This is a genomic window from Ruegeria sp. AF5 (assembly GCF_056541905.1).
In genome coordinates, this window is record NZ_JBQFYZ010000008.1 from 114,403 (window position 1) to 171,214 (window position 56,812).

At 56.2% G+C, this 56,812-nt stretch carries 55 protein-coding genes (2 of these 55 running past the window's edge); 33 read left to right on the plus strand and 22 right to left on the minus strand.

Annotated features, from left to right (window positions below; all coding sequences use genetic code 11):
- The 5 genes from ACR0DS_RS13175 to ACR0DS_RS13195 form a co-directional block, all read right to left on the minus strand.
- Positions 1 to 1,042 carry the 5' end (the start) of a GcvT family protein gene (locus tag ACR0DS_RS13175; RefSeq protein ID WP_480488003.1) on the minus strand. The gene continues 1,403 nt to the left of window position 1, outside the view, so the window shows 1,042 of its 2,445 coding nt (coding positions 1-1,042); its start codon is at positions 1,040 to 1,042; the stop codon falls past the left edge of the window.
- Positions 1,043 to 1,050: 8 nt separating this feature from the next.
- Complete coding sequence (locus ACR0DS_RS13180; RefSeq protein ID WP_480477735.1) at positions 1,051 to 1,932, minus strand: phosphotransferase; 882 nt, start codon at positions 1,930 to 1,932, stop codon at positions 1,051 to 1,053.
- A 1-nt stretch (position 1,933) separates the two neighbouring features.
- Positions 1,934 to 3,925, minus strand: a complete 1,992-nt coding sequence (locus ACR0DS_RS13185) for an ABC transporter permease (protein ID WP_480555807.1) — start codon at positions 3,923 to 3,925, stop codon at positions 1,934 to 1,936.
- Positions 3,922 to 4,944, minus strand: coding sequence for a quaternary amine ABC transporter ATP-binding protein (locus ACR0DS_RS13190; RefSeq protein ID WP_480559042.1), 1,023 nt, complete (start codon positions 4,942 to 4,944; stop codon positions 3,922 to 3,924). Before ACR0DS_RS13190 ends, ACR0DS_RS13185 begins: the two co-directional genes overlap by 4 nt.
- A 76-nt stretch (positions 4,945 to 5,020) precedes the next feature.
- A complete protein-coding gene (locus ACR0DS_RS13195) occupies positions 5,021 to 5,968 on the minus strand; it encodes an ABC transporter substrate-binding protein (RefSeq protein ID WP_480559044.1) in 948 nt (315 codons plus the stop codon).
- Between the two features lie 146 nt (positions 5,969 to 6,114).
- On the opposite strand from ACR0DS_RS13195, the gene ACR0DS_RS13200 reads away from it, so the two are divergent.
- The gene (locus ACR0DS_RS13200) at positions 6,115 to 6,957 is read left to right on the plus strand and encodes a DeoR/GlpR family DNA-binding transcription regulator (protein WP_480559046.1); all 843 of its coding nucleotides are present in this window, start codon (positions 6,115 to 6,117) and stop codon (positions 6,955 to 6,957) included.
- 197 nt (positions 6,958 to 7,154) lie between these two features.
- Here the strand turns inward: ACR0DS_RS13200 and ACR0DS_RS13205 are convergent, their stop codons facing one another.
- On the minus strand, positions 7,155 to 8,183 hold the full coding sequence (locus ACR0DS_RS13205; RefSeq protein ID WP_480559048.1) for a LacI family DNA-binding transcriptional regulator: 1,029 nt from the start codon (positions 8,181 to 8,183) through the stop codon (positions 7,155 to 7,157).
- A 112-nt stretch (positions 8,184 to 8,295) separates the two neighbouring features.
- Between ACR0DS_RS13205 and ACR0DS_RS13210 the strand changes: the two genes are divergently transcribed.
- From ACR0DS_RS13210 to ACR0DS_RS13230, 5 genes are read left to right on the plus strand one after another with little or no spacing between them, the layout of a single operon-like run.
- Complete coding sequence (locus ACR0DS_RS13210; protein WP_480546023.1) at positions 8,296 to 9,807, plus strand: tripartite tricarboxylate transporter permease; 1,512 nt, start codon at positions 8,296 to 8,298, stop codon at positions 9,805 to 9,807.
- On the plus strand, positions 9,804 to 10,259 hold the full coding sequence (locus tag ACR0DS_RS13215) for a tripartite tricarboxylate transporter TctB family protein (protein ID WP_480483463.1): 456 nt from the start codon (positions 9,804 to 9,806) through the stop codon (positions 10,257 to 10,259). Before ACR0DS_RS13210 ends, ACR0DS_RS13215 begins: the two co-directional genes overlap by 4 nt.
- Before the next feature lie 42 nt (positions 10,260 to 10,301).
- Complete coding sequence (locus tag ACR0DS_RS13220; RefSeq protein WP_480483461.1) at positions 10,302 to 11,261, plus strand: Bug family tripartite tricarboxylate transporter substrate binding protein; 960 nt, start codon at positions 10,302 to 10,304, stop codon at positions 11,259 to 11,261.
- Between the two features lie 60 nt (positions 11,262 to 11,321).
- Positions 11,322 to 12,743 (plus strand): acylating sulfoacetaldehyde dehydrogenase, encoded by a 1,422-nt coding sequence (gene sauS / locus ACR0DS_RS13225; RefSeq protein WP_480483459.1) that lies wholly within the window; start codon positions 11,322 to 11,324, stop codon positions 12,741 to 12,743.
- Positions 12,740 to 14,251: a class I adenylate-forming enzyme family protein gene (locus ACR0DS_RS13230; RefSeq protein ID WP_480559050.1), complete on the plus strand. Its 1,512-nt coding sequence runs from the start codon at positions 12,740 to 12,742 to the stop codon at positions 14,249 to 14,251. Before sauS ends, ACR0DS_RS13230 begins: the two co-directional genes overlap by 4 nt.
- Positions 14,252 to 14,446: 195 nt before the next feature.
- Here ACR0DS_RS13230 and ACR0DS_RS13235 read toward each other — a convergent pair whose 3' ends face one another.
- A complete protein-coding gene (locus ACR0DS_RS13235) occupies positions 14,447 to 14,587 on the minus strand; it encodes a hypothetical protein (protein WP_480483455.1) in 141 nt (46 codons plus the stop codon).
- A gap of 367 nt (positions 14,588 to 14,954) precedes the next feature.
- Here ACR0DS_RS13235 and ACR0DS_RS13240 point away from each other — a divergent pair, with 367 nt between their 5' ends.
- From ACR0DS_RS13240 to ACR0DS_RS13260, 5 genes are all read left to right on the plus strand, one after another.
- Entirely contained in the window at positions 14,955 to 15,257 is a 303-nt protein-coding gene (locus ACR0DS_RS13240; RefSeq protein WP_480483453.1) for a hypothetical protein, read from the plus strand.
- A gap of 239 nt (positions 15,258 to 15,496) precedes the next feature.
- Positions 15,497 to 17,125, plus strand: coding sequence for a peptide ABC transporter substrate-binding protein (locus ACR0DS_RS13245; protein ID WP_480483451.1), 1,629 nt, complete (start codon positions 15,497 to 15,499; stop codon positions 17,123 to 17,125).
- Between the two features lie 66 nt (positions 17,126 to 17,191).
- Complete coding sequence (gene oppB, locus ACR0DS_RS13250; RefSeq protein ID WP_209507493.1) at positions 17,192 to 18,115, plus strand: oligopeptide ABC transporter permease OppB; 924 nt, start codon at positions 17,192 to 17,194, stop codon at positions 18,113 to 18,115.
- Positions 18,116 to 18,125: 10 nt separating this feature from the next.
- Positions 18,126 to 19,055 carry an ABC transporter permease subunit gene (locus tag ACR0DS_RS13255; RefSeq protein WP_209507494.1) on the plus strand — a complete coding sequence of 310 codons (930 nt, stop codon included), beginning with the start codon at positions 18,126 to 18,128 and terminating at the stop codon, positions 19,053 to 19,055.
- A 1-nt stretch (position 19,056) separates the two neighbouring features.
- Positions 19,057 to 20,862 carry an ABC transporter ATP-binding protein gene (locus ACR0DS_RS13260; RefSeq protein ID WP_480483449.1) on the plus strand — a complete coding sequence of 602 codons (1,806 nt, stop codon included), beginning with the start codon at positions 19,057 to 19,059 and terminating at the stop codon, positions 20,860 to 20,862.
- 92 nt (positions 20,863 to 20,954) lie between these two features.
- Here ACR0DS_RS13260 and ACR0DS_RS13265 read toward each other — a convergent pair whose 3' ends face one another.
- The 3 genes from ACR0DS_RS13265 to ACR0DS_RS13275 are packed head-to-tail and all read right to left on the minus strand — an operon-like array spanning position 20,955 to position 22,842.
- Positions 20,955 to 22,016 carry a YeeE/YedE family protein gene (locus ACR0DS_RS13265; protein WP_480488020.1) on the minus strand — a complete coding sequence of 354 codons (1,062 nt, stop codon included), beginning with the start codon at positions 22,014 to 22,016 and terminating at the stop codon, positions 20,955 to 20,957.
- 42 nt (positions 22,017 to 22,058) lie between these two features.
- The gene (locus ACR0DS_RS13270; RefSeq protein WP_480483447.1) at positions 22,059 to 22,415 is read right to left on the minus strand and encodes a metalloregulator ArsR/SmtB family transcription factor; all 357 of its coding nucleotides are present in this window, start codon (positions 22,413 to 22,415) and stop codon (positions 22,059 to 22,061) included.
- Positions 22,416 to 22,467: 52 nt separating this feature from the next.
- A complete protein-coding gene (locus tag ACR0DS_RS13275; protein ID WP_480488022.1) occupies positions 22,468 to 22,842 on the minus strand; it encodes a hypothetical protein in 375 nt (124 codons plus the stop codon).
- Positions 22,843 to 22,922: 80 nt separating this feature from the next.
- Between ACR0DS_RS13275 and ACR0DS_RS13280 the strand changes: the two genes are divergently transcribed.
- The 14 genes from ACR0DS_RS13280 to ACR0DS_RS13345 all read left to right on the plus strand — a co-directional run bounded on the left by ACR0DS_RS13280 (position 22,923) and on the right by ACR0DS_RS13345 (position 35,601).
- Entirely contained in the window at positions 22,923 to 23,663 is a 741-nt protein-coding gene (locus tag ACR0DS_RS13280) for a cytochrome c biogenesis CcdA family protein (RefSeq protein WP_480559052.1), read from the plus strand.
- A 14-nt stretch (positions 23,664 to 23,677) separates the two neighbouring features.
- Positions 23,678 to 24,256, plus strand: a complete 579-nt coding sequence (locus ACR0DS_RS13285) for a thioredoxin family protein (protein ID WP_480559054.1) — start codon at positions 23,678 to 23,680, stop codon at positions 24,254 to 24,256.
- A gap of 131 nt (positions 24,257 to 24,387) precedes the next feature.
- Positions 24,388 to 24,864: a sulfur oxidation c-type cytochrome SoxX gene (gene soxX / locus ACR0DS_RS13290; protein WP_267366181.1), complete on the plus strand. Its 477-nt coding sequence runs from the start codon at positions 24,388 to 24,390 to the stop codon at positions 24,862 to 24,864.
- 46 nt (positions 24,865 to 24,910) lie between these two features.
- On the plus strand, positions 24,911 to 25,327 hold the full coding sequence (gene soxY, locus ACR0DS_RS13295; protein ID WP_480559056.1) for a thiosulfate oxidation carrier protein SoxY: 417 nt from the start codon (positions 24,911 to 24,913) through the stop codon (positions 25,325 to 25,327).
- A gap of 34 nt (positions 25,328 to 25,361) precedes the next feature.
- Positions 25,362 to 25,691 (plus strand): thiosulfate oxidation carrier complex protein SoxZ, encoded by a 330-nt coding sequence (soxZ, locus tag ACR0DS_RS13300; protein WP_480483443.1) that lies wholly within the window; start codon positions 25,362 to 25,364, stop codon positions 25,689 to 25,691.
- A 70-nt stretch (positions 25,692 to 25,761) separates the two neighbouring features.
- On the plus strand, positions 25,762 to 26,607 hold the full coding sequence (gene soxA, locus ACR0DS_RS13305) for a sulfur oxidation c-type cytochrome SoxA (RefSeq protein WP_480483441.1): 846 nt from the start codon (positions 25,762 to 25,764) through the stop codon (positions 26,605 to 26,607).
- Positions 26,608 to 26,694: 87 nt separating this feature from the next.
- Positions 26,695 to 28,392 (plus strand): thiosulfohydrolase SoxB, encoded by a 1,698-nt coding sequence (soxB, locus tag ACR0DS_RS13310; protein ID WP_480483439.1) that lies wholly within the window; start codon positions 26,695 to 26,697, stop codon positions 28,390 to 28,392.
- Between the two features lie 65 nt (positions 28,393 to 28,457).
- Complete coding sequence (soxC, locus tag ACR0DS_RS13315; RefSeq protein ID WP_480483437.1) at positions 28,458 to 29,729, plus strand: sulfite dehydrogenase; 1,272 nt, start codon at positions 28,458 to 28,460, stop codon at positions 29,727 to 29,729.
- Positions 29,713 to 30,753, plus strand: a complete 1,041-nt coding sequence (locus ACR0DS_RS13320) for a c-type cytochrome (protein WP_480483435.1) — start codon at positions 29,713 to 29,715, stop codon at positions 30,751 to 30,753. Before soxC ends, ACR0DS_RS13320 begins: the two co-directional genes overlap by 17 nt.
- A gap of 29 nt (positions 30,754 to 30,782) precedes the next feature.
- Positions 30,783 to 31,463, plus strand: coding sequence for a c-type cytochrome (locus ACR0DS_RS13325; protein ID WP_480559058.1), 681 nt, complete (start codon positions 30,783 to 30,785; stop codon positions 31,461 to 31,463).
- Between the two features lie 24 nt (positions 31,464 to 31,487).
- A complete protein-coding gene (locus tag ACR0DS_RS13330) occupies positions 31,488 to 32,750 on the plus strand; it encodes an FCSD flavin-binding domain-containing protein (RefSeq protein ID WP_480483431.1) in 1,263 nt (420 codons plus the stop codon).
- An 80-nt stretch (positions 32,751 to 32,830) separates the two neighbouring features.
- Positions 32,831 to 33,265: a DUF302 domain-containing protein gene (locus tag ACR0DS_RS13335; RefSeq protein ID WP_480483429.1), complete on the plus strand. Its 435-nt coding sequence runs from the start codon at positions 32,831 to 32,833 to the stop codon at positions 33,263 to 33,265.
- 1 nt (position 33,266) lies between these two features.
- The gene (gene hemA, locus ACR0DS_RS13340; protein ID WP_480483427.1) at positions 33,267 to 34,490 is read left to right on the plus strand and encodes a 5-aminolevulinate synthase; all 1,224 of its coding nucleotides are present in this window, start codon (positions 33,267 to 33,269) and stop codon (positions 34,488 to 34,490) included.
- A 52-nt stretch (positions 34,491 to 34,542) separates the two neighbouring features.
- Positions 34,543 to 35,601, plus strand: a complete 1,059-nt coding sequence (locus ACR0DS_RS13345; RefSeq protein WP_480483425.1) for a YeeE/YedE family protein — start codon at positions 34,543 to 34,545, stop codon at positions 35,599 to 35,601.
- A 1-nt stretch (position 35,602) separates the two neighbouring features.
- Here ACR0DS_RS13345 and ACR0DS_RS13350 read toward each other — a convergent pair whose 3' ends face one another.
- The 3 genes from ACR0DS_RS13350 to ACR0DS_RS13360 all read right to left on the minus strand — a co-directional run bounded on the left by ACR0DS_RS13350 (position 35,603) and on the right by ACR0DS_RS13360 (position 38,619).
- Complete coding sequence (locus ACR0DS_RS13350; protein ID WP_480483423.1) at positions 35,603 to 36,547, minus strand: MBL fold metallo-hydrolase; 945 nt, start codon at positions 36,545 to 36,547, stop codon at positions 35,603 to 35,605.
- Entirely contained in the window at positions 36,544 to 37,473 is a 930-nt protein-coding gene (locus tag ACR0DS_RS13355; RefSeq protein ID WP_480559060.1) for an MBL fold metallo-hydrolase, read from the minus strand. Before ACR0DS_RS13355 ends, ACR0DS_RS13350 begins: the two co-directional genes overlap by 4 nt.
- 300 nt (positions 37,474 to 37,773) lie before the next feature.
- Positions 37,774 to 38,619, minus strand: coding sequence for a LysR family transcriptional regulator (locus tag ACR0DS_RS13360; RefSeq protein WP_480559062.1), 846 nt, complete (start codon positions 38,617 to 38,619; stop codon positions 37,774 to 37,776).
- Between the two features lie 86 nt (positions 38,620 to 38,705).
- Between ACR0DS_RS13360 and ACR0DS_RS13365 the strand changes: the two genes are divergently transcribed.
- Together ACR0DS_RS13365 and ACR0DS_RS13370 are read left to right on the plus strand one after the other, a co-directional pair.
- Positions 38,706 to 39,173: a c-type cytochrome gene (locus ACR0DS_RS13365; RefSeq protein ID WP_480559064.1), complete on the plus strand. Its 468-nt coding sequence runs from the start codon at positions 38,706 to 38,708 to the stop codon at positions 39,171 to 39,173.
- A 14-nt stretch (positions 39,174 to 39,187) separates the two neighbouring features.
- A complete protein-coding gene (locus tag ACR0DS_RS13370; protein ID WP_480559066.1) occupies positions 39,188 to 40,075 on the plus strand; it encodes a c-type cytochrome in 888 nt (295 codons plus the stop codon).
- Between the two features lie 58 nt (positions 40,076 to 40,133).
- On the opposite strand, the gene nagA is transcribed toward ACR0DS_RS13370, so the two are convergent.
- From nagA to ACR0DS_RS13390, 4 genes are read right to left on the minus strand one after another with little or no spacing between them, the layout of a single operon-like run.
- Positions 40,134 to 41,267 (minus strand): N-acetylglucosamine-6-phosphate deacetylase, encoded by a 1,134-nt coding sequence (gene nagA, locus ACR0DS_RS13375; RefSeq protein WP_480559068.1) that lies wholly within the window; start codon positions 41,265 to 41,267, stop codon positions 40,134 to 40,136.
- Positions 41,264 to 42,292: an SIS domain-containing protein gene (locus ACR0DS_RS13380; protein ID WP_480559070.1), complete on the minus strand. Its 1,029-nt coding sequence runs from the start codon at positions 42,290 to 42,292 to the stop codon at positions 41,264 to 41,266. Before ACR0DS_RS13380 ends, nagA begins: the two co-directional genes overlap by 4 nt.
- Positions 42,293 to 42,321: 29 nt before the next feature.
- Entirely contained in the window at positions 42,322 to 43,077 is a 756-nt protein-coding gene (locus ACR0DS_RS13385; protein ID WP_209507520.1) for a GntR family transcriptional regulator, read from the minus strand.
- Positions 43,074 to 43,952: a glucosamine kinase nucleotide-binding domain-containing protein gene (locus ACR0DS_RS13390; protein WP_480483409.1), complete on the minus strand. Its 879-nt coding sequence runs from the start codon at positions 43,950 to 43,952 to the stop codon at positions 43,074 to 43,076. Before ACR0DS_RS13390 ends, ACR0DS_RS13385 begins: the two co-directional genes overlap by 4 nt.
- Before the next feature lie 166 nt (positions 43,953 to 44,118).
- Between ACR0DS_RS13390 and ACR0DS_RS13395 the strand changes: the two genes are divergently transcribed.
- The 6 genes from ACR0DS_RS13395 (at position 44,119) to ACR0DS_RS13420 (ending at position 50,140) form a co-directional block, all read left to right on the plus strand.
- Complete coding sequence (locus tag ACR0DS_RS13395; protein WP_480559072.1) at positions 44,119 to 45,006, plus strand: N-acetylmuramic acid 6-phosphate etherase; 888 nt, start codon at positions 44,119 to 44,121, stop codon at positions 45,004 to 45,006.
- A gap of 24 nt (positions 45,007 to 45,030) precedes the next feature.
- Complete coding sequence (locus ACR0DS_RS13400; RefSeq protein WP_267366202.1) at positions 45,031 to 46,284, plus strand: ABC transporter substrate-binding protein; 1,254 nt, start codon at positions 45,031 to 45,033, stop codon at positions 46,282 to 46,284.
- Positions 46,285 to 46,350: 66 nt separating this feature from the next.
- Complete coding sequence (locus ACR0DS_RS13405; RefSeq protein ID WP_209597484.1) at positions 46,351 to 47,265, plus strand: carbohydrate ABC transporter permease; 915 nt, start codon at positions 46,351 to 46,353, stop codon at positions 47,263 to 47,265.
- Between the two features lie 12 nt (positions 47,266 to 47,277).
- Entirely contained in the window at positions 47,278 to 48,117 is an 840-nt protein-coding gene (locus ACR0DS_RS13410; RefSeq protein WP_267366204.1) for a carbohydrate ABC transporter permease, read from the plus strand.
- Complete coding sequence (locus ACR0DS_RS13415) at positions 48,114 to 49,148, plus strand: Gfo/Idh/MocA family protein (protein ID WP_480559074.1); 1,035 nt, start codon at positions 48,114 to 48,116, stop codon at positions 49,146 to 49,148. The genes ACR0DS_RS13410 and ACR0DS_RS13415 overlap by 4 nt, the downstream gene beginning before the upstream one ends.
- On the plus strand, positions 49,145 to 50,140 hold the full coding sequence (locus tag ACR0DS_RS13420; protein WP_480559076.1) for an ABC transporter ATP-binding protein: 996 nt from the start codon (positions 49,145 to 49,147) through the stop codon (positions 50,138 to 50,140). The genes ACR0DS_RS13415 and ACR0DS_RS13420 overlap by 4 nt, the downstream gene beginning before the upstream one ends.
- Before the next feature lie 83 nt (positions 50,141 to 50,223).
- Here the strand turns inward: ACR0DS_RS13420 and ACR0DS_RS13425 are convergent, their stop codons facing one another.
- The 5 genes from ACR0DS_RS13425 to ACR0DS_RS13445 form a co-directional block, all read right to left on the minus strand.
- Positions 50,224 to 52,443 (minus strand): CHASE2 domain-containing protein, encoded by a 2,220-nt coding sequence (locus ACR0DS_RS13425; protein WP_480539223.1) that lies wholly within the window; start codon positions 52,441 to 52,443, stop codon positions 50,224 to 50,226.
- Between the two features lie 45 nt (positions 52,444 to 52,488).
- The gene (locus tag ACR0DS_RS13430) at positions 52,489 to 53,415 is read right to left on the minus strand and encodes a FecR family protein (RefSeq protein ID WP_480488051.1); all 927 of its coding nucleotides are present in this window, start codon (positions 53,413 to 53,415) and stop codon (positions 52,489 to 52,491) included.
- Positions 53,416 to 53,713: 298 nt separating this feature from the next.
- Positions 53,714 to 55,228 (minus strand): aldehyde dehydrogenase (NADP(+)), encoded by a 1,515-nt coding sequence (locus tag ACR0DS_RS13435; RefSeq protein WP_480559078.1) that lies wholly within the window; start codon positions 55,226 to 55,228, stop codon positions 53,714 to 53,716.
- A 71-nt stretch (positions 55,229 to 55,299) separates the two neighbouring features.
- A complete protein-coding gene (locus tag ACR0DS_RS13440; protein ID WP_480483392.1) occupies positions 55,300 to 55,980 on the minus strand; it encodes a GntR family transcriptional regulator in 681 nt (226 codons plus the stop codon).
- Positions 55,981 to 56,206: 226 nt separating this feature from the next.
- Positions 56,207 to 56,812: the 3' portion of a trans-3-hydroxy-L-proline dehydratase gene (locus ACR0DS_RS13445; protein ID WP_480559080.1), read on the minus strand. 420 nt of this gene lie beyond the right edge of the window; the window shows 606 of its 1,026 coding nt (coding positions 421-1,026); its start codon lies off the right edge, out of view — the gene reads right to left on this strand; its stop codon occupies positions 56,207 to 56,209.

The window sequence follows — 56,812 nt, forward strand, 5'->3', positions numbered from 1 at the left end:
CGTTGAAACCAGCACCAACAAAGAAATTCTTCAGCTCTGGTGCTTCACCTACAATGAAGTTGCCATCCGGAGTGAAGCTTTCGGGACCATTGGTCAGGGTCTTGATCCCCGCGGTCTCCAACGCTGGCACCCGGCCCAGCGACAGCTCCATGATCTGTTCGAAATGGTCGAAGTTACTGTCGAGCAAGGTGTAGTGGAAATCTTTAGGTATGCCATTCACCGCCCACGGGATCGGGTTCGGCTCATAACCGCCCATGACGAGCCCACCAACTTCTTCCTTGTAATAGGTCAGCCGATCGGGATCCCGCAGGGTAGGCAGATCACCGGGTACACCAAATGGTTCTGTGACCATGTACTGATGTTCCATTGGCACCAGCGGCACATTCACACCGAACTTGGCGGCAAAATCGCGCGTCCACTGACCGGCACACACGATCACCTTTTCACATTCGATACGGCCATGTTCAGTGATTACGGCGCGGATCTTGCCGTTCTCGATTTCAAGATCGGTGGCCTTGGTATCCTCGAATATCTTCGCGCCTGCCATGCGCGCTCCCTTGGCCAGCGCCTGGGTAATGTCCGAGGGGTTTGCTTGCCCATCGGTGGGCAGGAACGCCGCGCCGATGACGTCACCGATATCCATCAGCGGCCAAAGATCCTGCGCTTCCTTCGGGGTTAGCAGCTGCATGTCCAGACCAAAGGAATGGGCTGTGGTGGCCTGCCGTTTGACCTCGGTCCAGCGTTCCTCGTTGCAGGCAAGGCGCAAACCACCATTCATTTTCCAACCCGTTCCCAGACCGGTTTCTTCTTCAATCTTGTTGTACAGATCGACTGAATATCCCAGCAGCTGAGTGATATTGGCGTTCGAACGCAGCTGCCCCACCAGACCCGCAGCATGGAATGTGGTGCCCGAAGTCAGCTTTTTGCGCTCCAGCAGCACCGTGTCGGTCCAACCGAGCTTGGCAAGGTGATAGGCGGTCGAGCAGCCGATGATGCCGCCGCCGATGATGACGGCTTTGGCTGTATTTGGAAGGTCGGTCATATCTGTCCTCAGGTGTTTTTGTAATCGGTCAGGGCCGTGCGAAACCGTGCGAGATTTTCGCTTGTGTAGGCTGCGTAGTCGAAGTCGATATCCGAGGTGATCTCGGACACCATGCTCCACATGGTTTCACGAAGCAGCGAGGCGCATTTCATCGCCGTATAGCGATGACGCAATTGGTTGGTGACGGGTGCCTGAAAGTAGGTTTCCAGAACCCAGTCCTCTTGTTCATTGGAAAGAGAGTTGTTCGAGGCCAGCCCACCCAAATCAAACAATGGCGAGTTGAAGCCCGCGTAGTCGAAATCGATCAGCCACAGGCGGGTGCCATCGTCCAGAAAGTTGCCGCAAAGCAGGTCGTTATGGCCAAACACGATGTCGTACGGCCCGGCCTCGGCTTCCAGATCATTTCCAATTTGCACAAGTTCAGGGATCAGGCCTTTATGCGAACTTCCACGATCGGTGAGGGTGGCGGCATAGTCGCGGATGACATGAAAGACCCAGAACACCAGTGAGGGGCCGCGCAGGTGCTTGGGCACCTCAAGGTGGCAAGCTTTCACGAGCTCCAGCACTCGAGGCAGCATACTGGGGTCGCGTACGTGTTCTTCGGTCAGAGTGCGGCTTTCGACGAATTCCAGGACTGTTAATTCGTTGGACGAAAACACTACAGCGGGTGACAGACCTGCAGCATGGGCGGCCTTACTGGCAGCCAGTTCGTTGAAGCGCATCACCTGGTGCAAAGGGATGTCGTCACCGACACGCACCACATAGGATCCACTGCTGTCAGTGACCTTGTAGTTCACATTTGTAATCCCACCCGTCAACGGGGTGGCTTTGATTTCGCCCTGCCAGATCGGTAGCTTGCGAATGCGGGTCATCAGGTCGGATTGGGTCATATCAACTCTCCATTCCAAAGCGGATGCGTGCCTGACGAGCGCTTGCGTTGATCAGCCTATCAGCGATGATGGCAATGAATGCGATGGACAGCCCTGCCACCAGACCTCGACCAGTGTCAGCCTTTGTTAGGGCAATGTAGACTTCCTGCCCCAGATCGCGGGTGCCAACGAGGGCGGTGATAACCAGCATGGACAGCGCCAGCATGATGGTCTGGTTAATACCCAAAAGGATTTCGGGCAGGGCCATGGGCAAGCGAATATGGCGCAGAAGTTGCGTGCGTGTGCACCCAGAGACCAATCCGGCCTCGATCAATTCCTCACTGACCGAGCGCACGCCATGGGCCGCATAACGTACGGCCGGGGCCAGTGCGTAAAGGACTATGGCAATCAGCGCAGTGAAATCGCCGACGCGAAACAGCATCACAACCGGGATCAGATAGACAAAGCTGGGCAATGTCTGCAGTGTATCAATCAACAGGTTGATCACCGTCCCGGCGCGTTTGTTCAGTGCAGCCACAACACCCAGTGGAACACCGATCAGGGTAGCAAGAAACACAGAGGCTCCGCAGAGATAAACTGTCACCATTGCCTTGGCCCACAGTCCTGACACGAGGATCAGCGACGCCAGTCCTCCGCACAGCAGCGCCAGCCGCCAGCCCCCTGCGTGCCAACCCAGCAAGGTCAGCATGGCAATGGCCCAAGGCCATGGGATTCCCAGCAAAACCGTTTTGATCGGGATCATGAACCACGTCAGGAAGAAGATCTTGATCGCCTCGAACGTGTCAAAATAATTGATGTTCAGGTATTTGACCGTGTCATCCCAGAACCCGCCAGTGGTGATCGTCTGGCTTTCAGGATATTCCAGCAACAGGGGTGAAAACTGTCCCAGAACCCAGGTCAAAATCAGCAGGATCATTACCAGAACTGTCCGACGATGGCGGGTGATCCACGAGCCGGGGAGCTCGTGATGTACCTGCCCCATACGCTCGGCGAAGGCCTGACTTAGGCGATCGACCGCAATGGCCAGTACCACAATGGCAATACCGGCCTCGAACCCAGCGCCGATATCGAGGCGGCGCAGCGCGGCAAGGACGTCAAACCCCAATCCTCCGGCCCCGATCATCGAGGCAATGATGACCATGTTCAGCGTCAGCATGATCACCTGATTGACACCCACCATCAGACTGTGGCTGGCGGAAGGAACCAAAACGCGCCACATCAACTGCTTTTGCGTCGTGCCTGCCATGCGCCCGAAGTCCAAAATCTCGGGGTCGACGGCTCTCAAGGCAAGCGTGGTGATTCGCACCATAGGCGGTGTCGCATAGATGATCGTGGCGACCAGCGCCGAAATCGGTCCAAAGCCGAACATGAACAGAATTGGTACCAGATAGGCGAAGATCGGGATTGTCTGCATCAAGTCCAGAATGGGCGAGATGATGCGGTCGAAAGTCAGGTGGCGATAGGCCAATATCCCCAACAACAGCCCACCGCCCGCGCCAATGGGCACCGCAATCAGGACCGAGGCAAGCGTAACCATCGCGCTGTCCCACTGGCCAAAGACGGCCAGATAGGTAAAGCAGCCGCCGACCAATGCCGCGAGCCCCCAGTCCCGGCAATACTGTCCCAAAGCTACTACGGCGGTGATCACTACAATCCAGCTGATCGCAGGTAGAATGACTTGCGCATCATTGCCTTGCCCGGTGACAAAACCTTCGGCCAGCAGGGACAAGACAAGGTCATAGGGCTGTTCGATCAACCAAGCGGCAGCGCGGGTAACGTCGGTGAACGAAACTGGGCCGATTGCTGCATCCTCGATCAACCAGGACATCGCAGATGAAATATAAGTTTTGAACGGGACGACCCAAGCCGACGGGAATTTGGTGATCCAGCGCGCATCCAGCGCTTTTCCCAGGTTACTGCCGAAATACCCCAGCAGGATTGTCAGTCCGACAAGCAGCAGAATGACAAGCTGGCTGCGGGACAGGCGGCTCATACCGCGTCCCCTTCACCGAATAGCACATGGGCCACAGCCTTGCGATCAATGGCGCCAATAACCAGACCATTGCTGTCTGTCACGGGAATTGGTGCATCTGCGGTGATGATCCGTTCCGCCACGGCCGAGACGCGGGTTGATTGCACAATGGGCTCACCCTTACCCGCAGCGCCGACGGTCATTACACCACCAACCGTCAAAACCTTGGAGCGCGGAATATGCCGCGTGAATTCAGCCACATAATCTGTCGCTGGATTCATCACCAGTTCCTCTGGGGTGGCAATCTGGATGACTTCACCGTCCTTCATAATGGCGATGCGGTCTGCCAAGCGAACGGCTTCTTCAAAGTCGTGCGTGATAAAGACAATAGTCTTAAGCAACCGTTCCTGTAGTCGCAGAAATTCGTCCTGCATTTCGCGACGGATCAGCGGATCGAGGGCCGAAAAAGGTTCGTCCAGAAACCACAGATCGGGCTCTGTCACCAATGATCGGGCAATGCCCACACGCTGTTGCTGACCACCCGAGAGCTCTCGTGGATAGTAGTCTTCACGCCCCTTCAGTCCGACCAGTTCCACCACGTCTCTCGCCTTTGCTTCGGCCTCGTGTTTGGGCGTAGCCTGAATGGTCAGGGGGAACATCACATTCTGCAACACGGTCAGGTGCGGCAGCAGGGCAAAATGCTGAAACACCATGCCCATCTTGTGCCGGCGAATTTCAATCATTTCTTTTTCGCTGGCGCGCAGCAGGTCGGCGTCGTCGAACAGAACCTCTCCGCTCGTGGGTTCGATCAACCTGGACAGACAACGAACCAGGGTTGATTTGCCTGAACCGGACAGGCCCATGATGATGAAAATTTCACCTTCAACGATTTCAATATTGGCATTGCGTACCGCTCCGATAACACCCGCATTTCGAATTTCATCTGCCGATGGGTTCGGATTTTGCGCCAGAAGGGTCTCGGCGTTTGAACCGTAAAGCTTCCAAACGTTTCGGCAGGACAGTTTTGTTGTGGGGGTCATCTGTGATGTCCGGTACTAAAACAGAAGAAGACCGAAGCGGTAGAGGAGAGCGGGGTAACCGCTTCGGCCAAGCAGATTATTTAGAGATCCAGCCAGACCAACGGTCTTTGTTCGTCTCCATCCAATCCGCGACAACTGCATCAATATCCACACCGTCCAGATCGGCTTTGCCGACCATAGCGCTCATCTCGTCGTTATTGATGTTATAGGCTTCGATGATGTCATACGCGCCCGGCCACTTCTCTTGCAGGCCAGCCCAAGCAGCCTTCCAGATCGGACCACGCGGTTTTCCGCAGTCATAGGCCAAATCCGGGTTCACACCAACTGACGGGTCGCTGTAGCACTCGGGCGAATATGGCGGAAACTCCACGAATTCGCCGTCATATTTGGCCGGGGCCCAGTGTGGAACATAGACCCAAAGCATGATCGGATCTTCACGCTGATATGCAGATTCCAGTTCTGCAAAAAGCGCTGCATCCGTGCCTGCGTGGACAACTTCAAACTCTAGCTCTAATGCTTCGACGCGCTCGTCGTCGAAACCGCCCCAGGTCACAGGTCCACCGACATAGCGCCCATTTGGCGAGGTTTCAGCGGTGGCAAATTCCCCTGCGCAGTCTTTCAGAGCTTCCCAGTTTGGCAGGCCTGGGCAGCGGTCTTTCATGTAAGCTGGGTACCACCATTCTTCGATCGCCATCAGACCGGTTTCACCAACGTTCACCACGTTGCCAGAGGCGGTGGCTTCGTCCAGCGCTTCACGCCCGGTGGTTTCCCAGATTTCCATTGCCAGATGTAGATCACCTGTCTTCAGGCCCGCAAACTGAGCGATATAGTCCGCCTGAACATATTCAACGTTGTACCCTGCCTCTTGAAGGATTGCTCCCATTATCTTGGTGTTGATCAGCTGTCCTGACCAATCATGCAGCGTCAGTTTGATAGGGTCCGTCGATTCGGCGGCCCAAGAAGCCGAAGCAGTTACGCCAGCGACTAATGCTATTGCGTGTAGTGTATTGAATTTCCTGATCATGTTGTGCTCCCTGAATGTGGCTTTTTGAGTGTTTTTCGTTTATTACACTTCCATGCTGCGCCAATCTGTCAACTACGTCAATAAAAACCACACTTCTCCACGATAATTCGTTATAATTCACACAAAAAGCCCCGAATGGCACCGTATTGGGCGCAATATTGTTTTATTGGGATGACTGCCGTATCCCCCTTTCAGGAGGTCGCATGTTAAAGCCACGAAAAACCACAAATCAGCGCGAAGAAGAAATCCTTCGAGAGCTTCAACATGCGGGCGGGTCGTGCAGGGTCAGCCTCTTGGCTCAAAAACTGAATGTTTCTAATGAAACGATCCGGCGTAACGTCAAGGCACTGGAAGAGCGCAAGATCGTGCGGAAGGTTCATGGCGGCGTACATCTTAGCGAAGACGCAATAGAACCACCTTTTGAAAACCGCTTGGGAACGCAAGCGCATGCGAAAGAAGCAATAGCCCGGGCAGTCGCAAATACAATTAGCGACGGGGATTCCCTATTTCTGGATATCGGTTCGACGACCGCCTACGTCGCGCTCGCGCTACGGAAACACAAAGACCTGTTTGTAGTTACAAATTCGGTTTTCGTCGCTTACACGTTGTCAAAGCACAACAACAACCGGGTGTTTCTGGCGGGCGGAGAACTGCGCGCCCATGATGGGGGCGCTTTCGGTGCAGAGGCATTAGATCTTGTGAAGCGTTTCAACGTACAGCTGGCAGTGTTCTCGGTTGGAGCCGTGAATGGCGATTTGGGCTTCATGCTTCATGATCTTGAAGAGGCCAATATCGCGCGTGCTGCGGCTGAAAATGCGCAGGTGCGCATCGTCGTAGCCGACAGCGGAAAATTCAACAAGCGGGCCCCGATATCTCTCCATAACATGGCCGGAATTGATGTTTTGTATACGGACCGCGTTCCTCCTGCCAACATCCTGGCCATGCTCGACAAAAATGAAATCGAAGTTGTTATCGCAGGGTCGGACTAGTGTCAGAACTGATAGATGTACCCAGCGTACAAAACTGCATCTTTGAGGAGATGGCAGCCTTTTAATGAGATCATGTTGAAATCTGTTAACGAACTATTCGACAGGAAAAACGTCAAATCGCGCATGTTCGTCAACCGGGCCTCATAGTTTGCGACACCCCCGTTCAGAATGTGCAAACAAGTTGGCAATGCCGACTATTATACTGACACTGGACCTGTTGTTCCTCTAACAACACACTCCAGCTCGCAGCAAATTTTAAAATGTTCCGACTCATCTGACGTAATGTAATCGGTGAACTTGTCACCTGCGAGTTTACCGATGGCTTCGGCGGGGATTCGAATGGTGGTGAGCCCCGGCTCAACATCAGCTGATCCCTTGAAATCTCCGATGCCCATTATTGAAAGATCGCCGGGAACGTTCAACCCCAGTTTCTGGGCCGCAAACAAAGCGCCCTGCGCTATGACGTCATTTCCACATAACAAAGCCGTAAGTCGAGATGTTTCCGCCAAAAGGTTCAGCGCAGCCTGCTTGGCCTGCGAAACGCTGTAAGGAGCTTCAGATTCGTGCTCGCCCGGAACGGAGACACCCATATTTTGTAGCGCTTCGTGCACAGCGGAAAGTCGATGTTGCGCGCGGTCATTACCATTGGTCTTTGGAAAGATCAGCCCAATGTCACGATGCCCTAGGGCCAGCAGATGCTCTGTTGCGAGACGGCCGGCCAACTGGTTGTCGGCCCCGACACAAGGAAGATCCGAATCCTTTGAGTAGTTCCAAATCGCAAGTGCAGGTATTTTCTGCTGCGTGATCAAGCGATTGGTGGCATCGGAATGCTCCAAGCCAACCAATGCCACGCCGTCCACGCGATGTTCAAGAAACTTGCGCACCATCGCGTATTCCCGATCTAGATCATACCCGTGCGACGCCAGTAGAAGGCTGAATCCTGCCTTGTCGATAGAGTCGGAAAAAGCCTGAATGACCTCAGCGAAGATGGCATGGTTGATAGTTGGTACGACCAGGCCAATCGTTCCTGACCGTTTGCCATGCATTGTTTGAGCGGCACGATTGCGGATATACCCGAGCCGCTGCACTGCCCTGTTGATCTTTTTGCGAGTCGCAGGGCTGACCAGATCAGGGTGATTGAAGGTACGAGAAACCGTAGACGGTGAAACCTTCGCGGCCTTTGCGACTGCCACGATATCGACTTTACCATGCTGAAAATTAGACATAATTTCGTCCTGTCCGGTCGATTTTGTGAAAACATTTGCAATACTATTTTCATCCCCTAACCTGATTTGTCAACAAACCAAAAGTGCAGACAAACGGGTTGGGAGGCACTGGATGGAATTCATTTACTACTTCGGGGATGTGTTCACACCGATGTCGTTCTTGCTGCTTTTGGGCGGCACGATCGGAGGGCTGATCCTGGGCGCGACACCAGGCTTGTCACCAACGATGGCGGTTGCCCTTTTGATTCCGTTCACCTTCCAGCTTGAGGCCGCACAGGGGCTGATCTTGCTGGGAGCCGCCTATACCTCGACCGTTGCTGGTGGCGCGGTGAGTGCAATTTTACTGAAAATCCCAGGCGCTCCAGCCAATATTGCCACCACTCTGGACGGCCACACCATGGCCAAGCAGGGACAAGGGGCGCGGGCGCTGCAACTGTCGTTTCTGGCCTCGGCGGTTGGCGGCATCTTCGGTGTGCTCCTATTGATCTTTCTGACACCGGTTTTGGCCAAATGGGCGCTGGCGTTTGGCCCCTCACACCTGTTCTGGCTGGCCATTTTAGGGGTGACTGTGATCGGCACGCTAGATTCTGCATCCGTGGTCAAAGGTTTGCTATCGGGTTGTATCGGATTGTGGCTGGCGACAGTCGGTTTCGACGACATTATGGGCGCGCAACGCTTTATCTTTCACCCTGCACTGGGCGGCGGCATCAACATTATCGCGGCACTGATCGGTCTGTTCGCGATCCCTCAGGTGCTGACGATGTTTGCAAAGGGACGCCACGACACGGGTGCTGAAGTCATCGAAGTACAGCGCCATTCGATCATGGCCGCATTGCGAGAATTGTTCAGCCGTACCCGAGCACTAAGCATCGGCACACTGACAGGTTCCATCATTGGCCTGATCCCAGGCGTTGGCGGGCAAATTGCCGGGCTGGTTGCCTATGATCAGAGTAAGAAGTTTTCAGCCGAGAAGGACAAGTTCGGCACGGGTCATTCCGAGGGCGTAATTGCCGCGGAGTCCGCCAACAATGCGATGGTGGGCCCATCTCTGGTACCGTTGTTGACCTTGTCGATCCCGGGTAGCCCAACCGCAGCCGTTTTGCTGGGCGGGCTGCTGATTCACGGAATTTTCCCGGGCTCGGATCTGTTCGACAACCACCCGGACGTGGCGTGGACGTTCATAAACTCCATGCTGATCGGCCAGGTCCTGATGTGCGTCTTCGGCCTATACATTGCCGGTCTGGCCGCGCGTGTCGCGCAGGTGCCGCAATCGGTCATGGCGGCCATTGTTCTGGCCCTTTCGGTCTTCGGCGCCTACTCGGTTCAGAGTTCGATGGGGGATGTTTACGTCATGGCGTGCCTTGGCATCGGGATGTTCTTTCTGGAACGATTTGGATTCTCGGCTGCTCCGTTGGTTCTGGGATTGATCCTTGGTCCGATTGCCGAAGCCAACTTCATTCAGGGCGGAATGATCGCGGACGCGACCGTCGGCAAAGCCTCTTACTTCTTGACGGGCGGATTGAATCTTCTGCTGATCGCCGTTGTACTGGCCTCAATTGCCTACTCGGTTTGGATGGAACTTCGCCACCGGCGCTATACCACCAAAGAGGAGGCACAGGCATGAACCGCACACAACACATAATCGGGTCGGGTTTGGTTTTTGCTGTAGGACTTTGGGTAACCTGGGTCAGCTTTACTCAGCAACCGGTCGAGGCATTTCTATTTCCGCGTCTTATCGCTTCGGTCTTTGTGGTTTTGGCAGGGTGGACCTTCGGCAAAGCGCTGATGGGATTGTCCAAGGTAGGCAACGGCGTGACCCGCATGATGTTCATCAACATGCTGCCGGGCCTGTTCGTCACCCTTATCTATGTCTTCTGGGCGTCCAAATCGCTGGGGTTCTACACAGCAACGGCAATCGCGTTTTTCATTCTGCTGTCGATTTACGATCCAGACCCACATTCCGAAGCCAAAACCTGGGTCAAGCGCGGTGTCATCACAGCGATCTTTGTGGCGGTGATGTACGGGCTCTTTGCCATGCTTCTGCAAGTCTACACACCAAGGGAATTTCTGTTCTGACCGCAAGGGATGCGGATGAACCAAAATAGGGAGGAAACGCAAATGAAACGGTTGATTACAGGGGCGGCACTGGCCCTCACGAGCCTGGCGGGCGCGGCGGTTGCCGAGGAGTATCCCGAACGCCCAATCATGATGATGGTCAGTTACGGCGCTGGTGGCGCAACCGACTTTCAGGCGCGGATTGTCACCATGACATCCGGGAATGAAGACGCGCTGGGAATGCCAATCGCCATCATAAACAAACCGGGCGCCGGAGGGCGTGTGGGTTGGAACTGGTTCGCAACCCAGGCCGACGCCGATGGCTACACGCTTGCTGCCTACAATGTTCCACATTTCATCGCCCAATCTATTAAGGGTGGGGTCGAGTATTCGGTCGACAGCTTTGAGCCCATCGCCAACTGGGGCGCCGACCCGGCTGTCTTCGTGGTTGGTGCGGACAGCCCGTTCAACTCGATGGAAGGTGTTGTCGCATATGCCAAGGAAAACCCCGGCAAGCTGACCGTGTCCGGGGCTGGGCTTTTTGTTGGTCACCACATTGCGGCTCTTCAAATCGACAAGGCTGCAGGAACAACGATGGCCTATATCCCGACCAAAGGTGGTGGCGCGGCGGCCATGAAAGCGGTAATTGCTGGCGAAGTCATGGGTGGTATAAACAACCTGTCGGATGCGTTCCGCGCAAAAGAGGCGGGCAACGTCAAAATCCTGGGTGTCGCAGATCTTGAGCGAAACGCGTTCCTGCCCGACGTGCCGACCATGATGGAACAGGGGCTCGATGTCGACAACTCGTCGGTCAATTTCCGGGGCGTGATGGTACCCAAGGGAACGCCGCCCGAGGTGATCGAGAAACTTGCGGAAACGGTTCCCGAGATGTTCGCCAACGATCGTGTGGTGAAAAAGATGGAAGCCGGCGGATCGCCCATGCACATCATGACACGCGATGAAGTGATCAAGATGTGGGAGAAACGTCAGCAAACACTGAACGAATTGTTGGCTGGGCTCTGAACCAGTCAACTCCCTACGGGGCGGAGTGGGTCCGCCCCGATCAAACAATCGAGGACCGAGATGAACGCTCAGGAAGGGGTTTCCCCCGAGATCGACGAAGTTGATCGCATAGTAGCGCATGCGCGCAAGGCCCAAGCGACCTTTGAAGAAAGCGGCAGTCAGGCGCTGTACGACAAGGCGGCGCTGGCGGCGGGATGGGCAATCATGGAGCCAACACGCAATCGGGCACTGGCGGAAATCGCTGTTGCGACCACCGGTCTGGGTAATGTTCCGGACAAGATTACAAAGAACCACCGCAAGACTCTGGGCTTGTTGCGCGATATCGCTGACGTGAAAACCCACGGCATCATTAGCGACAATCCAGCAACCGGCATGACCGAGATTGCACGTCCAATCGGTGTAATCGGTGCTGTGGTTCCATCGACCAACCCCGCTGCGACGCCGGCGAACAATATCATCAATGCGCTCAAAGGAGGCAACTCCATCGTGGTGGCACCATCCCCCAAAGGAGTCGCTTCCTGCGAGATGCTGATCGCTTTTATCCATTCAGAGTTTGACAAGCTCGGCCTCGATTGCGATCTGGTCCAGATGATCCCTGCGCCCGGATCCAAGGCCAAGACACAAAGGTTGATGGAAGCCGTAGATCGCGTGATCTGTACCGGCAGCCAGAACAACGTCCAACGCGCGCAATCCTGTGGAACGCCAGCAGTGGCGGTTGGTGCGGGCAATGTGACGGTGATTGTGGACGAAACCGCAGATTTGGCCGCAGCTGCTTCCAAGATCACGGCATCGAAATGCTTCGACAACGCGACGTCCTGCTCGTCTGAAAATGCGCTGGTTGTTGTAGATGCGGTCTATGACGCCTTTGTCGCCGCGATCGCCGTTGAAGGCGGTGCCTTGGTGCCATCTTCCGAGGCTGGAAACATCATCGCACGGCTGTGGCCCGATGGGCATCTCAACCGATCTGTAATCGCGCAGGACGCTGGCAAGATGCTTGAAGCACTGGATATGGCGGATAAGGTCCCCGAGGGGACCAAGTTCCTAGCCGTGGAAACTGACGGAATTGGCCCGGATCATCCTTTGTCGGGGGAAAAGCTCAGCCGGGTTCTGGCGCTTTATCGAGCGGCAAATTTTGAAGAAGCCAAGGTAATCGCGGCTCGTATTCTGGAACACCAGGGCGCGGGGCATTCTGTCGGAATCCATACCAGCGACGACGCGCGCGCGGTTGGGTTGGGTCGTGACCTGCCCACCTGCCGGGTCATTGTAAACCAGGCGCATACCTTTGCCACTGGTGGCAGCTTCACCAACTGCATGCCCTTTTCGCTGTCAATGGGCTGCGGCAGTTGGGGAGGCAATTCCATCGACACCAATCTGCATTGGCGGCATTTCGTACAAACGACAAAGATCATCCGTGAAACGCCGCCGCGCGAGCCCGAATTGGAAGCGATATTTGGCGGCTATTGGTCGGAGGCGGGGCAATGATCGAACCACCCAAGGGAACCGTCCGGGACTGGCTTGACCGTCGGGCAAGCCGCGGGGGAACCGGGTTCGTTTTCCCGGACGGGGCGCGGGACCTGAATTGGGGTGAATTGCGTGACTCAGCTCGCCGCATCGCAAGCATGTTGACCGAACGGGGTGTGGCGAAGGGAGAAAGCGTCGCCATCCTCTACCCCAATTGCCGGGAAGCGCTTGAGGTCCTTTTTGGCGTTCTCTATGGCGGGTTTCGGGCCACGATGATCAATCTTGTCGCGGGTGACAGCGCCGTTGCCTACGCGCTGGAACACAGCGGCGCATGCTATGGATTTGTACATTCCGATCAAACGGACCTGTTCAGGCGAACGGCCAATCCTGCGAAAATCAAACAGTTGAAGGTGGCAGATGCCGTTGAGTCCGGCAGCAACCTGCATAGCCTCTCGCCTCATAGCCACGCGTTGTTGATGTATACATCCGGAACAACCGGTCGCCCCAAGGGGGTGGTCCACACACATTCCAGCCTGTTGGCAGGGGGTTGGACGACCAAAATTGCCCATGAATTGTCCGAGGCTGATCGCGGGTTTTGCGTCTTGCCGATCTATCATATTAACGGGCTCTGCGTGACGGTGATGGGAACACTGGTCTCAGGCGGATCGTTGGCCGTGTGCGAACGATTTTCTTCCAGCAAGTTCTGGGACAATCTTGGAAAGGCCGAGGCAACGTGGTTCTCGGTCGTTCCGACCATTATCTCGCACCTGCTGCACTCTGAGACTGGTCCGGATGCGCAAACCCGGCAACGCGTGCGTTTCGGGCGCTCTGCGTCGTCAGCCTTGGCGCCGGACGTGCAGCGTGGCTTTGAGGATCGTTTCGAAATCCCAATCGTGGAAACCATGGGCTTGACGGAAACTGCCGCTCAGATTCTGTCAAACCCGCTGCCCCCCGGCGTTCGGAAGATTGGTTCACCCGGCATTGCATATGGAAATGAGGTTGCAATTCTGGACGCGGAACTTCGGCCTGTACCTACCGGAACAGAAGGTGAGTTGGTCATACGCGGTCCGAATGTGATGCTGGAGTACCTCAATGACCCGGATGCTACTGCGGGCACATTTACTTCGGATGGCTGGTTGCTGACCGGAGATCTCGCCCGCATGGATCAGGACGGGTATGTTTATGTGACCGGTCGATTGAAAGAACTGATCATTAAGGGAGGGGAGAATATAGCCCCTCGTGAGATTGACGAGGCGCTTTATTCACACCCCGACGTTGTTGAAGCTGCGGCCTTTGCCCGCCCTTGCAAAAGCTACGGTGAAACCGTCGAGGCAGCGGTCAAAATTCGAGAAGGTTCTGAATTGACGCCGCAAGCTTTGTCAAAGATCTGTGAGTCCCAGCTAGGCCGTTTCAAGTCTCCTGACAAAGTTCATATTCTGATTGATCTTCCAAAGGGCCCTTCGGGAAAGATCCAGAGAAACAGGATCCTACAAATCGTTAGCGAGGAGGCGAGCGACTTGAAAATGTAGATGGCAATGCCGGTCCGACTCTACCTGAAAAATAAATGCCAAAACAACAGCGGGAATAGCCACAAAAGCAATTCACGTCGCCAGCTTCAGCAGTGCCGAAAGCCTTTCAATCGTCATGATAAGCGTGTTTACATCAACGGTTCCAGGCACCCGTTGTGGCAGATGCCTGAACGCCTCTCCTCTTTCGGAGCGATCTTACTCAACCGCCACCGTCACCGAGATTACCTTGCAGGTAAAACGCAAAGCTGCTTCGGCGCCGTTCGCTTTGGCCACCGGTGTGGAAAGGTCGAAGCCAACGTCTGCTGTTTCGTCCGCCGAAAAGATGATGGCCTGCATCTGGTCGGTCCTGCCCTGTGCCACCTGCATCTCGTCAACAAAGAGGGTGCCGTCCCACCTTTGTCAGGGCTTCCACCGTCATAATCTAAATCGAGGACGATTTCATGAGTACCTTCGGTCACAGATTCGGACGCCGAAACGGTAAGTATCTCGATCCCCAACCAGTTGTAGGCATAGGCTGGAACGCCATTTTCAACATAAAACGACCAGCCGCCAAAGCGGCCCGCTTGTGCGATAATAGCCGGGTGGTCTCCGTTAGAAGGTTCTTCGATATGTTCTGCAATGCGTTAGGAGAGGTTCTGGATATTCGGGGTCATGCCGGTCATGCCACTGCAATCGCCGAAGCTGCGTGTCGACGGAAAGGCCCATGCGATCACCCGAACTACTCGGCGCGCTCGACTCTGTGCAACAGAGCCTGACAAAGCTCAGTGATCTGACCCGTGGTATTCTGAACCGTGTGATACATGTAATGGACCACAGGCTTGCTGAAATGACGTCACTGATTCGCGTATTTTTTGGTTTGTCCGAGGCCAGAATGCTGTCGCCATTCGGGCACGAAGGATTGTTCGGATTTCGCGTGGCTTCACGAAAATGTCACGAAGACCGAGCTGATCCTCAGAAAATTGCCAGCGATAGGTCGTCGGAGATATTTCTGCTTGTGGTTGCCTAAAATTTCATCAAGGCTTTATCCCAGAGCCAAAAGATGTCACGGTTCAATGCAGTGAAAGACAACTTTCGCAACTTCTTTACCGACAGAAACCAAGAAAGCTGCGACGCAGTGTTCCTTGCGAATTGGCAAAACCAAAATCGAAATGGACGAAGTCCCAGCGGGCGTCGGTCTAATCCGGCTGCTGCGTGCGACCCCGATCAAGTGGGGCCGCGCGGCGACGAACATATGGGAGAGAAATCATGAACAGATACATTCGGAACTCAGTGGCGGGGCTTTTGTCGTCGACCATGATCACAGGTGCCGCGTTTGCCGCTGGCACGCATCCTGAAACCGGCGAAGCGCTGGCGGACGATCAAACCTTTACCTACCGCATTCTGGACGAGCACAGCTCGGTCGATCCGCAGGTTGTCGAAGACGTTTCCGGTGCTGAAATTGTACGCGACCTGTTTGAAGGGCTGATGAACCAGGATGAGGATGGCAATCTGGTTCCGGGCGTTGCCACAGGTTACACCGTCGATGACAGCAAGAAAGTCTATACCTTCACACTGCGCGGCGATGCTAAATGGTCGAATGGCGACCCGGTAACCGCCGGAGATTTCGTTTTCGCATGGAAACGCGCGGTTGATCCGGCGCTGTCCTCTCCTTACGCGTGGTTCATGGAGCTGATGTCGATCGAAAACGCATCAGCGATCATCGCAGGCGAAAAGCCGGTTGATGATCTGGGTGTCAAAGCCATCGATGACACGACCCTGGAAGTCACGCTGAGCGCGCCGCTGCCGTATTTCCCGCAGATGACAACGCATTCGACGACCTTCCCGGCACCTCAGAAGGTGATCGCGGAATTTGGCGATGAATGGACCAAGCCCGGAAACATCGTGTCGAATGGCGCGTATGTTTTGACCGAGCACCTGCCGCAGGAACGTTCGGTACGTGAGCGCAACGAGATGTACTGGGACAATGACAACACCATCATCGACAAGGTTGTGGCACTGGTCATCAATGACGAAAACGTAGCCCTGACCCGCTATCTGGCCGGTGAACTGGACCGGACCGAAGTTCCCGCCGGTCAATTCCCGCGTCTGCAGGAAGAGCATCCGGGCGAGGCTATCAGCTTCCCGCGCCTGTGCAACTACTACTACACGTTTAACGTGTCGGACAGCGGCCCTGAAGAATTCAAGGATCCCAAAGTTCGTCAGGCCCTGTCGCTAGCCGTTGACCGGGACATCATTACCAAGAATATCAAGGCCGGTGGCGAGCCGCCCGCGTATACATTCGTGCCAGAAGCAACCGCAGGTTTTACTGTCCCGGTCGTTGAAATGGCATCGATGAGCCAGGCTGAGCGCGATGAACTGGCCAAGGAACTGCTGGCCGAGGCCGGCTTCGGCGCGGATAACCCTCTGACCTTCTCGATGGTCTACAACACTTCGGAAGCCCACAAGAAAGTTGCCGTCGCGCTGAGCCAGATGTGGAAGCAAAAACTGGGCGCCAATGTTGAACTGGCCAACATGGAATGGAAAGTCTTCCTGGAAGAGCGGGGCAACCAGAACTTTGATCTGGCCCGCGGCGCGTGGTGTGGTGACTATAACGAAGCCTCAACCTTCCTTGACCTGTTGCAGTCGGATTCGGGCTACAACGACGGCAAGTATAACAATGCCCGCGTGGACGAGTTGCTGGCCGAAGCCAAAACTTCGGACGATCCGGCTCCGCTGTACACCGAGGTCGAGCGTATTATCGCTCAGGAAACCCCCGTTATCCCGATCTATCACTATGCTGGTGTCTACATGATGGATAGCGATGTCGGAAACTGGCCGGTCAAAAACGTAGAGCAAAACTGGTACTCCAAGAACCTCTACAAAATCGCCGAGTAATCATCTTCTGACCATGACCTGCCCCGAAGTTTTCTTCGGGGCAGCGCCATCTATTGGGGGCATTGAATGCTTGCCTATGTCATTCGGCGGGTCCTGACCGCCATACCGACGATTCTGCTGCTGATCGTCGCCTGTTTCTTCTTGATGCACTATGCGCCCGGTGGGCCCTTTACCTCGGAACGGACACTGCCGCCGCAGGTTCTGGCCAATATCGAGGCGCGGTACGGCCTGGACCAGCCGTTGTGGAAGCAACTCTGGGATTATCTGTACAATATCGTTGTGCATTTCGACTTTGGCCCGTCTTTCAAGTTCAAGGACCGCGATGTGAACGACATCATCGCGCAGGGCTTTCCGATCTCGCTGACCTATGGGTCGCTGTCCTTTCTGGTCGCTACTGTGGTGGGCATCGGACTGGGGATTGCCGCCGCAATCCGGCACAACAGCTGGATCGACTACTTTGCGGTTGGGCTGGGGATTGCAGCGCAGGCGCTGCCCAACTTCATCATGGGTCCGATCCTGATCCTGACCTTCACCCTGTGGCTGGGATGGTTGCCCGGCGGTGGGTGGAATGGTGGTCAGTGGCCCTATCTGATCATGCCGGTTATTGCCCTTGCGACATCTTACATGGGGTCGATTGCGCGGATCACCCGGTCTTCAATGCTGGAGGTTCTGAATTCGAACTTCATCAGAACCGCCCGTGCCAAGGGCCTGCCGACTAGAACCGTGATCTGGCGCCATGCGATGAAGCCGACATTGCTGCCGGTCGTATCTTATCTGGGGCCGGTGTTTGTCTATGTGCTGACCGGGTCCGTCTTTGTTGACATCTATTTCTCGACCGGTGGTCTGGGGCAGGCATATGTCGGCTCGGCCTTGTCACGCGACTATGCCGTGCTGCTTGGGGTTACGATCCTCTATGGCGTTCTGACCGTTCTGGTAAACCTGCTGACCGATCTGGCCTATGCCTGGTTCGATCCGAAGATCCGCTACTGAGGGGCTGGATATGCTAGGAAAATCACAAAAAGCCGCGCATCTGGCCGAAGAAATCACCGATTATACAGCCGTTCAGGGGCGTTCGCTCTGGCAGGATGCACGTATGCGCTTTGTACGAAACAAAGCGGCAATGGCCAGTGTGTTCATTCTGCTGCTTATCGTGTTGTTCACGATCATAGGCCCGTATTTTGCCGTCTGGAGCAATGAAGAGATCGACTGGAATGTCATGGGCGATGTCCGGGGCATGGGAATGCCGTCGATGGAAACGGGTCACTATTTCGGTGTCGACGATCTGGGGCGCGATTTGTACAGCCGCGTCATTCAGGCAACCACGACGTCCTTGCTTGTTGGGTTGATCGGGGCGGCGACCGCTCTGATCGTTGGAACGTGTTATGGCATTACTGCCGGGTACTTTGGCGGGCGGACGGATGGCGCGATGATGCGTTTCGTCGACATCCTTCTGGCTATCCCGACAACTCTGATCATCATCCTTCTGCTGGTTGTTGCCGGGCGATCCTTCTTCACGCTTTTCATCGCATTGGGTGCGGTTGGTTGGCTGACCATGTCACGTATCGTGCGCGGGCAGACGCTTGCCCTGAAGAACCGTGAATTCATCGAGGCCGCCCGAGCGGCGGGCGTCAGTGAATTTACGATCATGTATCGCCATATCCTGCCCAATCTGTTGGGTGTCGTGATCGTCTATGCCTCGCTTCTGGTGCCCGAGATGATCCTGACCGAAAGCTTCATCTCATTCCTGGGTCTGGGGATTTCCGAACCCTACACGTCACTGGGAAGACTGATAGCAGAAGGGGCGGGAACCATGGGCTATGGAACGCTGTGGCAATTGATGTTCCCGCTGACATTCTATGTCGCCATCATCATCACGATGTTCTTCATCGGCGATGGTCTGCGTGACGCTTTGGACCCGAAGGACCGCTGATATGAGTCTGTTTTCCGTAAAGAACCTGAGCGTCCGGTTTGACACCCCCGATGGTGTCGTTGAGGCGGTCAAGGATATCAGTTTTGATATTAATCCGGGCGAATGCCTTGGTATCGTCGGTGAAAGTGGATCTGGCAAAAGCCAGACCTTCATGGCGGCAATGGGTTTGCTGCCCCCTGCCGGACATGCCAGCGGGTCAGCCAAGCTGAACGGTCAGGAGATTTTGAACCTGCCGGTGAACAAGCTGAACCAGATCCGCGGCGACGATGTGGGCATGATCTTTCAGGATCCTCTGACTGCATTAACGCCACATCTGAAGATTGGGCAACAGATGCGTGAAGTGCTGCAGGTCCACGAGGGCCTGAAGGGGTCAGCCGCGCGCGCGCGCTGTCTGGAGTGGTTGGACAGGGTGCGAATTCCCGAAGCGGGCCGCCGTCTGGACCAGTTCCCGCACGAATTATCCGGTGGAATGCGACAGCGTGTGATGATTGCGATGTCGATGCTGTGCAGTCCCAAACTGCTTATTGCGGACGAGCCGACGACGGCGCTGGATGTTACTGTTCAGGCAGACATCCTTGATCTGATGGTTCATCTGCAAAAGGATGAAGGCACCGCAATTGCACTGATCACGCATGACATGGGCGTCGTTGCGCGCATGTGCGACCGGGTTCAGGTCATGCGGATGGGCGAATTCGTCGAAGACGGTGAAACGCGCGGGCTGTTCCGAAATCCGCAACATGAATACACGCGGGCCCTGCTGGAGGCGATGCCCCGGATTGATGCCGGCGACGCGCCGCGCGCTTTGGAAAAGGCCGAAGAACCCCTTCTCAAGGTCGATGACGTCAAGGTTCATTTCCCCATTCATGTCTCTGGCGGGTTGTTCGGGCGCAAGGTTCCGCTGAAAGCTGTCGACGGTGTCAGTTTTGATATTCGCAAGGGCGAAACTCTGGGTGTCGTGGGCGAATCCGGTTGCGGAAAATCGACACTGGCGCGCGCGGTCTTGCAACTGATCGAACCCAGCGCGGGGGGCGTCAGCTGGTTGGGCCATCCGATCGTCGGATTGAAGCGGTCCGAGCTGAACAAATACCGCAAGGACCTGCAGATCGTGTTCCAAGACCCTTTGGCCAGTCTTGATCCGCGCATGACCATTTCAGCGTCGATTGCTGAACCGCTGAAAACCTACCGCCCCGATCTGACGGACCGGGAACGCAAACAGATGGTCGCTGCGATGATGGAGCGGGTCGGGCTGCAGGCCAACATGATCAACCGTTACCCGCACGAGCTGTCCGGAGGTCAGAACCAGCGCGTCGGCATTGCGCGGGCGATGATCAACAAGCCCAGGCTGATTATCTGCGACGAGGCGGTTTCAGCGCTGGACGTTTCCATTCAGTCGCAGATTGTCGCGCTGCTAAAGGAACTTCAGCAGGAATTTGGCCTGTCGATGATTTTCATCAGCCATGACTTGTCGGTTGTGCGTGCGGTATCGAACCGGATCATGGTTCTGTATCTCGGGCGAATTGTGGAAATGGGTGACGGTGAGGTGATCTGCTCGGAACCGATCCACCCTTATACTCAATCGCTGATTTCGGCCGTGCCGATACCGGACCCGGATGTGGAGCGGACGCGGCAGCGCCTCAAACTGCCGGGTGAGCTGCCATCGCCGCTGGATCCCAAAGCCGCGTTGCGTTTCTTGCCCAGTCGGCTGGTCAACGGTCACAGTGATTATGTTCCAAAGCTGCAGGAGGTCGCACCAGACCATTTTGTAGCGGAACATGACACACTGGATTCCATCATGGCCAATGGCTGATCGAAAGGTCTGTTGCAGGTTTTCGTGGCTTGATGAATGCCCCGAAAACCTGCGCAGGGTCTGTTCGAAGAAACCGCAGCCTATGGCGGGGCTTAACGTTCTGGAATGAAAGACAATCCTGATACAAGCTGTCGCAGGCCAAGGGCCGCTCCGGCAAAGATCGCCGCAAAGGTTATGGGCGCACTATAGGCCAGCAGAGAAAAAGCGGAGATGCCTTGTCCGACACTGCATCCAACCGCAATTATTGCTCCGGGCCCCATTATCGCCGCCCCCAGCATCTGCCGCTTAAGCTCACGTGGATCTTCGCAGGCTTCCCAGCGGAAATGACCTTTTGACCATGACCCGAGGAAAGCACCAATCAGAACCCCTGAAACCGAACCGACCGCAAACGAGAGCGTGTTGCCTGAGGCGGTCATGAGATAGAACACGGTATCACCCAAAGGCGCGGCAAACGTGTGTGTTTGCAAGGTCTCACCTTCAAACCCGTGTGTGGCCACCCAATTGGTGCCAAGCCAGCCTGAAACGACTGCCAATCCGACCGCCGCACCCCATAAAACCTGCGCAGGTGATTTGCGAAACCGATCATTTGTCAGGGCAAATACTACTATGGCAGAGCCGACAAGCGTTCCTGTAACCCATGCCGGTGTCGACGTCAGCCGTTCGGCAAGGAAGCTGACGCTTTGAGGATTACCGAGATCCATGGCTTCGGGGAAAAGCCAGATCCTGACGTAGGCCAGAGGGCCGGACATGACCACATATGCGGAAAGGCCCACGATCAGGACAATGACGAATGACCGAAGGTCGCCGCCGCCAAGGCGTGCAAGCGCGCCATAGCCGCAGTTTCCGCTGATGGCCATGCCATATCCGAACATCAATCCGCCAATGACCGATCCGATCGGATTCCATGTCTGCGCAATATAGGTCGTGCTGAGCGGATCAATCCACCCTAACGCCATGCCCAAATGGCTGCCGACAATCGCAACACCTATCGCAACGGCCCACATACGCAGGCGCCGGTCGTCATTTGCATAAAGATAATCTTCAATCGCACCCAAGGTGCAGAACCGCCCAATGCGCGCGGCAAGACCAAGTACAATGCCGCCAACCAGACCGATCAGCGCAACTGTATTGGCGTCTCCCAGAAGTTCGAACATGGCCAGTCTCCTCCCAAAGCTGGCGGTGTTTCTCGCGGGCTTCTATTTGTCCCGACAGAAAAGATTGTAGACGACTTCCAGAATCTGAGTCGACCGGTCGTCCGCCAATCTGTAGTAGATCGTTTTGCCTTCGCGTCGTGTCTTGACCAGCCCTTCAAAGCGCAAGCGGGACAATTGCTGGGAAACGGCAGCCTGTCTGGCCGACAACATTTCCTCCATCTGCGTGACGGATTTTTCCCCTGATGACAAATAGCACAGAATCATCAGCCGCCCCTCATGGCTGATCGCCTTGAGGAAATTGGACGCCGTCTGGGCGTTATCCATCATCCTATCCAAGTCCTCGTTGCACATGTCCTTGGTGAACACGGGCAGTTTCGACGGTTTGTCCAACACGATCATCTCGCTTTCGTGGCTTCACGTATTCAAAACAGTATATGTAAATCCCGAGGATTTAACCAGAGCTCTCGATCTTAACTCCGGCGTCACGTAGTAAAACACCCAATAGCCCCCAGAAAAAGTCTTCGCCAGGATAACCCTCGATCCGGCCGATTTCGTGACCGTCCTCCAGCAATACAAAGGTCGGCGTATAAAAAAGCGGCCGGTCCAGAGTAATCCCTTCGGGCGTGGTTGCGTGGATGTCCGTTCGTTGCAGTGGGGCAGCTTTTCCTTCCGTTGTCAGCGGGTAGATCTCGGAAATTTCGGCGTCCCAGCGGGCGCACCACATACACCCGTCTTCTTCGGCCATCAGCAACACCATTTCGGCCCGCAACGTAGCAGGCCAGATCAGCAATGTGATGACGAGCAATGTATGTATTACGTGACGCATCAAAAGCTCCGATTGACCTGGGTGGTACACCTTTATTATTTTGAATGTGTGAATAGTAACCTGTCTGGACGGATTTGACCATGCTCGACATCACGTTTGCAGGGGCTCTGATCGCGGGGCTTTTGTCGTTCCTGTCCCCCTGCATTCTGCCCATTGTCCCGTTCTACCTCAGCTATCTTGCAGGCGTCGGGATGGAGCAGATTTTGGCCGGTTCGACGATCACCCCGGATGTTCGCCGTCGGGCGACCCTGTCAGCGATTGCTTTTGCTGCAGGGATCATCACGGTCTTCATGGCGCTTGGGGCCACGGCGTCGATCTTTGGTCAGCTGGTTCGCGCGTATTTCGACATTCTGCGATGGATCGCTGCGCTCATCATCATCGCGATGGGCCTGCATTTTCTGGGTCTTTTCCGCATCGGGTTCCTGTATCGACAGTTTCGTGCAGATATCGGCGAGACGACAAATGTAAGCGTGATCGGGGCATATGTTCTGGGGCTGGCTTTTGCCTTTGGCTGGACGCCTTGCGTCGGGCCGGTTCTGGCGGCGATCCTGTTCACGGCGGCCGGAACCGAGACCGCCTGGCGTGGCGCCGTGCTTTTGTTCGTCTATGGGGTTGGCATGACAGCGCCGTTTGTTCTGGCAGCCTTTCTGGTTCGGCCCTTCATGCAATGGATGGCACGTTTCCGGAAACATCTGGGAATGATTGAAAAGGCGATGGGTGTCTTACTGATTCTTTTTGGCATCCTGATCGCGACCAATTCCATAAATCTAATCGCACAATGGATGCTGGATCACATGCCTTGGCTGGCGGCCATTGGCTAATTCGGGAGAACACCATGAAACGGATAGTATTGTTCTTGATTGCAGGGCTGTTTGCTGGGGCGGTTTCCGAGGCTGAACTGGGGGATGACGGTCTGCATAAAACGCCGTGGATGCGGGACACGTTCAAAGACCTTCGTGAAGACCTTGAAGAGGCGACGGGGGAAGGCAAGCGGCTGGTTCTGTTCATTGAACAACAGGGCTGCATCTACTGCAAAAAGATGCATGAAGAGGTTTTCCCCCAACCCGACCTGTCTGCGTATATCGAGGAAAACTTCTTTGTCGTTCAGCTGGACTTACACGGAAGTACGATGGCCATCGATTTTGACGGAGAAGAAGCCGAGCAAAGATCACTGATGCGCAAATGGGGGATTCTGTTCACCCCTACTTTGGTTTTCCTGCCGGAGGACGTATCAGAGGATGCCACAGCAATCGAGGCGGCCGTTGCGGTCATGCCCGGGGCGTTCTCCAAGGGAACGACCCTCGATCTTTTTACCTGGGTCAATGAAGAACGGTACGAGCTTGATAATGGGGAAGATTTTCAACGGTATCATGCGCGCCGCATTCAAGAACGAAACAATGTTTCGCAAGATTGACGCGGTGCAGTATAAATAAAAAAATTCATTAAGATGAATTTAATGTTGCGATGAACCCTGCCCGTCGACTACGGTACACAGAGGCTTTGGGTCGCAAAGCGCCATCGGCGCGGTAGCAAATGGGAGGGATCATGAAGCTGAGACACTTGACTTTGGCTTGTATCATAACAGGCAGTGCCGCCATCGCGGCAGAAACAGGACCAAAAGAGGTACAGTTCGACGATTATGGCGCGGTGGAGGCTTCATTGACCGGCGTCGCTGGCGATGCGGCAAACGGTGCGGTCATCGTGGGCGAGAAATCCAAGGGCAACTGTGTGGCCTGTCATCAGGTCACGGCTTTGGCGGATATTCCGTTCCATGGCGAAGTCGGTCCGCTGCTGGATGGGGCCGGGGACCGGTGGTCCGAGGCGGAGCTTCGAGGACTGGTCGCAAATGCCAAGATGACGTTTGACGGAACGGTCATGCCGGCTTTCTACAAGGATGACGGCTATATCCGCCCGGGCGACGCCTATACGGGCAAAGCCCCGTCAGGGCCTTTGACGTCAATCCTGACTGCACAGGAAATCGAGGACGTCGTCGCGTTCCTCGCAACCCTAAAAGAACAATAATCACGCTTTCAGGCGTGAATTCGTGAGGATCCAAAGGAGATTGAAAATGGAATTTTCTCGTCGCGAGACTCTGGCTCTTGGTCTGGGCGCTGCGGTCCTGACCCTGATGCCGTTCCGCGCAAATGCGGCTGCAGAAGACGCGATAGCCGCGTTTACGGGCGGTGCAGACATGGCTGACGGCGGTGTGACACTGACGGCGCCGGAAATTGCCGAGAACGGAAATACCGTTCCGATCGAAGTCAGCGCGCCGGGTGCGGCTGCAATCCTGATCGTAGCGGCCGGAAACCCCGAGCCCGGCGTTGCCACGTTCAACTTTGGCCCGCTGGCTGCTGCACAGGCGGCTTCGACCCGCATTCGTCTTGCAGGAACGCAAGATGTCATTGCTGTGGCCAAAATGGTTGATGGCAGCTTTGCCAAGGCCTCGGCAACCGTAAAAGTGACAATTGGCGGCTGCGGCGGCTGATCGCCACGCGCCCTGAAGAACAGGAGAACAACCAATGGCATCCGGTGTGAAACCCCGCGTCAAGGTTCCAAAAACAGCCGCTGCTGGCGAAGCAATCACGATCAAAACACTGATCAGCCACAATATGGAAAGTGGCCAGCGTAAGGATAAGGAAGGCAACATCATTCCGCGCTCGATCATCAATCGGTTCACCTGCGAGTTTAACGGAGAGCTGGTGATAGACGTGACGATGGAGCCGGCGATTTCGACAAACCCGTACTTTCAGTTCGATGCAACTGTGCCTGAAGCCGGGGAATTCGTTTTCACGTGGTATGACGATGACGGGTCCGTTTACGACACAAAAAAACCGATCGAGATCGCCTGACGGCTCGACCGTAACGGCAGATCAGCGCCGGTGCTTAAAACCTGCGCTGATCACCCAAGGGAGGAACGCAATGAATAAAAAAGCACTCACGGCGATCGCAGCAGTTCTGGCTTTCCCGGTTTCAGTGACAGCTGGACCTGACGAAGACAAGCTGGTGATCAACGAAGAACTGGAAATGGTTTCGGTGACCGAGGCCCCGGCCCATGTCGAGAACTTCGATACGATCTATTCGGGGTGGCATTTCAGAACCGATGAAACGCAGGCGTTGCAGATCGACGATTTCGACAACCCGGCTATGATTTTTGTCGACCAGGCCGCTGATCTTTATGAGGCTGTCGATGGCGCGGCTGGCAAAAGTTGCTCTTCGTGCCACGATGATGTGGAAAGCTTCAAAGGGCTGCAGGCGTCCATGCCGAAGGTCGATGCGGATACCGGCAAGCTGGTTGTAATGGAAGATCTGATCAACAAGTGCCGTACGGAACGCATGGAAGCAGATGCGTGGAAATGGTCTGGTGCCGATATGCAGGGCATGGTCGCGCTGATTGCCTTTCAGTCACGAGGGCTGCCCATGAATGTCGCAATTGATGGCGATGCTGCCCCATATTGGGAGCAGGGCAAGGAAATGTACTACACCCGATATGGTCAGCTGGAGCTGAGCTGCGCCAACTGTCATGAAGACAACTGGGGCAACATGATCCGAGCCGACCATCTGAGCCAGGGGATGGTTAACGGTTTCCCGACTTATCGTCTGAAACAGGCCAAGCTGATCTCGCGCCACAACCGTTTCCGCGGCTGTATTCGTGATACACGCGCTGAAACCTTTGCCGAAGGTTCCGACGAATTCCGGGCACTGGAGCTTTATGTAGCATCGCGCGGCAACGGGCTTTCGGTCGAAACGCCGGCCGTGCGTCAGTAACAACGAACCCGCGCCGGGATTTCCGGGCGCGGGATTTTCATTTCTGCCACATTCACACATTTATATGTGAAATAGGAAAGCCAACAGATGATATCGCGACGTGATTTTCTACAGGTCTCCATGGCGGCCTCAGCGCTGTACGGGGCATCCGGTTTCGGGAACTGGGCAAGGCTGGCGGCCCAGCAAAGCCTGACCCAGGACCAGTTGCTGGAATTTGAGACCTTTGGAAATATCAGCCTGATTCATATCACGGATATCCACGCGCAGCTCAAACCGATTTACTTCCGCGAGCCCGAGGTCAACCTGGGCATCGGAGACGCGCGCGGGCAAATGCCGCATGTGACGGGGGCCGCATTTCGCAAGGCTTACGGGATCGAAGATGGCAGCCCGTCCGCCTATGCACTGACCTACAATGACTTTGCTTCATTGGCGAAGACCTATGGCCGCGTCGGAGGGCTTGACCGGGTTTCGACCGTTATCAACGCCATCCGTGCCGACCGGCCAGATGCGCTGTTGCTGGATGGGGGCGATACCTGGCATGGCTCGTATACCTGCTATCAGACGGCGGGTCAGGACATGGTCAACGTGATGAATGCACTCAAGCCCGATGCGATGACATTCCATTGGGAGTTCACGTTGGGCAGCGAGCGGGTCAACGAGATCGTTGAAGGTTTGCCTTTTGCGGCGCTGGGTCAGAATATTTTTGACGCGGAATGGGATGAACCTGCGGAGCTTTTCAAGCCCTACAAGTTCTTCGAACGCGGCGGGGCCAAGGTTGCCGTTATCGGGCAGGCTTTCCCGTATATGCCAATTGCCAACCCCAGTTGGATGTTCCCGGAATACTCGTTCGGGATCCGGGATGAGAACATGCAGGCCATGGTGGACGAGGTGCGCGACGCAGGTGCCGATGTTGTCGTCGTCCTCAGCCATAACGGCTTTGACGTGGACAAAAAGATGGCGAGCCGCGTTCAGGGGATTGATGTAATCCTGAGCGGTCACACCCATGACGCTTTGCCTGAACCGGTTCTAGTCGAAAAGACGCATATCATCGCGTCTGGCTCGAACGGCAAATTCGTCAGCCGCGTTGACCTGGATGTGCGGGATGGCCAGATGATGGGGCTGAAGCACAAGCTGATCCCGATCTTTTCAGACGTCATCGCGCCTGATCCGGCAATCACGGCCCTGATCAACGAACAGCGCACACCATATGATGCGGCACTAGGCGAAGTGATCGGCAAGACGGACTCGCTGCTGTATCGGCGCGGAAACTTCAATGGCACGTGGGACGATCTGATCTGCGATGCACTGATCAGCGAGCGCGAGGCGGATATTGCCATGTCGCCGGGTGTGCGCTGGGGTCCTTCGATCCTGCCCGGTCAGGAGATCACGCGTGAGGATATCTGGAATGTCACTTCGATGTCCTATCCGAATGCGTATCGTACGGAAATGACGGGTGAATTCATTCACGTGATCCTCGAGGATGTTGGCGACAACCTGTTCAACCCCGATCCCTATTACCAGCAGGGTGGCGACATGGTGCGTGTCGGCGGCCTTGGATACCGTATCGATGTCACCAAACCGCAAGGGCAGCGGATCAGCGACATGACCCTGCTCAAGACAGGTGAGGCGATTGATCCGGCGAAATCCTATGTTGTGGCCGGTTGGGCCAGCGTCAACGAGGGCACCGAAGGCCCGCCCATCTGGGATGTCGTAGAAAACCACATTCGCAGTCAGGGCACCGTAACCGTCGAGCCGAATACCTCGGTCGAGGTGATCGGAGCCTGACAGCGCGAACCGAATGTCAAACATTGAATACAAGATTTGCTGATCGAAAGACGGAGGCAAACAAAATGAGCGAGAACCCAAGGGCAAAAGCCCCATCGCGTCGCCAGTTTCTAAGCGGTGCCGCCGCGGTTGGCGTAGGTGCGGTCGGCGCCTCAGCGGCGCGCGCCGCAGGCCCTGACCCGCTGATCACTCAGGTTCAGGAATGGGCACAGGCAACGGGCGAAGGCGTGGATGCAACCCCCTACGGCATGCCAATCCAATTCGAGAGTGATGTCGTGCGGCGCAACGTCGAGTGGTTGACCGCAGACACGATCAGTTCGATCAATTTCACGCCGATCCACGCGCTGGACGGCACGATCACCCCGCAGGGATGCGCGTTCGAGCGGCACCATTCGGGTGCCATCGAGCTGAGCAAGGCGGACTACCGTCTGATGATCAACGGTCTGGTCGAAACTCCGCTGATCTTCACATATGAAGATCTGGAACGTTTCCCGCGCGAAAACCGCATCTATTTTTGCGAATGCGCTGCCAATACCGGTATGGAATGGGCCGGTGCGCAGCTCAACGGCGCGCAGTTCACGCACGGAATGATCCACAACATGGAATATTCCGGTGTTCCGCTGCGCACCCTGCTGGAAGAGGCGGGGGTAAAGACTGAAGGCAAATGGGTTTACGTCGAAGGCGCGGATGCATCCTCGAATGGTCGCTCGATCCCACTGGAAAAGGCGATGGACGACGTACTTGTTGCGTTCAAAGCCAATGGCGAGGCTTTGCGCAAAGAACACGGATATCCCGTTCGTCTTGTCGTTCCCGGCTGGGAAGGCAACATGTGGGTCAAGTGGCTGCGCCGGGTCGAGGTCACCGAGATGGCTATCGAAAGCCGCGAAGAGACATCCAAGTATACGGATACTCTCGAAGACGGAACATCACGCAAGTGGACATGGGTCATGGACGCCAAATCGGTCGTCACATCGCCCAGCCCGCAAGCGCCGATCACGCATGGGCCGGGGCCGTTGGTGATCACCGGGTTGGCCTGGTCCGGGCGGGGCTCGATTACCGGCGTCGACGTGTCGGTGGATGGTGGCAAGAACTGGGTTCCGGCACGTCTGGCGGCCCCCGGGACAGACAAGGCGCTGACCCGGTTTTATCTGGACTATAACTGGGACGGTTCAGAGATGCTGTTACAGGCCCGCGCGAAGGATTCGACCGGTTACGTCCAACCCAGCAAAGCTCAACTGCGGGACGTGCGGGGCGAGAACTCGATCTACCACAACAATTGTATCCAGACCTGGTGGATCAAGGAAAACGGAGAGGCGGAAAATGTCGAAGTATCGTAAGCTATTGGCCGCCTCGGCCCTTGGGTTGAGCGTGGCGGTTCCAGCCCATGCAGACAAGCTAGGACTTGGGCGCCCTGCGTTGCCCGAAGAAATCGCGGCGTGGGACCACGACATTGCACCTGACGGAACCGGATTGCCCGAAGGTTCTGGCGACGTGTTCACCGGCGAAGAGGTCTTTGCCGAACGGTGCGCGATCTGTCATGGCGATTTTGCTGAAGGTGTGGACAACTGGCCGAAACTGGCGGGCGGCGAGGGCACGCTTGCAGATAAAGACCCGCTGAAAACAGTGGGCTCTTACTGGCCGCACCTTTCGACGGTATGGGATTATGTGAACCGTTCGATGCCGTTTGGAGACGCACAAACGCTGGAGCCTGACGAAGTTTACGCGATTGTCGCTTATATACTGTATTCCAACGACATCGTTGATGATGAGTTCACGCTGTCGCACGAAAATTTCCTTGAAGTGGAAATGCCGAATGCCGGGGGTTTCATCGTGGATGACCGCGAAGCGGCCGAGGCGCATTTCTGGACGGATGAGCCATGCATGACGGATTGCAAAGAAGGCGTGGAAATCACCAAGCGCGCCGCCGTTCTGGATGTAACGCCTGACGAAGCCGGGGCTGACAGTCCGGACCAGGCGGCTGTTTCCGAAGAAGCATCCGTCGAAGTCGATGAACCTGCTGAGGACATAGCGGCACTTGATCCTGAGATGATCGAAAATGGCGAAAAAGTTTTCAAGAAGTGCAAGTCCTGCCATCAGGTCGGGGACGGGGCCAAGCATCGCACCGGTCCGGCACTGAACGGTGTCGCCGGTGCCAATGCGGCTGGTGCCGAAGGCTTTAAGTACTCTCAGGCGATGAAAGCTGCTGCCGAGGATGGGTTGGTTTGGACAGATGAAGAAATGGCTGCATTTCTGGCCAAACCCAAAGCCTATATGAAGGGGACACGTATGTCCTTTGCCGGCCTCAAGAAACAGGATGATATCGACGCTGTCATTGTTTACCTTAAGTCGTTCGGAAGCTGATCATGTGGCGGCGGTGGGCAACAGGTGTCATGTTTGCTGCGAGTATCCTGGCAACCGCTGCCGCCGCGACTGAGGACCTTGGCGATGCAGCAGCTGGCAAACTTGTGTTTGCCCAATGCGAAGGATGTCATCAGGTCGGCGCGGGCGCTGAAAACAGGATCGGTCCGCACCTGAATGGTATTTTTGGCCGCCGGGCTGCCGGGCTTGAGGAGTTCACCTATTCCAAAAGCCTGATCCGTGCGGGTACCTCGGGTCTGGAATGGCATGCCGACACATTGTCGGCTTACATTGAAAACCCCCGCGCATTCGCATCCGGCACCAGAATGAGCTTTCGCGGGCTCGAGAACCCGGAAGACCGGGCCAATGTAATTGCCTATTTGCGTGTGTTTTCCGACAACCCGCAAGACATCCCCGAAGCCGACCCAACGGCAAAGGGAACGGACCATTCCGTCAACCCCGAAATCCTCGCGATTCAGGGCGATCCCGAATATGGCGAATACCTGAGCAGCGAATGCACGACGTGCCACCAGATAGAGGGTGGCGATGAAGGGATTCCTTCGATCGTTTACTGGCCCGACCAGGATTTTGTTGTCGCCATGCACGCCTACAAGGACAAGCAGCGGCCCCATCCCGTCATGCAGATGATCGCGGGCCGCCTGAGCAGTGATGAGATCGCGGCATTGGCCGCTTACTTCAACAACCCACAGTGACAATGCCTAAGGGGAGGAAACGCGATGACACTCGACAGACGGACATTTCTGGGAACCGCAGGGGTACTTGCTGCCGGGCTGTCGGCCCCGATGGTGCTGGCGCAGGGCAAGCCCCGTGTCGTGGTGATCGGGGGCGGGGCAGGCGGCGCAACCGCGGCGCGCTATATCGCCAAAGACAGCAAGGGTGAGATTGATGTCATTCTGATCGAGCCGTCCAAAACATATTACACCTGTTTTTTCTCGAACCTGTATCTGGGCGGGTTTCAAGAGCTTTCGGACATTGCGCACAGCTATGGCACGCTTGCCGCAAAATACGGTATCAACGTGGTTCACGATTGGGCCGTGGGTGTCGACCGCGACGCCAAAACTGTCTCATTGGCGGGTGGCGGATCTATTCCTTATGACAAATTGATCCTGAGCCCGGGTATCGACTTTGTCGATGGCGCGGTCGAGGGGTGGGATGTAACTGCACAGAACAAGATGCCGCATGCGTATAAGGCGGGCTCTCAAACCGAGCTGTTGAAGGCGCAGGTTATGGCGATGCCCGAGGGTGGAACCTTTGCGATGGTCGCACCTCCGAACCCGTACCGTTGCCCGCCCGGACCTTATGAGCGGGTTTCGATGGTTGCGCATGTGCTGAAGGCGAACAATCCGACAGCGAAAATCATCATTGCTGATCCGAAGGCCAAATTCTCCAAGATGTCTTTGTTCCAGGAAGGTTGGGCCGACCATTACGAAGGCATGATCGACTGGATCGGAGAGGATTTTGGCGGCGGCAATGTATCGGTCAATCCGGATGCCATGACGGTGACCATCGACGGTGAAGAAACCAAGGTCGACGTCTGCAACGTGATCCCGGCCATGAAAGCCGGGCGCATTGCGGAAATGGCCGGTGTAACCGATGGCACCTGGGCACCGGTGAACGCGGTGGACATGTCATCGAAAGCTGACCCTGACATCTATGTTCTTGGTGATGCCAGCCAGCAAGGCGACATGCCGAAATCCGGTTTTTCGGCCAACAGCCAGGCGAAAGTCTGTGCCAATGCGGTTCGTGGCGCATTGACCGGATCAAAGATCTTCCCGGCCAAGTTTTCGAACACGTGCTGGTCTCTCATTGATACGGATGACGGGGTCAAGGTCGGTGCGACTTATGAGGCGACGTCTGAAAAAATTGCCAAGGTGGACGGCTTTATTAGCCAGACCGGCGAGGATTCCGACCTGAGAAAAGCAACCTACCAAGAGTCGCTGGGTTGGTATGCCGGCATCACATCGGACATGTTCGGCTAAGAAACGCCAAGGCTTTGACCGGTGTCAAAGCCTTGGCGGTGAAATCTGAAGAAATGTGGTTCAGGAGGAGGAACATCATCATGAAACACTTTATCGCATCAGCCGCACTTTCAGTTGCATTGGCAAACCCGGTTATTGCTGAGGAGGTCATTGCCGTTCCCTTTGATGGGAGCTTTGATGATGCAACCTTTGCCGTTGAATCAGCAATTGTTGGGCAGGGGCTGGTTATCGATTATGTGAGCCATGTTGGTGAGATGCTGAACCGGACGGGGGCGGATGTCGGCAGTGACAAGCAAATCTTCACAGCCGCTGAGATATTTATCTTTTGTTCCGCAAAGCTCTCGCGCGAGATGATGGAGGCCGACCCGATGAATATCGGCTATTGCCCCTACGGGATCTTCGTGGCCGAGGACGAAGGCGGTGTCAAAGTGGGCTACCGAAGCTATCCTGACGGACCGATGGAGAAAGTCGAAGCCCTGTTGGCCGGTATCGTAGAAGAAGCCGTTGGAAACTGACATGGACTACCAACAGTATTTTCGTGACCAGTTGAGGCAATTGCAGGACGAAGGAAATTACCGGGTCTTCGCCGAGCTTGAGCGTCATTGCGGAGCATTTCCAACTGCACACAACCACGCAGAAAACGGACCTGAGAAAGTCACAGTCTGGTGCTCGAACGATTATCTGGGAATGGGTCAGCATCCAAAGGTTCTGGCAGCCATGCACCGGGCGATTGATAGCTGCGGCGCAGGGGCTGGCGGGACCCGGAATATTTCGGGGACCACGCATGAACATGTTCTGCTTGAGCGCGAGCTTGCAGATCTGCATGGCAAGGAAGCAGCGCTGCTATTCACGTCCGGGTATGTTTCAAATTGGGCTGCTTTGGGAACTCTGGCCTCTCGAATTCCCGGTATCACGGTTCTGTCCGACGAATTGAACCACGCATCGATGATCGAGGGTATCCGCCACAGTCGTTGCGCAAAGCGGGTCTGGAAGCATAACGATTTGAAGGACCTTGAACGACATCTCATGGACCTGCCGTCCAACGCGCCAAAACTGATCGCGTTTGAAAGTGTTTATTCGATGGATGGCGATATAGCACCAATCGCCGAAATCTGCGATCTGGCGGATCGGTACGGCGCGATGACCTATCTGGACGAGGTTCATGCAGTAGGGCTGTATGGGCCGCGTGGTGGTGGCATCGCCGAACGCGAAGGGGTGATGGATCGCCTGACGGTCATCGAAGGCACGTTGGGCAAAGCGTTCGGCGTGGTTGGTGGATACATCGCGGCGTCAAAGGAACTTGTCGACTTTGTCCGTTCTTTTGCCAGCGGATTTATCTTTACCACCGCATTGCCCCCGGCCGTCGCCGCTGGTGCCGCAGCATCCGTACGGCACCTCAAACAAAGCAATGAGGAGAGGTTTCTGCATCAGCAACGCGTATTCGAGGTTCGAGGCCGGCTGGACGCTTTGGGCATTCCGCACACGCCCAACCCAAGCCACATAATCCCGGTCATGGTCGGCGATCCGGTTAAGTGCCGCTTTATCTCGGATGTCTTGATGCGCGACTACGGGATTTATATCCAGCCGATAAACTATCCCACTGTCCCAAAAGGCACCGAACGTCTTCGGATTACGCCTTCACCTGTACATTCGTCAGAAGATGTAACCCTGTTGGTCGAGGCATTGGGTGCGTTGTGGACACAGTGCCAGCTTGCGCGCAAACCGATGGCCGCACAGTGAGAACTTGACGGAAGGCAAAGACGGACACGTAAAGAGGTGAGAGTTTTTGTCTATGGAACGCCTCATCGATCTGCTGGGAGATTCGGGCACATTGGCTGTCGCCGGTTTGCTTGTTGGCATCCTGTTCGGAGTTACCGCTCAGAAATCTCATTTCTGCTTGCGGGCATCCACTGTTGAAGTCGCCGAGGGCGAACTTGGGCCCCGTCTGGCCGTCTGGCTGATCGCATTCACGTCGGCGTTGATGCTGGTACAGGGGTTCGTCTCGATTGAATGGCTGGATTTGTCCGGGGCGCGTTCAATTGCGTCAACAGGCAGCCTGAGTGGGGCGGTGATCGGCGGTCTGATGTTTGGCGCCGGAATGATTTTGGCGCGCGGATGCGCGTCGCGCCTGTTGGTGCTGGCCTCATGCGGCAATCTGCGGGCAATGGTGACAGGGTTGGTTCTGACGTTGGTCGCGCAAGCGGCTTACACGGGTGTGCTCAGCCCCGCGCGCGAGGCGCTGTCCGGTATTTGGACGATCACAGGTGGCAATGCGCGCGACCTTTCGGCACTACTTGGGTTTTCACCCATAGCGTACACAGTCTTTGCCGCAGGGACCTTTGTTCTGGCCGTCGTGTTTGCAGTGCGCCAGCAGGTGACAGTGACAAAGATTGTCACGGCCGCCGGAGTTGGTGTCGCCGTGGCGCTTGGCTGGTTGATGACATTTGCGATTGCACAAGCCTCCTTCGAAGTCGTGCCGGTGTCTTCGGTCACGTTCACCGGCCCGGCAACGGATACATTGATGGCGCTGGTGGCCGAGCGGAACATTGCGCTGTCCTTTGGCATTGGTCTGGTTCCGGGCGTTGCAATTGGCGCCGCTGTTTCTGCAGTTCTTTCCGGCGAATGGAAAATCGAACAGTTCGGCCCGGATACTCCGATGGAGCGTTACCTTGTCGGGGCTGTCTTGATGGGATTTGGTGCGATGTTGGCAGGTGGCTGCGCCGTTGGTGCCGGATTGTCCGGGGGATCGGCCTTGTCGCTGACTGCGTGGCTTGCCGTCTTCTCGATGTGGGTTGGGGCCGTCGCCACCCATCGGATGATGATGCGAATGCCCGTTCTTCGGCGGTCCTGACTTATTCGAATTCCATCTGTTCGTAGACCCGACCCGCGTTTTTCGTGGCCAATTCTTCGAACGTGTCCAAATGGGCATAAGGGCTTTGGTCGACGTAATAGGCCTCGGCCAGATCCCCGCCTGCATCCATATGTTCCTGGATCATTGCGCGCAGGTAGACAAGATAGTCGCGTGTATACCGGCGCACCTGATCCATGTTCGTAGGATGACCGTGCCCGGGGATCACATATGTGGCTTCCAGTGCCTCGAACTCATTGTCCCAGGTCTCAAGCCAATCTGCGGTGTAGGTGTCCTGAAAGATCGGCAGCATACGTTCGTGAAATGCCATGTCACCGGCGATGACAAGGCTTTGATTGGGCAACCAGATCGAAATGTCGCCGGGGCTGTGCGCAGGTCCAAGATGTTTGGCCTCCATGCGAAAATCGCCGAGTTCGACAACGTATTCATCGTCAAACGTTTCTGTCGGACCGGCCAAAAACGTTCCTTTTGCCTTGTCCTTGTTATATGCCTGCATCCCTTCAAGGATTTGTGGCCCATATTCTTCGAATTCAGCCGCAGCATCTGAATGAGCGACGATGGGCACCCCAAGTTCCGACCAGTAGGCATTCCCCAGCATAGCGTGCCCCTGACCGTTTTCGTTGAAGACAAGCTTCACGGGCTGATCCGTGAGCGCTTGAATCTCCTTATGAAGCGCTTCGGCAAGCACATAGGCCGCGCCACCGTTGATGACGACAACACCCTCTCCGGTCACGATGAAGCTGAGGTTATTGTTGTGGCCCGAATTCTCATAAGTCGGGGGTGCGGTTGCACCGATGGCGGAAAAGACGCCGGGAATAAATTCGACAGGTTTCGAGTAAAGAACGCTCTGCGGGTACTGGTCTGCAATATCCTCACTGGCCCAGGTTTGCGTGGCCAGGGTACAGGCAATCAACAAAGCGCGCATCATGCAGGCTCTCCAATAAATCGATAGGTCGAACCGGCCTTTTCGACACGGCCAATTCCGCCATTTGGCAAATGGAATCCAATAATCTTCATTTGGGTATGAGAAATCTGATCCAGCAGCGATTTCCTGGTATTTGCCGCGGCGTCAGGGTCCTGATCCGTACCGCTCAGCCAGTCTGGACGCTCGAACGCGACGTGTGGATTGCCGAGCGCATCGCCCACGACCATCACCGCGTCACTGCCTTTGCGAATTTCGAAGGCCATGTGTCCGGGCGTGTGCCCGAAACTAGCGCGTGCTGCGATACCGGGAAGGATTTCCTGCCCGTCATCAAAGAACGCAACCATGTCTTCGATGGCTTCCATGCGCCGCTTTGCGCCCACCGCGAATGCCGTGCGGTCGGCTCCTATCGTGTCAACGGTTGCAGGGTTCCACCAATAGTCCCATTCCTTGCGGCCAAGATGATATCTGGCATTGGGAAAGAGGGGATCTCCGAAGTCGTCCAGCACACCCCAGATGTGATCCGGATGAGCATGGGTGAAGATCACCTGCGTGACCTCATCCGGAGACAACCCGACGGCGTCCAGAGTTTCCGGAAGTTTGCCAGCGGTTTGCATGAAGTCTGGCCCGGCCCCGACGTCGAACAGTATGGTATTCTGGTCATCGCGGTAGAGCACGATGTTGCACTCGGGCTCGTAACTGGTCAGATCTGCCTGATAGCGGTTCAGAAGTTCTGTCAGCTCTGCCTCGGGCATTGCCCCAAAGACCATTTCGGGCGGCAATGACAGATACCCATCTGCCAAAGTTGATATCCTTGCCGATTGGCCAAGTGTCATTTCCGCAACCGCAAAGCTGGGTCGCAGGCAGAGCGCCGCCAGACATGCGCCTTGGGACAGGAAGTTCCGCCGGGAGAAATTTGGGTCTCTGCTCATACAAAATCAATAAGATGAATGTTTATATTTGTAAATGATGAATGGCACGGGCGGCACATTCTCTCTGGGGCTTTTCACCACTTGCGTTGGAACGTTCGCAGCAAGGTGTCGCATATCTGGCCCTTCCCAAAGTACCTTTGACACGTCTTGGCGAAACAGGTTCAGTAAGGACTATCTGGAGCGGCGGTGAAAACCTGAGCATCGCGGCGCAGGACGTCTTGTTGCAGGTGCAGGGCACCCGCCACGACTTGCCGGAGATTTCAACGCCAAATGACCCACCAATTCACTTTAGTTGTGACGTCACCCAGCCAGTGCATGCGGCAGGTGTTCAACCAGTGCCCGTTGCACGACCGCAAATCTTGGCGTGTGTGCGATTTCCTCTAGCGTTGCGACCCAAAGTGGAACCTCGATTCGGGGATCAATGTTGTTCAACCTATGAAGCCGGGGATCAGCGTCGCCTATAAACGCAGGTAAAAAAGCTCTCCCCACACCGGATGCAACCATCTGCTGAAGCACCAGAAAACTGTCTGCTCCGTTTGTCATGTCATCAGCGCGAACATGTTCAGCCAACCATTTGGCCGGGAGTGAACGGCTGAGGGCCCCATCAAGCCGCATCCATTTTTGATCATGGGTACCGTCACTATAAACCCCGAAGCGCAACGTTCCTGCGCGCTCTCCAGTCAAGCCTTCACCTAGTTGAACCGAAGGGCGGACAACTATATCTGCGGTTAACCTGGTCAGATCATGGTGGCTGTTTCCGCTGAGGATCGTCAGTTCGAGGCTGGGGTAGAGAGCGGAAATTGAGTTTAGTATCTGTGGCAGGACAAACTGGCAAAGGCTGTCCGTGGACGCGATACGCACATGACCCGCAGGCGAACGATTTGCGCCCACAACGGCGCGTTCGACCGAAAGTACGGCGTCTTCAACGCTTTCCATGGCGGACAGAATTGTTCTGGCTTCAGGAAGAACCGAATACCCCGACGGGTCTTTCCGAAAAACAGCGCAGCCATATCGGTGTTCAAAGGCGGCAACCCTGCGCAGGACGGTTGCATGTGCAACGCCCAGGGCTGTCGCCGCCGCATTCAACGAGCCGTGTTTGCTGACGGCGAGGGCATACCGAATATTGTCCCAATTGTCGTTGTTCATAAATGAACAGGTGAGGCCGAATAACAAACAATTACAAGAAAAATCGTTCAAGCTATCATATGGCACATTAAACAGGGAGCCACACCATGATGAAGAAATCTTCGATCTTTGCGGCAGGTCTTTTGTCCTTGGCCGTAGTTGGAACTGCAATTGCTCAGGATAGCGAAAACCCGGCTGTAAAAGCGCGGACTTCGATTATGCAGCTTTACGCTTTCAACCTTGGCACGCTGGGCGCCATGGCCAAGGGAGAGGCAGAATATGATGCCGAAGCGGCTACGCGTGCCGCAAATAATATCGTCGTCGTGTCGCAGATCGACCAATCCGCGATGTGGCCAGCCGGTTCGGATAATGTGTCAGACCCGTCCACCCGCGCCTTGCCCGCTATTTGGGAGAACTTTGCAGATGTCGGCGCTAAAGGGCAGGCACTGGCCGATGCCGCTGTTGCGATGCAGGCTGCGGCAGGTCAGGATGTTGAAGCCCTGAAAGGGGCGATGGGCCAACTTGGCGGAGCCTGCTCGGCCTGTCACAAAGCTTACAGAGCACCAGAAAATTAAAGGAGTATCGATCAGTGCGGCGCATTCTACTTTTCGCCGTTCTAGTCATGCTTATGGCCGGGTTGGCCGGTTTGCTGCTAACCCGGCCGCAAAGAGTTGATCCGGCACAGTTGGCCGGTCTGACCCCCGACGTGACCAGAGGGGCGTCTGTTTTCTATTCAGCAGGATGCGCCTCATGCCATTCGGCCCCGGATGCCCGCGAGGAAGGAAAGCTTGTTCTTGCTGGCGGGCGCCGGTTTGAAACGGATTTCGGTACGTTTGTAGCTCCAAACATTTCCAGTGATCCAGACGCCGGAATTGGATCATGGTCTGCGCTGGATCTGGCCAATGCCCTGAAACACGGAACAGGCCCCAAGGGACAGCATTATTACCCGGCCTTCCCCTACACGTCTTATGCCAAGATGACGGTCGAGGACGTCGCGGCGCTTCATGCGTTTTTGAACACCCTGCCTGCGTCTGATGCGGCAAGTATCCCGCATGACGTCGGTTTCCCTTTCAACATCCGGCGCGGGCTGGGGTTGTGGAAGCTTCTGTTCTCAGGCTCGGGCTGGGTGGTCGAAGGTGATCTGACCGATCAGCAAATCCGGGGCCGGTATCTGGTGGAAGCTTTGGGGCACTGCTCAGAGTGCCATACACCACGAAACGGACTGGGAGGGTTGAAGCGGGATCTTTGGCTGACCGGAGCGCCAAATCCTAACGGCAAAGGGCGCATCCCCGGTCTGACCACTGCCCAGCTTGACTGGTCTGAGGCTGACATCGCTGAATATCTGAAATCCGGTTTCACACCGGATTATGACAGCGCTGGTGGCGAAATGGTCGAAGTCATCGAGAACACCTCGAAACTAAGCGATGAAGACCGATTGGCCATTGCTGCTTACCTGAAATCCGTTCCCGTTCAGTGAATTGACTAATGGTTGCAGAAACTCAGGATTTTGTCAGCGCAGGTCTTATGACGCTGGGTCAAACCAGCGCGTCTACATTGCTCAGATCTCTGGCAATGCGGATCAGCGGGCATTGTTTTCCTATGGTTAACCGCCCCGCGTCGGTTAATCCCATCACTTCGGCGGGTATGCGAGTTGCGGCTTCCAATGCGTCTTCCAGCGGCACTTCTGCTTGCGTGGTCAGGACACGCAGCGCTGTGGTCAAGTCCAGATCGGCCCCCGCCAAAGTACCATCAGACAGTGTCAAACGCCCGTCTTTGCGGGAGATGCGGCGGCCTTCCAGTTCGAACATGCGCTGGTCCGTGCCAGCCGGCGCCATCGCATCGCTGACCAGAAAAATCCGGCCTGGGCCCCGCTTGGCGGCCCAGGCTGTGCGCATGGCTTCAGGGTGAACGTGAATACCGTCGGCGATTAGCCCGGCGTTTAATCGACCCGCGGCCAGAACCGCCCCGACAAGCCCCGGAGATCGATTGCCAAGTTGACTCATGGCGTTGAACAGATGCGTGGCACAGGACGCACCGGCCTCAGCATAAGAAAGGCAGGTATCAAAATCCGCATCACTGTGGCCCAGCGAAACAACGGCACCGGCCGAGACCAGCGCTTTCACCTGCGCAATTGACACGTTCTCTGGCGCAACCGTCAGCATCAATGCGGGTAGCGCTTGTGCAGCCGCGACAAGCGTCGTCAGGTCCTCGTCATCCATGGGGCGAATCAGGGCCGCATCATGGGCACCTTTCCGAGCCACTGAAAGATGTGGTCCCTCAAGATGCAGGCCAGCGATCCCCGGAATACCCGCAGCTACAGCCGCCTTGGCCGCTTCGATGGCGGCGCGGGTCTTGGCTGCGGTATCCGTGATCAGGGTGGGAAGGATCGAGGTTGCTCCAAGCGTCCGGTGCGCCTTGGCAATGCGTGCCAGTGTATCGACAGACGGGGCGGCGTTGAACATCACTCCGCCGCCGCCATTCACTTGCAGGTCAACATAGCCGGGGGCCAGTATGTCGCCTTGCAGATCGACAAGCTTGCCAGCGTCTGTCTTCACGTCAACGCCTATGTCAGTGATGCGGCCAGCCTCCAGTCGCAGCGCGGCACCGTCGTGCAGTTTGGTGCCGTCATAAACAAGCCCGCCGTGGTAGATGGTCGCCTGGACGCTCATACCGTTTCCGTCACTTTCCGCAGGTGACGTGGCGCATCCGGGTTGACCCCGCGCTGTACTGCGACCTGCTCGACCATTGAATAAAAGGACACGATAGCTGCCACCGGGTCCGTCAGCCAGTGATCCGTGCGGACATGAGGCAGCACCTCGGCCTTTGTGACCAATGGGCTGGTGGCAAATACCTGTGCCCCTTTGGCCGCGAGCGTGTCGGCAACCTCGGCCAACAGCGGCTCTGCCGGATCATTGGCGGCAAAGGCAATAACCGGAAATCCGCCTTCCACGATCGAGACAGGGCCATGCAGCACCTCGGCCGAGGAATAACTTTCGGCATGGATCTGGCAGGTTTCCTTGAATTTCAGCGCGGCCTCGTTCGAGATCGCTACGCTTGGTCCGCGACCAAGCGTATAAAGCGAGCTTTGGGTGACGGCAGCCGCCGCTTTGCCCCAGTCACACCGTGTGGCGGCATCAAGGTGCTTTGGCAGGCCACGCAGCGCAGCCAGAAGATCTTTGTCGCCTTTCAGTTCCGCCAGTAGCCAAAGCCCGGCAACCAGCGAGGTCACGAATGTCTTTGTCGCCGCTACACTAAGCTCGGGGCCTGCGTGCAGCGGCAAAGCCGCCTCAGCCGCCAGTGCAAGGGGGGAAGATGGGTCATTTGTGATTGCTACGGTGCTGGCCCCGGCCTTTCGGGCATTTTTCGTAAGCTGCACGATATCCGGGCTTTTTCCTGATTGTGAAACAGAAAGGCAAAGCGCCCCGGCCACATGCAGGTCAGCGCCATACACTGACGCGACCGATGGGCCGACGGATGCCATAGGCAAGCCAAGAAGCAATTCGCTTGCGTATTTCAGAAAAGTACAGGCGTGGTCGGAAGAGCCGCGCGCCGCCGAAATCATGAACTTCAGCCCGCCGTTCCGGGCGACGTCCGCGGCTGTGCTCAGGGCATCTCCGCCATTGCTGAGCAATCGCTCGACGGCAACAGGGATCTCTTCGATTTCCTGACGCATCAGGGTCGTTTTCGGGGTCATCGGGGCAGCCTTTCCATCAGAATCGCAGATCATGGAGTAAGTCGCAGCTCAGCCACAAAGTCATAGGCATCGCCGCGATAGTTGGATTTTGTGAACTCGGCGACGCGCCCGCCTTCCAGATGGGAAATCCGCTGGATGCTTAACCCCGCCGCGCCTTCGGCGACACCAAGCAGAGCTGCATCTTCAGCCTCAAGATTAACGGCGGAAATCTTCTGGATGGCGCGAACAGGTCGGCAGCCGTTTTCTTCCAGAAGATCATAGAGTGAGTCGCGCACGGCAAGCGGGTTTGGCAGAATGTCCAATGGCAACGAGGCACGTTCGACTGCCATGGGGCGCCCGCCAGCCTCTCGCAGGCGGCAAATGCGGGCCACCTGTCCGTCAGCGGGCAGCCCGAGCACCGCCGTTTCCTCGGGTGATGGTAGAAAAACGCCCCGTTCCAACCACTTGGAGGTTGATTCCATACCGCGCAGGCGCATGTCCTCACTGAAAGACGTCAGATGCGAAAGCGATTGTTCCAATTTCGGCGCGGCGTTCCGTACGAAAGACCCGGAACCCTGCCGCTGTACGATTGCGCCCTGTTTCACCAGTTCCTGAATGGCCTTGCGCACGGTGACCCTGGACAGGCCGGTGATCTCGGCGATCTCGCGCTCGGGCGGTAATGAGGAATTCGGGGGAAGGACTCCAGCGTCGATGCCTTCTTCCAGCCGCTGGCGCAGCCGGACATAGCGCGGCCCGCCGCCGTTCTCGAGCCAGTCGTCAGAAGCCAGAAAAGATGCCGCGTTCATGCCGAATGCTCCACTTGGAAAGCCCGGGCCAACGCGATGGCCCCGTCGATAGGCGCACCATTGGGCTCTGTTACTGCGCCACGCGCACGATCCGGCAGATACGCCTCATAGTGAGGGCCAATACCCCCGGTCAGGCATAATGGCATGGCCGGGGTCCAGCCCATTGCTTCCAGTGCTTGCAAAAGATGCGCAGCACCTTCGTGCATAAGCGAAACCGCCCGTTCGTCCCCTGACCTCGCTGCCGCTGTCACCTGTCGCGCGATCTGGCCGAATTCATGTGGTCGTGCCGCGGCCGCGAAAGCGACAATACCGCTTGTACTGCCAAATGCGTTCAGCAAGCCCTCAGTCAGGTTGGATTTTGGCACCAGCCCGTCCCATGCATCCAGCGTAACGGAAAGCGCTCTGCGCCCAATCCACTGAGCAGAGGCCTCATCCCCCAGAACAGAGCCCCAGCCACCGGCAAAGCGTCGGCCGGCTTGCGATTGCAGGGCCAGAAACGAACCCGTTCCGCAATGGGCGATTGCACCGTCGGTTGCTTGATGCGCACCCGCCAGCGCAGGGTGGCGATCATCCTCGACCAGTATACTGTCCAACGGCAAATCCGCCGCCACCCGCTGGGCGATCTGATCACCTGTAACTCCCGCAAGTCCAAAATACGCCGGTATCGGCTTCAGGGTCTCGGGCTGAACACTGAGCTTGGTCGCAAGCATCTTCAGGCCGTCTTTCAGCCGTACAATCGCGCCGTCATAATCGCTGGCGACGTTGGCGGGGCCAACCTCGACCACCAGTCGCTGCTGGCCATCGTCATAGGCGATCCGACAGTTCGTTCCGCCGCCGTCTGCTGCGATGATAGGGTTGTTTTTCGAACTAAGCATGATGATACCTATATAATGCCTATGTTGAACTGTAAATGCCAAAGTAAATCCAATAAGGGCGGAAAGATCGAAAATACGTTGAATTATAAGGCCAATAGCGGCTGAAAAAAAATTAGTGGACAAATGGTATTGTATAGGTATGCTTTCTGGCAACGAGGAGAAACACGTGCTGCCACACATCACCGAACAACTCCACCCGGACGCATACGATTTGGGTAACCGACCGCTGGAAGAGGCGGCGCTGGCCCTGTCCAGGGGTCAGCAGGAAGCGGCCGGTGCCCCGCAGGGTGCCCTGCGTGCGATTTGCGACGGTGCCGACGCCATGGCCCGCAGTCTGGCATCAGGTGGTTCATTGTATTACGCGGCGGCGGGGTCTTCGGGGCTGATGGCTGCGGCTGATGCAATGGAACTGGGCGGTACTTTCGGCATCGACGAAAACCAAGTCCATATCCTGATGGCCGGAGGGTTGCCGCAATCCGCGCATATGCCCGGTGGAACCGAGGATGACACCGACGGGCTGGTCGAAGGGCTGGCCGGGCTTATGCGCAGCGACACGGTCATTGCTGTCTCTGCCAGTGGCACCACCCCCTATACACTTGAGGCCGCGCGACTTGCGCGTGCTGCGGGTGCCAGCACGATCGGGATAGCCAACAACCCGGGCAGCCCACTGTTGACGCAATGCGATCACGCGATTCTGCTTGCCACCCCGCCTGAGCTGATTTCAGGCTCAACCCGAATGGGCGCTGGTACGGCCCAGAAAATTGCGCTGAACATGCTGTCCAGCCTTATGGCAATCAAGTTGGGTCATGTTCACGAGGGGATGATGGTCAACCTGAGAGCAGACAATGCAAAGCTGCGCGCGCGTGCGACCGGCATCGTCGCCCGGATCGCCGGAGTTGATGCAAGCACCGCCCAAAACGCCCTGGCTGAAGCGCAAGGAGACACCAAATCCGCCATTCTCATCGCCGCTCGCGGCGTTTCACTGGCGGCAGCCAATGTGCGCCTGAAAGAAACGGGCGGAGTTCTGAGCGCGGCACTGACACCTGATAAATAACTGCAAACCAAATGGGAGAGTACAATGAAACGTAATAGCCTGAAACTGGCCTTGCTTGGTGGGACGCTGTTAGCCTCTGCCGCCTATGCCGAGGACGTCACGCTGACCATCGAAAGCTGGCGTAACGATGACCTGACCCTGTGGCAGGACCAGATCATCCCGGCCTTTGAAGCAAAACATCCTGGCATCAAAGTCCAGTTCACGCCGTCTGCCCCGGCAGAATACAACGCGGTTTTGAACTCGAAACTTGATGCGGGGTCTGCCGGTGACCTGATTACCTGCCGCCCCTTCGATGCTTCGCTGGCGCTTTATGAGGCCGGTCACCTGACCGATCTGTCCTCGGTCGAGGCGATGAACAACTTCTCGGACGTTGCAAAGTCTGCCTGGCAGACGGATGACGGTTCGGCCAGCTTCTGCGTGCCGATGGCATCGGTTATTCACGGCTTCATCTACAACAAGGACGCTTTCGCCGAGTTGGGCCTCGAAGTGCCGACCACGGAAGACGAGTTCTTTGCCGCCTTGGACAAGATCAAGGAAGACGGCACTTACATCCCAATGGCGATGGGTACCAACGACCAGTGGGAAGCTGCCACGATGGGTTACAATAACATCGGGCCGAACTACTGGAAGGGTGAAGAAGGTCGTCAGGCGTTGATCGCAGGCGAACAGAAGCTGACCGATGAAGCCTGGACAGCCCCGTACGCAACGCTGGCCCGCTGGGGTGCGTATCTGGGTGACGGGTACGAAGCACAGACCTATCCCGACAGCCAGAACATCTTCACTTTGGGCCGCGCGGCCATCTATCCTGCGGGATCATGGGAGATTTCCGGCTTCAACGCACAAGCCGATTTCGAGATGGGTGCATTCAAGCCTCCGGTTCAGAACGCGGGCGACACCTGCTATATCTCGGACCATACGGATATCGGCATCGGCATGAACGCGGCCACGAAGAATCCTGAAGCCGCCGAAACGTTTTTGACTTGGGTCGCAAGCCCTGAGTTTGCTGAAATCTTCGGCAACGCTCTGCCCGGCTTCTTCCCGCTGTCGAGCACTCCGGTCGAGTTGCAGGACCCGCTGGCCAAGGAAATCGTCGGCTGGCGTGAAGAATGTGAATCGACTATCCGCTCGACCTATCAAATCCTGTCGCGCGGCACACCAAACCTCGAGAACGAGACCTGGGGTGCATCCGTTGCCGCTATCAAAGGTGCCAAATCGCCCGAAGAGCTGGGTGCAGAACTACAGGCGGGCCTCGCCTCGTGGTACGCACCACATCAGTAAGCTGAACCATACCCGGGCAGCATGAGTTGCCCGGGTACGCCCGGCATTCCATCGAAAGCGCTCCCCATGACCCGCCCCCGCATCCGCTGGCATATCGTCGTGTTTCTGGCACCAGCCGTGCTTGTCTACACAGCGGTGATGATCTTTCCCCTGTTCAACACGCTCCGTCTGGCCCTTTACTCTGAAGTCGACCAGAGCCGCATATTTGTTGGACTGCAGAACTTTCAAACGCTGTTCTTCGATCCGATTTGGTCGGAACAGTTCTGGAATGCGCTGGGCAACAATTTCTGGTTCTTTCTGATCCACATGCTGGTGCAGAACCCCATCGGCATCGCGCTGGCAGCGCTGCTCAGCCATCCGCGCCTGCGATTTGCAGTTCTCTATCGGTCGGCGATCTTCATTCCAACAATCCTGAGCTTTGTGATCGTCGGATTTGCATGGAAACTGATCCTGTCGCCCATCTGGGGCATCGCGCCTTCGATGCTGGATGCGGTTGGGTTGAAATCCCTCTTTGCCCCGTGGTTGGGAAAGGAGGAATACGCTTTGACCACTCTGGCGCTGATTTCGGTCTGGCAGTTTGTCGGTATCCCAATGATGCTGATTTACGCGGCCTTGCTATCGATCCCTGAGGAAATCCTGGAAGCCGGGGAAGTGGATGGCATCACCGGTACAAGTGCCTTTTGGAAAATCAAGCTGCCGCTGATCCTGCCCTCGATCGGGATCATCTCAATTCTGACATTTGTCGGCAATTTCAACGCCTTCGATCTGATCTATGCTGCACAGGGCGCTCTGGCGGGGCCTGACTTCTCGACCGATATTCTTGGCACCTTCATGTATCGCACATTCTTTGGCTTCCAGCTGCAATTGGGTGATCCGCATATGGGTTCGGCCATCGCTGGTGCGATGTTTGCAATCATCCTGCTGGGTGTCTGTGTCTACCTTTTCGGCATCCAGACCCGGATGCGCCGGTACCAGCTGTAAGGAGCAGATGACATGAACAAGGCCCGCTCCAACCCGCTAAACACCTTCGCGATGCATGGTGCACTGATCTTCTATACGCTGATCGCACTGTTTCCGGTTTTCGTGATCCTGATCAACAGCTTCAAGACCCGCAAGGCGATCTTTCGCGAACCGCTGGCGCTGCCCGATGCCGACAGTTTTTCGATGATCGGGTATCAGACAGTGATGAAACAGGGGGATTTCTTCCTTTATTTCCAAAACTCTCTGATTGTGACCGTTGCATCCCTGACTTTGGTCCTGCTGTTTGGCGCAATGGCGGCTTATGCGCTGAGTGAGTACCGGTTCAAGGGCAACATGCTTATGGGTCTGTACCTGGCGCTTGGAATCATGATCCCGATCCGCATCGGCACTGTGGCCATCCTGGAAATGATGGTGGCGACCGGGCTGGTGAACACCCTGTGGGCGCTGATCCTTGTCTATACGGCGCAGGGCCTGCCCTTGGCGGTGTTCATCCTCAGCGAGTTCATGAAACAGGTGAGTGACGACCTCAAGAATGCGGGCCGCATTGACGGGCTAAGCGAATACACAATCTTCTTTCGGCTTGTGTTGCCGCTGGTGCGTCCGGCAATGGCAACGGTTGCCGTGTTCAACATGATCCCGATCTGGAACGATCTATGGTTCCCGCTGATCCTCGCCCCTGCGGAAGAGACCAAGACACTGACGCTGGGCAGCCAGGTCTTCATCGGTCAGTTTGTGACAGACTGGAATGCGGTCTTGTCAGCCCTTTCAATGGCGATCCTGCCGGTGCTGATCCTCTATGTGATCTTCTCGCGACAGCTTATCCGCGGCATCACGTCAGGAGCGGTGAAATGACCCGCGTCCTGATCGCAGGCCTTGGAAATATGGGGCTGAGCCATGCGCTGGCACATCACCACCACCCGGACGCACAGATTGTCGGGCTGGTGAACCGATCCGGCCGCGTGGATCACCCTGATCTGACGCGCTATTCGGTGTATTCAAGTTTTGAGGCCGCTCTGACCGAAACCAAACCGGATCTGGTTGTGGTTGCGACCTATTCGGACAGTCACGCGGATTACGCCTGCGCCGCGATGGAGGCGGGTGCGCATGTGTTTGTCGAAAAACCGCTCGCCACCAACGTTGCCGATGCGCGGCGTGTGGTCGAAACAGCGGCGCGTCTGAACCGTAAGCTGGTCGTGGGCTACATCCTGCGCCACCACCCATCCTGGATGCGTCTGATCGCCGAGGCTCGCACTCTGGGTGGCCCCTATGTGTTCCGTCTGAACCTGAATCAACAATCCTCAGGTCCTGAGTGGGAGACGCACAAGGCCCTGATGCAGACCACTTCCCCCATCGTGGATTGTGGTGTGCATTATGTCGATGTGATGTGCCAGATCACCGACGCAAAACCCGTTCGCGTCCATGGCATGGGTCTGCGCCTGTCGGATGAAATCGCGCCTGACATGTACAATTACGGCCAGTTTCAGGTCGTGTTCGACGACGGTTCGGTCGGGTGGTACGAGGCTGGTTGGGGTCCGATGATGTCCGAAACCGCGTTTTTCGTGAAGGACATCGTGTCACCCAACGGGTCTGTGTCGATCACCGACGGCAACAAGGGCGCGTCAGCGGACATCGATGGTCACACCAAGGTTGGTGGCCTTCTGGTTCACACGCCGCAGGGCGACAGGATTATCGACATGCCTGATGAGCCCGGCCATCAGGAACTGTGCGATGCTGAACAAGCCTATATGCTGCGCGCCATCGCCGAGGATATCGACCTGACCCGCCATATGTCCGACGCCGTACAATCCCTTGCCATCTGCCTGGCCGCTGATCAAAGCATCCGCACTGGCCAACCCGTTTCTCTTGAGGAGACCCGCCAATGACCGCCCTTTCACTGAAAAACATTCACAAATCCTTTGGCAATGTAGAGGTCCTGAAGGACATCAATCTTGAGGTTGAGGACGGCGAGTTTGTGGTTTTTGTCGGCCCCTCCGGATGTGGCAAGTCCACTCTTCTGCGCGTTATTGCAGGGCTTGAAGACGCCACATCGGGTGAGATCAGAATTGCTGGTGAGCAGGTCAATCTGACCCCGCCCTCGAAACGCGGCATCGCCATGGTGTTCCAGAGTTACGCGCTTTATCCGCACCTGAATGTACGCGGCAACCTGACCCTTGCCCTGAAACAGGAACGCCAGCAGAAAGCCGTGATCGACGAGCGCGTCGCCGAGGCGAGCCGGATGCTGGGGTTGGAGCCCTATCTTGACCGCTACCCATCCGAACTGTCGGGGGGGCAGCGCCAGCGTGTTGCCATCGGTCGCGCCATCGTGCGCCAACCCAAGCTGTTCCTGTTCGACGAACCGCTCTCCAATCTTGATGCTGCTTTGCGCATGAACACCCGGATCGAGATCGCAAATCTGCACAGGCAACTCTCGGCCTCGATGATTTATGTCACGCACGATCAGACAGAAGCGATGACACTGGCCGACAAGATAGTGGTGCTGCGCGACGGACGGGTGGAACAGGTCGGCAGCCCGATGGAGCTGTACAACAACCCAGCAAACCGCTTTGTCGCGGGCTTTCTTGGTTCACCGTCCATGAATTTTCTGCCTGCGGACAACCTGACTCCAGGCGATGCGCGCGAACTGGGGCTGCGCCCAGAGGACATCCGCCTGGAAAGCGGCGGACCGATCGCCGGCACCGTTTCGCATGTTGAGCAGTTGGGCGGTGATACCAATGTCATTCTGCAAACCAGTAATGTGCCAATTACAGTTCGTTTGTTTGGCCAGCATGCAATTGCCCCGGGTGACGATGTACAATTCGGGTTTGATCCCAACCGTGCATATTACTTCGGAAATGACGGGCAGAGACTACAGTAACGGCAGTTTTCGACCCGTTCTGCATCAGTTTGTTCCGGTGTGAGCGTGACCCAAAGAGGGCAAGCGCCGGAAAACGTGACTGGTTAACCAAGATTGTGGCGTGTGAACATAAATTGCCCGGATGGTAGGTTCGACCGGAAGTCAGCGGCACGACCGGGCAGCGCCCTGTAGAACTGACGCAAGCCGGGCTCGATGTCTTCAGCCAGATTTTCGCACTGTAGGCACAAGGTCTTGACCAAGCTGTTTGGATGTCGATTTGTGATCGCCAAAATCAGCTCCGCATGTGCAGCCCTGAGATCCTGGAATGCCGCTGTTTGCAACAGGGCCTGATCGCCCACCAAAACAAAGACGGGTTCCGGGTTGGCTTTGCCTTTCAGATCAACATGCCCGGCCTCTAACATGGCCAGCTCCCCATTCGTGATTTCATGGACACCGTTGGAAACGACGATGTCATAGTCGACTGTTCGACAGCATTGTTCGATCCGTGCTGAGACATTCACGACGTCACCGATAACCGTGTAGTTGAACCGTTTCTGCGAGCCGATATTGCCGACGCAGGCCTGCCCGGTGGCAAGCCCCGTTGCCAGCGCGATAGGGGGGCGGTTTCGCATGATGTCGGATTCATTGAACTCTGCCAAAGCTCGCCGCATTTTCAGCGCGGCTAATGAAGCCCGGCACGGGTGGTCAGCGACAGGCAGAGGCGCATTCCAGAACGCCATAACGGCGTCGCCGATAAACTTGTCGATGGTTCCCCGTTCAGCCAGTATCTGATCGCCGATACTGGAAAAAAGCGCATTCAGCAGTGAGACCAGCTCGGTGGCAGATGCGGATTCAGACAGAGGTGTGAAACCCCGGATGTCGGAAAACATCACCGTGATATCCTGCGTCTCTCCTCCCAAATGCAGCTGATGCCCGGTGGCTTCCATCTCATCAAGGATTTCCGGGGCGACGTAATGAGAGAAGACTTTCCGGATTTTGCGCTTTTCCCGTTCGGTAGACAGGAAAAGATATCCTGCCAGCAGCCCGAAATTTGCTATGCCACCGACAAGCGGAAATGTGGCGTCGAACAGAACCGACTGGTTTTGAAAAACCAGCCAACTGATTGTCAGAACGGCAGCGGCGGCGACACCGCCTGCAATGAAAGATGCAACCGCACCGAAACTGGACATGACGGCAATCACGACAAGCCCGAGAAAGGCGAAGGCAAGCATTTCCTGCGCTGCGGTCACGTCCGAGCGACTTAGCATTTCGTTGGTCAACACCTGTTCCAGAACCTGGGCATGAATCGAAACACCGGGAACGCTTTCCCCAAGCGCCGTCTGGTGCATATCGAATAAACCGGCAGCCGACGTTCCGATCAGGATGATCCGCCCCTCAACTTCCGCCCGAACGTCCGCATCATCCGAACCTTTGAGGATATCGTTGGCCGAGATATACAGCTCGGGCGCATCGCGCCGGTATCTCAGCCAAATCTCGCCGTTTTCTGTCGTTGGTATCCGGTATCCCCCGACCTCAACCGCCAACATGATGCCTGTTTCGTCCTGCGCACCTTCGGCCATGATATTGGTCTCGCCCAAGGCAACTCTCAGGGCTTCAATCGACAGACCCGGTAACAGCCCATCTGGCCCGCGCCAAAGAACCGGCACGCGGCGCATGATACCGGTTCCGCCGATGGGCGAGACGTTGACCCCACCAATACCTGCCGCAGTCCGGTCCAACGGAGGCGCAATTGGCGTCCAATGAGGAACTGAAATTAGACCCGCGGCGGGATTTTCCCCGAACTCAATGATACCTGCTTTTGCAGAGATAGGATTTCCTTCAGCAGACAAACGTGCGGCAGTCCCAAGAACGACCGGCCAATAAGCGATTTCCATCCCAAGCAAGACATCATTGTCGAGCTTCCGAGCGTGCCGTTCCACTGTGAGAACCCCTGCCAAAGACGGATCGTTCAAAAGCCGTGAGGGGGAAAACCGGTCAGGCTCAGCGAACAACATATCAAATGCGATGGCCGCAGCGCCATATTCACCCAGATTTTGAACGATCTGCGCCACCAGTGTTCGAGGCCAGGGCCATTGCCCCCAATTGGCCAGAGAGGCCTCGTCAATATCTACAACCCGTATGGGGAGGTCAGGATTGAACTCACGCGGGGATGACCTTTGCAGAACGTCGAAATAGATCAGACGGGTCATTCGCACCGGATAGGGATCCATGACCCGGATGAAACAACCCACAAGGATCAGACACAATCCGACAAGGCGGAACGCCCATTTCCCCGTCCTGGTTTTGCGCTTTTCGTCGCTCACGTCGTTCTCCGGACAAGTGAGTCCATTTCCGCTTTTTCGACAACGCTACCGGAACAGCTCACTATTTGATTCTTGCTGCTCAGGACCTTCCTGACCTGGTTCCTCTCGATCAGGTTCTTCGGGTTCCGGATCAGGCTCTTCCGGTTCTGGTTCTGGTTCTGGTTCTTCCGGCTCCGGTTCTGGTTCTACTTCTGGCTCTGGGTTTGACGGGGGGGTTGGCGGCGCTGCGACGCTGACTGGGCGCGGCTGGGGCGCAGTTCTGCGAATGTCGGCCCTGTCGATTTTGGCCTGTTGCACGGGCGCACCTTCGCCAGAACACCCCTCAACACGTACCTGCAAAGGAGGCAGCAGGCCTTCCTGCGACTGAACAAAAGGGAAACCAGATTTCAGCGCCTGGTCATACTGCGCCTGATCAGCAGGTCGCCCGACTGCTCCGCCTCCACTGGTGGCATACATGCTGCATACGCGGCCTGTGGACCTGCAAGACCCCTGTGCACTGCACATTTGAACCGTCCCGTGCAGGACAAGCATTGCGCTTTGGGTTTGTGATACGACCCACATGTCGAAGGTTGTGCCACGAACTGCCATTGTCGCAGTCGGGGTCTTGATCGAATAGGCTCTTTTTCTGCTCTTGCCGGAAATGAATCGAAAGCTGCCACCAAGTGCTTGCACGGCAAAGCTTTTGGCTTTTCGATTGCTCCGAAGCATGGTCACGTCCAACACCATATGCGCATTGGGGCCAACGGCAATTTTGGTTTCATCCACAAAAACGATCTGAACCAAACCGCTGTGATCTGTAGAAATCGTATCGCCCGACACCACATCCATTCCTGAAATGACAGGCTGAGTGTTTCCGGCGCGAATGATCTGAGCGCCTTGTTTGGCGCTGATGACAGTTCCGATGTTGGCAAGGGCCTGCACCGGCATGAGCGCGACAACAAATACAACCAACACAATCTTTAACCAAGCCAAACCATAGCCCCTTCCCCCAACGGGTCTAAGTAAGCGCGAAGCGCGCCAAGCTCGATTTTTGCCCCCAGAAATGTGTTATTCTTATTCAATTACTCTAAAATGCTAGCAATATTTATGCATTATGGTGTGTATTTGTAGCAAGAGATTTTTTGATCGTGAATTTCTGCGTTAAGTCCGACGTGAGCCTCCCCACTTAACAGGCCGAAGTGTAGCCTCCATCAAATGAGAGCAATGGGCACCCGGCTCATCGCTTGCCCCGCGATGAGCCATGACGTTATGGATGTGTTTATCCTAAAACTCAGAGGAATTGTTCGGGCAACAATGCGTCCGGCATGTTCTGGTAACACACGGGTCTCAGGAACCGCCGGATTGACAATGTGCCAACCGAGGTAGCACCGAAATTGGTCGAAGCGGGGTAGGGGCCGCCATGCACCATGCTGTCGCAGACCTCGACGCCCGTGGGAAAGCCATTGGCCAGCACACGCCCGGCCTTGCGCTCGAGGATCGGCATCAGGGAACGCGCGGTGTCCATGTCCGCATCATCCATATGCAGGGTACAGGTCAGCTGACCTTGCAGACTGTGTGCGACGGCCCGCATTTCGTCAGGCGTTTCGGCGGTCACTATTACGCCCAGCGGGCCAAAAACCTCTTCACCAAGGGTTTGGCTTTCCAGCCAGTTCGCAGCATTGGTACGATACAGGTACGGGGACGCGGTGCGTTGGTCACACATCGAGGTCAGAACCTCCTGCACACCTGTTGTATTGGCGATCCTTGCCTGACCAGTTCGGTAAGCGTCGGCGATGCCGTCGGTCAGCATGGTCTGCGCGGGTGTTTCTGACAAGGCGGTTCGCGTGGTTTCGGCGAAGCGGTCCGCTGCTGCACCCGCCAGCAAAACGGCGACCCCGGGGTTGGTACAGAACTGACCTGCGCCCATGGTCAGCGACCCTGCCCAGTTCTGAGCAATGTTGTCGCCCCGGTTCGTCAGAGCAGCATCGAGAATGAACATCGGGTTGACCGAGCCAAGTTCACCGAAAAACGGGATTGGTTCAGGACGTGCGGCACATAGATCGAACAGTGCCCGACCACCAGCCAATGAGCCAGTGAACCCGACAGCCCTGATCAGCGGGTGCTGTACCAAAGCGGAACCCACGGTCCGGTCACCCCCCTGAATAAGACTGAAGACACCGGGATTAATTTTGCAGCGTTCGATGGCAGCATGTATAGCCTCGGCTATGATCTCACCGGTACCCGGGTGGGCGCTGTGCCCTTTTACGACAACGGGACACCCAGCAGCCAAGGCGGCCGCGGTGTCGCCGCCTGCGGTTGAAAAGGCCAAAGGGAAATTCGAAGCACCGAATACGGCGACAGGGCCAATTGGGCGCTGGATCATTTTCAGATCCGGGCGCGGCAGCGGCGAGCGGTCTGGCAACGGGCCGTCGTGACGCCGATCCAGATACTCACCACTCAGAATATGTGTGGCAAACAAGCGAAGTTGGCCCGATGTGCGACCCCGCTCTCCTTGCAGACGGGCCTCGGGCAGGCCGGTTTCCTGCGAACCGATTTCAGTAATCGCCTCGGCGCGGGCTTCGATCTCATCTGCGATGGCATTCAGAAATGCCGCGCGGTCTTCCCGGGTCGAAAAACCATAGCTCCAGAACGCTTCTTCGGCAGCTTCCGCAGCCGCATCAACATCCTGAAGGCGCCCCACCGAAAAACTGTGTGACGGTCCAAAAGCGGGCTGTGACTGAAAAAACGTGTCACCTGAAAGCCAGTTTCCAGCGATGAGGTGCTTACCATGGGGGGAGCAGGTCATGAAGGTTCCATATTTACGATTCTGAAGCTATGGATAATGTATCCAATTAAGAGAGACAATCAAGCGCCCTGTTAGGTCTCCTCCATGGCGCGTTTTGCTACGATCATCTCCAGCAGCTGTTCCTTTGTTCGCCGGATGTGCCGCATCAGCATGTTACAGGCTTCGTCAACGTTCCCTGCTTGCGCCAGTTTCAACAGCTCTCGATGCTCTTTTTTCGCCGGTTCCCGCTGCTTCATCACGCTCAAATGCATTCGGACATAGCGGTCTGATTGCAGATTGACGCGGTCCAGCAATTCATTCGTCAGTTTCCTCTGCGACGCCGCGTAGAGGGCGGAGTGATATTGGTAATTCAGGATCCCCCACTTGCTGACGTCATTCTCGTCATAAGACGCTTCCATCTGCGTCAAAATCTCGTTGCATCGTGCAAAGTCGGCAGATGTCATCTGCGGAATGGCTCTGCGGAAAAGATCGACTTCAATAAGCATTCGAAGGTCGAATATTTCTCCAATCTCGTTCAATGAGTGTTTGGTAACTGATCCGCCCCGATTATTGGCCCATTGAATCAGGCCTTCAGCGTTCAGACGCTTTAGGGCTTCGCGGATGGGCATCCGAGATACGTCGTATTCTTCGGCCAGAGCTTCCTGGCGAATAGCTTCACCTTCGGCAAGTTCACCGTTCAGAATACGTTCACGAAGATCGTTCGCGATGACATCTGGTAGGCTTTGCTTGGTTATAGCGCGCTTTCCTGCCATATCTTTCCTGCCACTTGTTTGGGTACAGCTACCGGTTACCGGCGTTATTCCAAGCTGAGCCGCGACTCGGCCACCCAGAAAGCTGATTAAGGACACTCCGCTTGATAATGCATCCAATATCCATGGTGATTCAACCCTGCTGAGACAGCGAGGTAAGACCAAGAGCGAATGGAACCTTCTGTAACTGCCTTTCCCTGAGAGCGGGCGCGGCCAATGCACTGTTTAGTCAGACACCCCAGGTGTCCGACAAGCGATACCCGCCAGGCCAGGGGTCATCCGGGTCAAGCATGTGTTGGTGAATTCCGGTGATCCAGCCGCGCCCACTGATTTCGGGGACAATCGCGGTACGGCCGGCCACTTCGGTGGTATCGACAATCCGACCGGTGAACCGTGATCCGATGATCGAGACCGCCTCGAACGTCTGACCCGGCGACATCAATCCTTTTGCCGCCATCAGCGCCATGCGCGCGGAAACCGCTGTACCTGTAGGCGACCGATCAACCTTGCCGGGTTGGATCGCCACGGCAGATTTTCCGGTCAATCCGGTTTCGGTCTCGCTGATCGGGCCGCAGAAAGCACAGAATGAGATATGGTCCCAATCCGGGTTTTCAGGATGCGAAAACCCAAGCTGTTCATTGGCTGCATTGGTGATCTTCACCCCCAATCGGGCAATGTCACGGGCCTCATGTTCGACAATCTCGAATCCCAAAGCCTGTGCATCGACCACGACAAAACTGTCACCCCCATAGGCGGTATCAACCATGATCGTATCCAATCCGGGTACCTCAAGTGGGACAGACAGTTTGTCGGCAAAGCTGGGCAGGTTTTGCAC

Excerpts from the sequence above, each read along its gene's own strand:
- ACR0DS_RS13320 (WP_480483435.1), top strand. The coding sequence starts at position 29,713 with ATGTCGAAGTATCGTAAGCTATTGGCCGCCTCGGCCCTTGGGTTGAGC.
- ACR0DS_RS13420 (WP_480559076.1), top strand. The coding sequence starts at position 49,145 with ATGACCGCCCTTTCACTGAAAAACATTCACAAATCCTTTGGCAATGTA.
- ACR0DS_RS13280 (WP_480559052.1), top strand. The coding sequence starts at position 22,923 with ATGCTCGACATCACGTTTGCAGGGGCTCTGATCGCGGGGCTTTTGTCG.
- ACR0DS_RS13190 (WP_480559042.1), bottom strand. The coding sequence starts at position 4,944 with ATGACCCCCACAACAAAACTGTCCTGCCGAAACGTTTGGAAGCTTTAC.
- ACR0DS_RS13355 (WP_480559060.1), bottom strand. The coding sequence starts at position 37,473 with ATGAGCAGAGACCCAAATTTCTCCCGGCGGAACTTCCTGTCCCAAGGC.
- hemA (WP_480483427.1), top strand. The coding sequence starts at position 33,267 with ATGGACTACCAACAGTATTTTCGTGACCAGTTGAGGCAATTGCAGGAC.
- ACR0DS_RS13385 (WP_209507520.1), bottom strand. The coding sequence starts at position 43,077 with ATGAACGCGGCATCTTTTCTGGCTTCTGACGACTGGCTCGAGAACGGC.
- ACR0DS_RS13255 (WP_209507494.1), top strand. The coding sequence starts at position 18,126 with ATGCTAGGAAAATCACAAAAAGCCGCGCATCTGGCCGAAGAAATCACC.
- ACR0DS_RS13285 (WP_480559054.1), top strand. The coding sequence starts at position 23,678 with ATGAAACGGATAGTATTGTTCTTGATTGCAGGGCTGTTTGCTGGGGCG.
- soxB (WP_480483439.1), top strand. The coding sequence starts at position 26,695 with ATGATATCGCGACGTGATTTTCTACAGGTCTCCATGGCGGCCTCAGCG.
- ACR0DS_RS13335 (WP_480483429.1), top strand. The coding sequence starts at position 32,831 with ATGAAACACTTTATCGCATCAGCCGCACTTTCAGTTGCATTGGCAAAC.
- ACR0DS_RS13230 (WP_480559050.1), top strand. The coding sequence starts at position 12,740 with ATGATCGAACCACCCAAGGGAACCGTCCGGGACTGGCTTGACCGTCGG.
- ACR0DS_RS13180 (WP_480477735.1), bottom strand. The coding sequence starts at position 1,932 with ATGACCCAATCCGACCTGATGACCCGCATTCGCAAGCTACCGATCTGG.
- ACR0DS_RS13380 (WP_480559070.1), bottom strand. The coding sequence starts at position 42,292 with ATGACCCCGAAAACGACCCTGATGCGTCAGGAAATCGAAGAGATCCCT.
- ACR0DS_RS13330 (WP_480483431.1), top strand. The coding sequence starts at position 31,488 with ATGACACTCGACAGACGGACATTTCTGGGAACCGCAGGGGTACTTGCT.
- ACR0DS_RS13405 (WP_209597484.1), top strand. The coding sequence starts at position 46,351 with ATGACCCGCCCCCGCATCCGCTGGCATATCGTCGTGTTTCTGGCACCA.
- soxX (WP_267366181.1), top strand. The coding sequence starts at position 24,388 with ATGAAGCTGAGACACTTGACTTTGGCTTGTATCATAACAGGCAGTGCC.
- oppB (WP_209507493.1), top strand. The coding sequence starts at position 17,192 with ATGCTTGCCTATGTCATTCGGCGGGTCCTGACCGCCATACCGACGATT.
- ACR0DS_RS13270 (WP_480483447.1), bottom strand. The coding sequence starts at position 22,415 with ATGATCGTGTTGGACAAACCGTCGAAACTGCCCGTGTTCACCAAGGAC.
- ACR0DS_RS13325 (WP_480559058.1), top strand. The coding sequence starts at position 30,783 with ATGTTTGCTGCGAGTATCCTGGCAACCGCTGCCGCCGCGACTGAGGAC.
- ACR0DS_RS13350 (WP_480483423.1), bottom strand. The coding sequence starts at position 36,547 with ATGATGCGCGCTTTGTTGATTGCCTGTACCCTGGCCACGCAAACCTGG.
- ACR0DS_RS13195 (WP_480559044.1), bottom strand. The coding sequence starts at position 5,968 with ATGATCAGGAAATTCAATACACTACACGCAATAGCATTAGTCGCTGGC.
- ACR0DS_RS13400 (WP_267366202.1), top strand. The coding sequence starts at position 45,031 with ATGAAACGTAATAGCCTGAAACTGGCCTTGCTTGGTGGGACGCTGTTA.
- ACR0DS_RS13245 (WP_480483451.1), top strand. The coding sequence starts at position 15,497 with ATGAACAGATACATTCGGAACTCAGTGGCGGGGCTTTTGTCGTCGACC.
- ACR0DS_RS13360 (WP_480559062.1), bottom strand. The coding sequence starts at position 38,619 with ATGAACAACGACAATTGGGACAATATTCGGTATGCCCTCGCCGTCAGC.
- ACR0DS_RS13220 (WP_480483461.1), top strand. The coding sequence starts at position 10,302 with ATGAAACGGTTGATTACAGGGGCGGCACTGGCCCTCACGAGCCTGGCG.
- ACR0DS_RS13275 (WP_480488022.1), bottom strand. The coding sequence starts at position 22,842 with ATGCGTCACGTAATACATACATTGCTCGTCATCACATTGCTGATCTGG.
- ACR0DS_RS13440 (WP_480483392.1), bottom strand. The coding sequence starts at position 55,980 with ATGGCAGGAAAGCGCGCTATAACCAAGCAAAGCCTACCAGATGTCATC.
- ACR0DS_RS13210 (WP_480546023.1), top strand. The coding sequence starts at position 8,296 with ATGGAATTCATTTACTACTTCGGGGATGTGTTCACACCGATGTCGTTC.
- ACR0DS_RS13205 (WP_480559048.1), bottom strand. The coding sequence starts at position 8,183 with ATGTCTAATTTTCAGCATGGTAAAGTCGATATCGTGGCAGTCGCAAAG.
- ACR0DS_RS13185 (WP_480555807.1), bottom strand. The coding sequence starts at position 3,925 with ATGAGCCGCCTGTCCCGCAGCCAGCTTGTCATTCTGCTGCTTGTCGGA.
- nagA (WP_480559068.1), bottom strand. The coding sequence starts at position 41,267 with ATGAGCGTCCAGGCGACCATCTACCACGGCGGGCTTGTTTATGACGGC.
- ACR0DS_RS13260 (WP_480483449.1), top strand. The coding sequence starts at position 19,057 with ATGAGTCTGTTTTCCGTAAAGAACCTGAGCGTCCGGTTTGACACCCCC.
- ACR0DS_RS13215 (WP_480483463.1), top strand. The coding sequence starts at position 9,804 with ATGAACCGCACACAACACATAATCGGGTCGGGTTTGGTTTTTGCTGTA.
- soxY (WP_480559056.1), top strand. The coding sequence starts at position 24,911 with ATGGAATTTTCTCGTCGCGAGACTCTGGCTCTTGGTCTGGGCGCTGCG.
- ACR0DS_RS13235 (WP_480483455.1), bottom strand. The coding sequence starts at position 14,587 with ATGCAGGCCATCATCTTTTCGGCGGACGAAACAGCAGACGTTGGCTTC.
- ACR0DS_RS13265 (WP_480488020.1), bottom strand. The coding sequence starts at position 22,016 with ATGTTCGAACTTCTGGGAGACGCCAATACAGTTGCGCTGATCGGTCTG.
- ACR0DS_RS13435 (WP_480559078.1), bottom strand. The coding sequence starts at position 55,228 with ATGACCTGCTCCCCCCATGGTAAGCACCTCATCGCTGGAAACTGGCTT.
- ACR0DS_RS13365 (WP_480559064.1), top strand. The coding sequence starts at position 38,706 with ATGATGAAGAAATCTTCGATCTTTGCGGCAGGTCTTTTGTCCTTGGCC.
- ACR0DS_RS13345 (WP_480483425.1), top strand. The coding sequence starts at position 34,543 with ATGGAACGCCTCATCGATCTGCTGGGAGATTCGGGCACATTGGCTGTC.
- sauS (WP_480483459.1), top strand. The coding sequence starts at position 11,322 with ATGAACGCTCAGGAAGGGGTTTCCCCCGAGATCGACGAAGTTGATCGC.
- soxC (WP_480483437.1), top strand. The coding sequence starts at position 28,458 with ATGAGCGAGAACCCAAGGGCAAAAGCCCCATCGCGTCGCCAGTTTCTA.
- soxZ (WP_480483443.1), top strand. The coding sequence starts at position 25,362 with ATGGCATCCGGTGTGAAACCCCGCGTCAAGGTTCCAAAAACAGCCGCT.
- ACR0DS_RS13415 (WP_480559074.1), top strand. The coding sequence starts at position 48,114 with ATGACCCGCGTCCTGATCGCAGGCCTTGGAAATATGGGGCTGAGCCAT.
- soxA (WP_480483441.1), top strand. The coding sequence starts at position 25,762 with ATGAATAAAAAAGCACTCACGGCGATCGCAGCAGTTCTGGCTTTCCCG.
- ACR0DS_RS13390 (WP_480483409.1), bottom strand. The coding sequence starts at position 43,952 with ATGCTTAGTTCGAAAAACAACCCTATCATCGCAGCAGACGGCGGCGGA.
- ACR0DS_RS13240 (WP_480483453.1), top strand. The coding sequence starts at position 14,955 with ATGCGATCACCCGAACTACTCGGCGCGCTCGACTCTGTGCAACAGAGC.
- ACR0DS_RS13410 (WP_267366204.1), top strand. The coding sequence starts at position 47,278 with ATGAACAAGGCCCGCTCCAACCCGCTAAACACCTTCGCGATGCATGGT.